Annotated in this window: 54 protein-coding genes and 1 pseudogene (2 of these 55 running past the window's edge); 26 read left to right on the forward strand and 29 right to left on the reverse strand. The window is 71.0% G+C overall.

Annotation, left to right across the window (positions count from 1 at the left end):
• The 4 genes from J5Y04_RS25970 to J5Y04_RS42985 all read right to left on the reverse strand — a co-directional run.
• Positions 1-344, reverse strand: the 5' portion of a protein-coding gene (locus J5Y04_RS25970; RefSeq protein WP_209414805.1) for a DUF899 family protein. Its footprint begins 286 nt before the window's first position; only the first 344 of its 630 coding nucleotides appear in the window; the start codon lies at positions 342-344; its stop codon lies off the left edge, out of view.
• A gap of 47 nt (positions 345-391) precedes the next feature.
• A complete protein-coding gene (locus J5Y04_RS25975; protein WP_209414806.1) occupies positions 392-880 on the reverse strand; it encodes an NUDIX domain-containing protein in 489 nt (162 codons plus the stop codon).
• A 184-nt stretch (positions 881-1064) separates the two neighbouring features.
• On the reverse strand, positions 1065-1313 hold the full coding sequence (locus J5Y04_RS25980; RefSeq protein WP_209414807.1) for a hypothetical protein: 249 nt from the start codon (positions 1311-1313) through the stop codon (positions 1065-1067).
• Positions 1313-1435 carry a hypothetical protein gene (locus J5Y04_RS42985; RefSeq protein WP_256463554.1) on the reverse strand — a complete coding sequence of 41 codons (123 nt, stop codon included), beginning with the start codon at positions 1433-1435 and terminating at the stop codon, positions 1313-1315. The genes J5Y04_RS25980 and J5Y04_RS42985 overlap by 1 nt, the downstream gene beginning before the upstream one ends.
• Positions 1436-1628: 193 nt before the next feature.
• On the opposite strand from J5Y04_RS42985, the gene J5Y04_RS25985 reads away from it, so the two are divergent.
• Both J5Y04_RS25985 and J5Y04_RS25990 read left to right on the forward strand, forming a co-directional pair.
• Entirely contained in the window at positions 1629-2465 is an 837-nt protein-coding gene (locus J5Y04_RS25985) for a helix-turn-helix transcriptional regulator (protein ID WP_209414808.1), read from the forward strand.
• On the forward strand, positions 2462-2674 hold the full coding sequence (locus J5Y04_RS25990; protein ID WP_209414809.1) for a DUF397 domain-containing protein: 213 nt from the start codon (positions 2462-2464) through the stop codon (positions 2672-2674). Before J5Y04_RS25985 ends, J5Y04_RS25990 begins: the two co-directional genes overlap by 4 nt.
• 235 nt (positions 2675-2909) lie before the next feature.
• On the opposite strand, the gene J5Y04_RS25995 is transcribed toward J5Y04_RS25990, so the two are convergent.
• A complete protein-coding gene (locus tag J5Y04_RS25995; protein ID WP_209414810.1) occupies positions 2910-3431 on the reverse strand; it encodes a hypothetical protein in 522 nt (173 codons plus the stop codon).
• Positions 3432-4487: 1056 nt separating this feature from the next.
• Between J5Y04_RS25995 and J5Y04_RS26000 the strand changes: the two genes are divergently transcribed.
• The 3 genes from J5Y04_RS26000 to J5Y04_RS43625 all read left to right on the forward strand — a co-directional run bounded on the left by J5Y04_RS26000 (position 4488) and on the right by J5Y04_RS43625 (position 6082).
• Positions 4488-5027, forward strand: a complete 540-nt coding sequence (locus J5Y04_RS26000; RefSeq protein ID WP_307853291.1) for a GNAT family protein — start codon at positions 4488-4490, stop codon at positions 5025-5027.
• A 268-nt stretch (positions 5028-5295) separates the two neighbouring features.
• The gene (locus J5Y04_RS43620) at positions 5296-5655 is read left to right on the forward strand and encodes a transposase family protein (protein WP_307853296.1); all 360 of its coding nucleotides are present in this window, start codon (positions 5296-5298) and stop codon (positions 5653-5655) included.
• A 208-nt stretch (positions 5656-5863) separates the two neighbouring features.
• Positions 5864-6082 (forward strand): hypothetical protein, encoded by a 219-nt coding sequence (locus tag J5Y04_RS43625; protein WP_307853293.1) that lies wholly within the window; start codon positions 5864-5866, stop codon positions 6080-6082.
• Positions 6083-6352: 270 nt separating this feature from the next.
• Here J5Y04_RS43625 and J5Y04_RS26010 read toward each other — a convergent pair whose 3' ends face one another.
• Complete coding sequence (locus tag J5Y04_RS26010) at positions 6353-6862, reverse strand: hypothetical protein (protein WP_209414811.1); 510 nt, start codon at positions 6860-6862, stop codon at positions 6353-6355.
• A gap of 402 nt (positions 6863-7264) precedes the next feature.
• On the opposite strand from J5Y04_RS26010, the gene J5Y04_RS26015 reads away from it, so the two are divergent.
• A complete protein-coding gene (locus tag J5Y04_RS26015; RefSeq protein WP_209414812.1) occupies positions 7265-8011 on the forward strand; it encodes a dienelactone hydrolase family protein in 747 nt (248 codons plus the stop codon).
• Between the two features lie 230 nt (positions 8012-8241).
• Entirely contained in the window at positions 8242-8712 is a 471-nt protein-coding gene (locus J5Y04_RS26020) for a hypothetical protein (protein WP_245205442.1), read from the forward strand.
• Positions 8713-8848: 136 nt separating this feature from the next.
• Here the strand turns inward: J5Y04_RS26020 and J5Y04_RS26025 are convergent, their stop codons facing one another.
• A complete protein-coding gene (locus J5Y04_RS26025) occupies positions 8849-9619 on the reverse strand; it encodes a GNAT family N-acetyltransferase (RefSeq protein WP_209414813.1) in 771 nt (256 codons plus the stop codon).
• 170 nt (positions 9620-9789) lie between these two features.
• Positions 9790-9933, reverse strand: a complete 144-nt coding sequence (locus J5Y04_RS26030; RefSeq protein ID WP_209414814.1) for a hypothetical protein — start codon at positions 9931-9933, stop codon at positions 9790-9792.
• Between the two features lie 226 nt (positions 9934-10159).
• On the opposite strand from J5Y04_RS26030, the gene J5Y04_RS26035 reads away from it, so the two are divergent.
• Positions 10160-11131, forward strand: a complete 972-nt coding sequence (locus J5Y04_RS26035; protein ID WP_209414860.1) for a transposase — start codon at positions 10160-10162, stop codon at positions 11129-11131.
• Positions 11132-11248: 117 nt separating this feature from the next.
• Here the strand turns inward: J5Y04_RS26035 and J5Y04_RS26040 are convergent, their stop codons facing one another.
• The 3 genes from J5Y04_RS26040 to J5Y04_RS26050 all read right to left on the reverse strand — a co-directional run bounded on the left by J5Y04_RS26040 (position 11249) and on the right by J5Y04_RS26050 (position 13261).
• Positions 11249-11788, reverse strand: a complete 540-nt coding sequence (locus J5Y04_RS26040) for a GNAT family N-acetyltransferase (RefSeq protein ID WP_209414815.1) — start codon at positions 11786-11788, stop codon at positions 11249-11251.
• Positions 11789-12701: 913 nt separating this feature from the next.
• Positions 12702-12926, reverse strand: a complete 225-nt coding sequence (locus J5Y04_RS26045; RefSeq protein WP_209414816.1) for a hypothetical protein — start codon at positions 12924-12926, stop codon at positions 12702-12704.
• Positions 12926-13261: a hypothetical protein gene (locus tag J5Y04_RS26050; protein WP_209414817.1), complete on the reverse strand. Its 336-nt coding sequence runs from the start codon at positions 13259-13261 to the stop codon at positions 12926-12928. The genes J5Y04_RS26045 and J5Y04_RS26050 overlap by 1 nt, the downstream gene beginning before the upstream one ends.
• A gap of 175 nt (positions 13262-13436) precedes the next feature.
• Between J5Y04_RS26050 and J5Y04_RS26055 the strand changes: the two genes are divergently transcribed.
• Positions 13437-13730: a winged helix-turn-helix domain-containing protein gene (locus J5Y04_RS26055; RefSeq protein ID WP_209414818.1), complete on the forward strand. Its 294-nt coding sequence runs from the start codon at positions 13437-13439 to the stop codon at positions 13728-13730.
• Positions 13731-13752: 22 nt separating this feature from the next.
• On the opposite strand, the gene J5Y04_RS26060 is transcribed toward J5Y04_RS26055, so the two are convergent.
• Positions 13753-15108: a tetratricopeptide repeat protein gene (locus tag J5Y04_RS26060; protein WP_209414819.1), complete on the reverse strand. Its 1356-nt coding sequence runs from the start codon at positions 15106-15108 to the stop codon at positions 13753-13755.
• A gap of 244 nt (positions 15109-15352) precedes the next feature.
• Here J5Y04_RS26060 and J5Y04_RS26065 point away from each other — a divergent pair, with 244 nt between their 5' ends.
• From J5Y04_RS26065 to J5Y04_RS26080, 4 genes are all read left to right on the forward strand, one after another.
• Positions 15353-15508: a hypothetical protein gene (locus tag J5Y04_RS26065; protein ID WP_209414820.1), complete on the forward strand. Its 156-nt coding sequence runs from the start codon at positions 15353-15355 to the stop codon at positions 15506-15508.
• A 116-nt stretch (positions 15509-15624) separates the two neighbouring features.
• Complete coding sequence (locus tag J5Y04_RS26070; protein WP_209414821.1) at positions 15625-16551, forward strand: hypothetical protein; 927 nt, start codon at positions 15625-15627, stop codon at positions 16549-16551.
• Between the two features lie 35 nt (positions 16552-16586).
• Positions 16587-17831: a tetratricopeptide repeat protein gene (locus J5Y04_RS26075; protein ID WP_209414822.1), complete on the forward strand. Its 1245-nt coding sequence runs from the start codon at positions 16587-16589 to the stop codon at positions 17829-17831.
• Between the two features lie 663 nt (positions 17832-18494).
• Complete coding sequence (locus J5Y04_RS26080) at positions 18495-19394, forward strand: HNH endonuclease (RefSeq protein ID WP_209414823.1); 900 nt, start codon at positions 18495-18497, stop codon at positions 19392-19394.
• 330 nt (positions 19395-19724) lie between these two features.
• Here the strand turns inward: J5Y04_RS26080 and J5Y04_RS26085 are convergent, their stop codons facing one another.
• From J5Y04_RS26085 to J5Y04_RS26100, 4 genes and pseudogenes are all read right to left on the reverse strand, one after another.
• The gene (locus J5Y04_RS26085; RefSeq protein ID WP_209414824.1) at positions 19725-20222 is read right to left on the reverse strand and encodes a hypothetical protein; all 498 of its coding nucleotides are present in this window, start codon (positions 20220-20222) and stop codon (positions 19725-19727) included.
• Positions 20223-20224: 2 nt separating this feature from the next.
• Positions 20225-20473, reverse strand: a complete 249-nt coding sequence (locus J5Y04_RS26090; RefSeq protein WP_209414825.1) for a hypothetical protein — start codon at positions 20471-20473, stop codon at positions 20225-20227.
• Between the two features lie 196 nt (positions 20474-20669).
• Complete coding sequence (locus J5Y04_RS26095; protein WP_209414826.1) at positions 20670-22388, reverse strand: recombinase family protein; 1719 nt, start codon at positions 22386-22388, stop codon at positions 20670-20672.
• Positions 22389-22483: 95 nt separating this feature from the next.
• Positions 22484-22888, reverse strand: a pseudogene (locus J5Y04_RS26100) (VOC family protein); the annotation flags it as partial.
• A 389-nt stretch (positions 22889-23277) separates the two neighbouring features.
• Here J5Y04_RS26100 and J5Y04_RS26105 point away from each other — a divergent pair.
• Positions 23278-23706 (forward strand): hypothetical protein, encoded by a 429-nt coding sequence (locus J5Y04_RS26105; RefSeq protein ID WP_209414828.1) that lies wholly within the window; start codon positions 23278-23280, stop codon positions 23704-23706.
• Positions 23707-24030: 324 nt separating this feature from the next.
• Here J5Y04_RS26105 and lanKC read toward each other — a convergent pair whose 3' ends face one another.
• Positions 24031-26643, reverse strand: a complete 2613-nt coding sequence (gene lanKC, locus J5Y04_RS26110; RefSeq protein ID WP_209414829.1) for a class III lanthionine synthetase LanKC — start codon at positions 26641-26643, stop codon at positions 24031-24033.
• 751 nt (positions 26644-27394) lie between these two features.
• On the reverse strand, positions 27395-28066 hold the full coding sequence (locus J5Y04_RS26115) for a hypothetical protein (protein ID WP_209414830.1): 672 nt from the start codon (positions 28064-28066) through the stop codon (positions 27395-27397).
• A 636-nt stretch (positions 28067-28702) separates the two neighbouring features.
• Here J5Y04_RS26115 and J5Y04_RS26120 point away from each other — a divergent pair.
• From J5Y04_RS26120 to J5Y04_RS26130, 3 genes are all read left to right on the forward strand, one after another.
• The gene (locus J5Y04_RS26120) at positions 28703-29260 is read left to right on the forward strand and encodes a DUF3291 domain-containing protein (RefSeq protein ID WP_209414831.1); all 558 of its coding nucleotides are present in this window, start codon (positions 28703-28705) and stop codon (positions 29258-29260) included.
• A 478-nt stretch (positions 29261-29738) separates the two neighbouring features.
• Positions 29739-30968: a hypothetical protein gene (locus tag J5Y04_RS26125; RefSeq protein ID WP_209414832.1), complete on the forward strand. Its 1230-nt coding sequence runs from the start codon at positions 29739-29741 to the stop codon at positions 30966-30968.
• Entirely contained in the window at positions 30952-31722 is a 771-nt protein-coding gene (locus J5Y04_RS26130) for a hypothetical protein (protein WP_209414833.1), read from the forward strand. Before J5Y04_RS26125 ends, J5Y04_RS26130 begins: the two co-directional genes overlap by 17 nt.
• Before the next feature lie 22 nt (positions 31723-31744).
• On the opposite strand, the gene J5Y04_RS26135 is transcribed toward J5Y04_RS26130, so the two are convergent.
• The gene (locus J5Y04_RS26135; RefSeq protein WP_209414834.1) at positions 31745-32209 is read right to left on the reverse strand and encodes a rhodanese-like domain-containing protein; all 465 of its coding nucleotides are present in this window, start codon (positions 32207-32209) and stop codon (positions 31745-31747) included.
• A gap of 228 nt (positions 32210-32437) precedes the next feature.
• The gene (locus J5Y04_RS26140; protein WP_209414835.1) at positions 32438-33895 is read right to left on the reverse strand and encodes a helix-turn-helix transcriptional regulator; all 1458 of its coding nucleotides are present in this window, start codon (positions 33893-33895) and stop codon (positions 32438-32440) included.
• A 366-nt stretch (positions 33896-34261) separates the two neighbouring features.
• Between J5Y04_RS26140 and J5Y04_RS26145 the strand changes: the two genes are divergently transcribed.
• The gene (locus tag J5Y04_RS26145; RefSeq protein WP_209414861.1) at positions 34262-37405 is read left to right on the forward strand and encodes a M28 family peptidase; all 3144 of its coding nucleotides are present in this window, start codon (positions 34262-34264) and stop codon (positions 37403-37405) included.
• A 143-nt stretch (positions 37406-37548) separates the two neighbouring features.
• Here the strand turns inward: J5Y04_RS26145 and J5Y04_RS26150 are convergent, their stop codons facing one another.
• Positions 37549-38079, reverse strand: a complete 531-nt coding sequence (locus J5Y04_RS26150; RefSeq protein ID WP_209414836.1) for a hypothetical protein — start codon at positions 38077-38079, stop codon at positions 37549-37551.
• A 476-nt stretch (positions 38080-38555) separates the two neighbouring features.
• A complete protein-coding gene (locus J5Y04_RS26155; RefSeq protein ID WP_209414837.1) occupies positions 38556-39257 on the reverse strand; it encodes a hypothetical protein in 702 nt (233 codons plus the stop codon).
• Positions 39258-39619: 362 nt separating this feature from the next.
• Here J5Y04_RS26155 and J5Y04_RS26160 point away from each other — a divergent pair, with 362 nt between their 5' ends.
• Entirely contained in the window at positions 39620-40873 is a 1254-nt protein-coding gene (locus tag J5Y04_RS26160) for a cytochrome P450 (RefSeq protein ID WP_307853297.1), read from the forward strand.
• A 54-nt stretch (positions 40874-40927) separates the two neighbouring features.
• On the opposite strand, the gene J5Y04_RS26165 is transcribed toward J5Y04_RS26160, so the two are convergent.
• Entirely contained in the window at positions 40928-43138 is a 2211-nt protein-coding gene (locus J5Y04_RS26165; protein WP_307853294.1) for a discoidin domain-containing protein, read from the reverse strand.
• A 294-nt stretch (positions 43139-43432) separates the two neighbouring features.
• A complete protein-coding gene (locus J5Y04_RS26170; protein WP_209414838.1) occupies positions 43433-44677 on the reverse strand; it encodes an ROK family transcriptional regulator in 1245 nt (414 codons plus the stop codon).
• Positions 44678-44822: 145 nt separating this feature from the next.
• Between J5Y04_RS26170 and J5Y04_RS26175 the strand changes: the two genes are divergently transcribed.
• From J5Y04_RS26175 to J5Y04_RS26190, 4 genes are all read left to right on the forward strand, one after another.
• A complete protein-coding gene (locus J5Y04_RS26175) occupies positions 44823-46136 on the forward strand; it encodes a sugar ABC transporter substrate-binding protein (protein ID WP_209414839.1) in 1314 nt (437 codons plus the stop codon).
• Position 46137: 1 nt separating this feature from the next.
• Positions 46138-47064 (forward strand): sugar ABC transporter permease, encoded by a 927-nt coding sequence (locus J5Y04_RS26180; RefSeq protein WP_307853295.1) that lies wholly within the window; start codon positions 46138-46140, stop codon positions 47062-47064.
• Positions 47061-47903: a carbohydrate ABC transporter permease gene (locus J5Y04_RS26185; RefSeq protein ID WP_209414840.1), complete on the forward strand. Its 843-nt coding sequence runs from the start codon at positions 47061-47063 to the stop codon at positions 47901-47903. The genes J5Y04_RS26180 and J5Y04_RS26185 overlap by 4 nt, the downstream gene beginning before the upstream one ends.
• A 76-nt stretch (positions 47904-47979) precedes the next feature.
• Positions 47980-49329 (forward strand): GH1 family beta-glucosidase, encoded by a 1350-nt coding sequence (locus tag J5Y04_RS26190; protein ID WP_209414841.1) that lies wholly within the window; start codon positions 47980-47982, stop codon positions 49327-49329.
• 48 nt (positions 49330-49377) lie between these two features.
• Here the strand turns inward: J5Y04_RS26190 and J5Y04_RS26195 are convergent, their stop codons facing one another.
• On the reverse strand, positions 49378-49875 hold the full coding sequence (locus J5Y04_RS26195; protein ID WP_209414842.1) for a MarR family winged helix-turn-helix transcriptional regulator: 498 nt from the start codon (positions 49873-49875) through the stop codon (positions 49378-49380).
• A 99-nt stretch (positions 49876-49974) separates the two neighbouring features.
• On the opposite strand from J5Y04_RS26195, the gene J5Y04_RS26200 reads away from it, so the two are divergent.
• Both J5Y04_RS26200 and J5Y04_RS26205 read left to right on the forward strand, forming a co-directional pair.
• Complete coding sequence (locus J5Y04_RS26200; protein WP_209414843.1) at positions 49975-50823, forward strand: NAD(P)H-binding protein; 849 nt, start codon at positions 49975-49977, stop codon at positions 50821-50823.
• A gap of 26 nt (positions 50824-50849) precedes the next feature.
• Positions 50850-51263 (forward strand): MarR family transcriptional regulator, encoded by a 414-nt coding sequence (locus tag J5Y04_RS26205; RefSeq protein WP_209414844.1) that lies wholly within the window; start codon positions 50850-50852, stop codon positions 51261-51263.
• A 121-nt stretch (positions 51264-51384) separates the two neighbouring features.
• Here the strand turns inward: J5Y04_RS26205 and J5Y04_RS42140 are convergent, their stop codons facing one another.
• Positions 51385-52194, reverse strand: coding sequence for an excalibur calcium-binding domain-containing protein (locus tag J5Y04_RS42140; protein ID WP_245205444.1), 810 nt, complete (start codon positions 52192-52194; stop codon positions 51385-51387).
• A 365-nt stretch (positions 52195-52559) separates the two neighbouring features.
• Between J5Y04_RS42140 and J5Y04_RS26220 the strand changes: the two genes are divergently transcribed.
• A complete protein-coding gene (locus J5Y04_RS26220) occupies positions 52560-53069 on the forward strand; it encodes a hypothetical protein (protein ID WP_209414845.1) in 510 nt (169 codons plus the stop codon).
• A gap of 88 nt (positions 53070-53157) precedes the next feature.
• Here J5Y04_RS26220 and J5Y04_RS26225 read toward each other — a convergent pair whose 3' ends face one another.
• From J5Y04_RS26225 to J5Y04_RS26235, 3 genes are all read right to left on the reverse strand, one after another.
• Positions 53158-54726: an APC family permease gene (locus tag J5Y04_RS26225; protein ID WP_209414846.1), complete on the reverse strand. Its 1569-nt coding sequence runs from the start codon at positions 54724-54726 to the stop codon at positions 53158-53160.
• 149 nt (positions 54727-54875) lie between these two features.
• Positions 54876-55403, reverse strand: coding sequence for a hypothetical protein (locus J5Y04_RS26230; RefSeq protein WP_209414847.1), 528 nt, complete (start codon positions 55401-55403; stop codon positions 54876-54878).
• Between the two features lie 213 nt (positions 55404-55616).
• Positions 55617-56256 carry the 3' portion of a hypothetical protein gene (locus tag J5Y04_RS26235; RefSeq protein ID WP_209414848.1) on the reverse strand. 65 nt of this gene lie beyond the right edge of the window, so the window shows 640 of its 705 coding nt (coding positions 66-705); its start codon lies beyond the right edge, outside the window — the gene reads right to left on this strand; the stop codon is at positions 55617-55619.

The raw sequence follows: 56256 nt of genomic DNA on the forward strand, positions 1-56256 counted from the left end.
ATGTTCGACACGTGCACCCAGGTGACCCCGCGCTCGGCCAGCCCCTCCAGGGCGCCCACGGGGATGTTGTCGGTGAAGCCCTGGCAGCCCGGGCAGATCCGGCCCGGCCCCCGGTCCATGAAGTGGTAGACGACCAGCTGGTTCCGGCCCTCGAACAGGTCGAGCAGGGTCTTCGTCCCCGTCGGGGTGTCGAAGGCGTAGTCGTTGGCGAACCTCACCATCGGCAGACGGCGGCGGCGTGCCGCGAGCGCGTCCTGAGCGCGCGTCAGTTCCTTCTCGGCCTTGAGCAGTTCCTCGCGCGCGAGCTGCCACTCCTCGGCCGAAACGATCGCAGGTTTCTCCATGCGGGGATTGTGACGTGAGGGACTGACAATCGGCCGCCGACGAGCCGTCAGGCCGCGCGCTGGCCGTGGAGGAGCAGCGGAAGGGCGCGCCCGAGGTTGGCGAGGGCCTGCTGGACGCGGGCGTTCTGCGCGGGGCTCATGAGGGCGGAGAGGTGCGCAGGGTCGGCGAACCGGGCGCCGTGGAGGCCGGAGCCGCACCGGGGAGGGACGGTGACGCGCTGCGTGTCGCGGTCGGTGACGGCGCCGCCGTCGAAGACCAGGTTGAGGCGTTCGAGGTAGCGGTCGGCGGGGGTGAAGTCGACCGCGAGGAGCTGGGTCACGCGGCGGAGCAGACCGGTCTGGGCGTGCAGGTGGCGGGCGGCAGCGAGATGCGGCGGCTCGTTGGGGAGGACCGGGCCGCCGGGGAGGACGAGGCCGTCCAGATGGTCCGGGTCGACGAGGAGGACGTGGCCGGCCTGGCTGCGGAGGAGGACGAGAGCGCCGATACGGCAGGCGGGGAGCTTCGCAAGGAGCCGGGGGTCACGCGTGGGGCACACGGTCGTACTCACTTTCCGGGGTGGTGCAGCGGCGGGAGCATGGGGGATGCGGAGGCAGGGCCGGAGGGGGAGGCGGAGGCGGGGTCGGGGGCGGAGGCGGAGGCGGGGTCGGAGGCGGAGACCGGCGAGAACGACGGCGGCGACGAACAGCAGCCACCAGAGGAAGCGGCCGACCAGCGCGATGTCACTCAGCTCCGGCCACCCGCTCGTGACGCAGACCCCGCCGGAGGAGATCGGTGATCCGGAGGATCTGGGCGGTGCGGGCGGAACCGAGGTTGATCAGGTAGGCGCCGGTCAACCGGCCGTACTCCCAGTCGACTTCGACGGAGGGGAGCTTGGCATCGGCGAGCGCGAGGACGGCGATCAGGTCCTCGACGGCAAGGGCCGCCTCCCGCCGCTGCTCGGCGGTCGCGCGGTCGAGGATCGGCCCCATCAGACGGCCCGCCGACGGGGCTCGAAGGCGCGGTAGGCGGCCTCGGCGGCGGAGAAGGAGGAGAAACCGGCAAGCCGGCCGGAGGCGTCGAGAAGCCACTCCCCCGTCCTCTCGTTCCGCACCCGATAAGCCCGGGCCGCCGGATCCCAACGCACGCCGTAGCCGTGGAGTTTGGTGGTGGGTTGAGACTGAACGCCACACATGGGCACGCTCCGCAGTTGGAGTTTTACGGTCTGTGCCCATCCTGACCTGATCTCAGTTAGCATCGGAAGCGAAGTTGGTCTTGACTTTCAGGCTGGCCAAGTTGGAGCAAGCATGGTGAACCGCAAGGAACTTGACCCTTCAGCAGGACGCTGGGCTCCCTTCGGCGTACAACTCCGCAGGTCACGTGAGGCGGCGGGCCTCACACAGGCTCAGCTGGCGGAGCTGACCGGGTTCCACTACTCGACGATCTCCTTCGCCGAACTTGCCACGAAGCAGCCCTCACTGCGCCTCGCCCGTGCGGCAGACGCGGCCCTCAACACACAGGGCACCCTGGCTCTCATGTGGCAGCAGGCTTCCAACTCAGCCGGCCTGGCCGAGGGGTTCACGGAGTTCACGCGGCACGAAGCGCAGGCCGCCGAGATAAGGCTGTTCGAAATCGGTCTCATCCCCGGCCTGTTCCAGACCCGGGCCTATGCCGAGGCCGAACTTGCCGGGGCGGTCGGACGGGGCGAGGTCACGGCCGACCAGGCGGACGAGCGCCTCAACTTCCGCTTGGCCAGGCAGAACCTGCTGACCCGTACCCCTCCACCCCTTATCTACGCCGCTCTCGACGAGAGCGCCCTGCGATGGCAGCTCGGCGGCCCGGCCGTCATGGCCGAGCAACTTGACCGCCTCGCCGAGCTGGCGAATGAGCCGAACATCCTGCTCCAGATCGTCCCGTTCAGCATGGGCGGCCTCCGCTCGTTCCGATCGGCAGTCACCCTGCTGACCCTCAGCGACCACGGCCAACTCGGCTACACGGAAACGCTGCACCGCGGATTTCTCGAGCGGGACAGAGCGACTGTCGCGATCTGGCGCAGGAGATACGATCGGCTTCAGGTGGACACGCCGTCCCAGGCGGATTCCCTGGCCCTGATCAGCAGAATTCGGAAGGAACTGGCACCATGAGCTCCAGCCTTGACCTGTACTCGTCCCGCTGGATCAAGTCCTCCCACAGCTCCGACGGCGGCCAGTGCATCGAGGTCTCCCCCGGACACCCGGGCGTCATGCCCGTCCGGGACTCCAAGGACCCCAGCGGGCCCGCCCTCGTCTTCCCCTCCGCCGCCTGGCAGTCCTTCGTCACCGCCGTCCGCGCCGGCGAGTTCGACGCCACCTGAGCAGCCGGCGCCCCACGGGCCCCGTCGCCCCTCCCCGGGAGCTGCGGGGCCTTCTCAACAGGAAGTCGGCCCCGCCGACTTCCTACTCCGCTCCTCTGCCTCCACCCCCACCCCGCGCAGAGAAGGGGTGACGCTTGGCCACCCGGGCATCGAGAAGATCTGGGCGGATCAAGAAGTGTGGGCAAGGGCAGGCTGCCAGCGGAAATCAGCGAACAGCCCGCCCCGAGTGCCCCCGTTACGAGACGGAGATCTTGCCCGGCTTCTGCTTCAGGCTCTGAAGGCAGAGGGTGTACTTGTCGCTGCCCCGCTTGTAGGTGAAGTAGCCGTCGGCGTCGGGGAAGGACTTCCGGCACACGCCCTCGCCGTCATTGGTGTCGTCCTCGCGGCCCACGACACGGGCCTCGGCCTTGGGGTCGGAGCAGGGGACCACTTCGACGTCGGGGTTGCTGTCGACGGCACCGGGCAGGATGATCGAGTTCTTGTTGTGGATGCAGTCGCCGGCCTTGGCGAACTCGGGGTCGCCCTTCTCCATGAGGACGATCAGCGAGACCAGGATCGCCGGGATGAGCACACCGAGGATCGTGGGTCGCAGGTACACCGGCTTGCCCGGGTTCGCCGGCGGGCGGGGCGCCCCGGGCAGCGGCTCCGACAGCTTGTTGACCTTCAGTCGCTGCGGGATGTTGATCAGCATGACGATGGGGTTGACGATCATCGAAGGTATGCCCCACCAGCCCTGCCAGAGGCTGTCGGAGGTCATGTCCCGATGCGCGGCGATGCCGCAGCTGCGGCAGTACGGTCCCCGGCGCTTCAGGTACCTCATGATCACGATAAAGCCCTGGTGCCCGCGGAAGGTCGCGTTCACGGCCGGGACGGAGCCGCAGTACTGGCAGCTGAGCTGCCCCTCGCCGTAGACGGGCAGGTCCGGGGCCGCGGCGTCGGAGGTGGGCCCGGTGGGCTTGGTGAGATCGGTGGGCGCGGTGGGCTCGGTGGGCGCGGCGCCGTGTGGCAGCTCGGCAGACTGAGTGGAAATGGTGGATCCCCCGTGATGATCAAGGTGTTTGCCTCCGCAACCTACCGCTGCTCGAACGTCGGGGTGGACTATTTAAACCTCGGCGGAAGGAAGGTCGCCGAACCGTGATCACAAATCAGTCGATCGATGCCGAAACTCCCCGGGCGTGAGATCTGGACGCACCGACGCGCTGTGGCCGAGCGCGTCGGCCGACGAATTGAGCGAGCCTCCGACCAACGGGGCGCCGGCAACCGTGCCGAGGCGAACCGGGCGCTCGGACGCCGTCGGCTCGCCGACCAGGCCAACGCCCGCGCCCGACCCACCAGGTATCGGCGAACCCCCGGGCTGAAGAGTTCCGTGCTCTCAGCGTTGATCATGTGGCGGCCGAAGCAATGCATCCGCCCGCACAGTTCGCGGCCGAGCTGGGACGGTTCACGACACGGCCCGTCCATCCACCTCCGGAGAACGCGCTCCACGAACCGCTGCGGGCCGCCGTCCGGGCCGCCCACCGCCGCCACCTGCTGTGCGATGTGGTGCACGACGTAGGCGTCGGTGAAGGGCCGGCCGCTCACCCGGGCGTGACAAGGGGGCAGAGGCCAGGTCGAGCAGGTGGTCGCGTTCGTGGCGGCGAGCGACGCGGCGGTACCTCGCCACCCTCGTCACCTGCCACAAGCGGCTGGTGAAGGTCACCACACAGGACAACGTCTTACGCGTTGCCGCACGACAATGATGCGATCTTGATCGTGTGGGAGCCTCGCGACTTGGTGCTGGTATTCGGCGATGCCGGCCTGACAGGATCGGCTCGTGATCAAAACCCCGGTGACCATGCGCGAGCTCGTTGTCGGTGACTGCCACGCTGTACATGCCTTCGCCAGCCTGCCGGAGGCCTGCCGCTACCAGGCGTGGGGGCCGAACACCGAGGAACAGACGCGGGACTTCGTCCAAGGCGCGATGGATGCCCGGCTGCGGTCCCCGCAGGCGAGATTCGTGTACGCGGCCTGCCTCGACGGTGAACTCGTCGGTATCGGCGAGCTGAAGGTTCGTAGCCTGGCCCACCGTCAGGGCGAGATCTCCTATCTCGTGCATCCTCAGGTGTGGGGTCGAGGCGTGGGCACAGCCATCGGCGGGGAACTTCTCGGCAGAGGGTTTGGGCTGATAGGACTGCACCGGATCTATGCGACCTGCGATCCTCGCAACGTTGCATCGGCCCGGGTGCTGGGCAAGCTCGGCATGACCCACGAGGGCCGACACCGGCACACCGCGCTGATCCGGGACGGCTGGCGTGACTCCGAAGTCTTCAGCATCCTCGACCAGGAATGGGCGTACCGGCCCGGGCCCGAATGATCGGGGGCATCGGTGGTCAGGCTCCGGCTGTCGTCCTGGCGCCGGAGGCGAAGAGCCGCGCGGGATCATCGGGAGTGCGAAGTCAAGTCGGGCCCGTGCGGCCTGCTCTGATTCTGCTCTGTGCGGGATCTCGAAGGAACACCTGGGTACGCTGATCGCCGAGTTGGCCGGGCCGTGGACCGCAGCCCGCGACTCGGATCTGGCCAAACGGCGTGGCCGTGGCCGAACGCGGGCAGCCGGGGCCGGGCCGGATCAGCAGTTGGTCTTCGTGGACCGGGTGTTGGTGCCCTTGGTGGTGTTGCGCTGGGCGCTGTCGCACAGGGTGCTCGCGGCGCTGTTCGGAGTCTCGCCCTCCACGATCGACCGGGCGGTCGGCGAGGTGCGCCCGTTGCCGGCCGCCCGCGGTTTCGCGGTGCCGGATCGGCCCGGGATCAGGCTCAGGACCCTTGCGGACGTGTTCGCCCATGACCAGGCCGAGGGGATCACGCTGCGGATCGACGGTACCGAGGTGCAGGCACGCCGCCCGAAGGCGGCGCGGCCGGGCCGTAAGGCGTTCGTGTCGGGCAAGAAGAAGCAGAACGCCGAGAAGGCCACAATGATCAGCGACGAGCAGGGGCGGGAGCCGTGACGCGGGGCGATCCGTCCGGGCCGGATGCACGATGTCACCGCAGTACGCACCGAGGGCATCGAGGAGCAGTTGCGGCTGCACCCGAACGTGAAAGCCGAAGTCGATTCCGGCTGTGCCGGCCCGGCCCGCGACTTCCCCGGCCAGGTCAGCGCCCCGCCGAAGAAGCCAGCGGCGGACGCCGGGCCGTCCGAGCGCAACTTCCACGACCATGCGCGCCGCCGCCAGTCCCAACGGCGGATCATGGTCGAACATTGCCAACGCAGAGGTCGAGCAGTGGCGGTCCCTGCAACGCTGGACCGGCGAGCGCGACGACCTGCCCGAGGTCATCGCCGCAATCGGCGCCCTGGTCTCCGACCGCAGCGCCAAGCGCCCAACCCGCAGCAGGCCGAGTGTGGAGCTCGACCGCGTCCGCGCGATGGCCTGCTGATCCACCCCTGAGCCGACCGCCAGGCCAGCACGTCCCAAGCCCTGTCCTGCGGCTACTCGTTGGCTTGTTCTGAGCGTGCGTCATACCGTGCTTCGACGCTGCTCCCGCAGTCGATCGCCGCCCCCGACCCCGCCTCGACCCTGGCCTCGACCCCGGCCCTGGCATCGCCCTCGGCCTCGGCCGGGTGGGGCACAGGAAGTCGGCGGGCCCGACTTCCTGTGCCGGGCGCGCTCCGGGAACCGCGTACGGCTCCCGTCCTCGCTCCCTCGCTCAGCGGTGGCGGCGGTAGTACGACACGGTCACGGCGGCGAGCAGCGGGCCCCAGAGGACGAGCGGCTGGTAGAGGATGCCGACGATGGTGTGCCACGGCCCTTGCATCGCCGGGGTCTCCTCGACGCTCCACCAGAACACGAAGCCGCTCCAGATGCAGACCAAGGCCACCGTGCCGAGGGCGGCGGGGACCACCGCGGCCAGCGGATGGACGCGCCGGCCTCCGATGACCGGAATCCAGCGCGGCACCACCTCGCCCCAGGGCCGGACCAGACCGAGCGTCAACAGGGCGAAGGCCTCGGAGACCACGCTGAGCCCGATCACGTAGACCACGCCCCAGCCGGGGATGCCGAAGCTCTCGCGAAGCACCTCGTCGCTGTAGCCCACCGGAAGGCCGAGGCCCAACGCGATCCGCCAGAGTCCGGAGGGAACGGTGGTGAGGGCGGCGGCATGTGCGGCGCGGACGGCCCAACGCGGCGCCGGAGCAACAGAGTTCGCGGGAGAGGACATGCCCCCAGGCTCGCCCGTGCACGGCCCGGCCACGTCCTCCCGCCGGCTCGGACCACTCCCTCCGCCGGGGGAGGTCCCGGCTCGCGTCTCATCCCCGGTGGGTGCGGACCGTTGCCGGTGGGTGCGCCCCGTTGCTGGTGGGTGCGCCCCGTCCCCGGTGGGCGCAACCTCGCTCCCGGTCGGCCACCGCTCATCGCCGGTTGCTCGCGTCGTGCCGGCGGAAGCTCGCACCGGCGGAAATGCCCGCGCCGGCGCGAAGCCGCCCGTGATACGTTCTGCGTCGCACGATGCTGCCGCGAACCAAGGAGGTGAGACCGATCAACGCTGTGACAGGTCGGGGCTCCCTCCCTCGCGTGGTCTAGGGAGCGCCCGCACAGGCATCCCGAAAGGCTCGAAACGCACATGCGCTTCACCTCCCAGACGTCGTCCGACGGCGTCACCGAACGACACTTCGCCCTCCCCTTCACCTTCGGTGCGATCCCCGGCGTGCTGTGGACGCCGGACGGCGCCGTCGGCGCACGCCCGCTGATCCTGATGGGGCACGGCGGCGGTCAGCACAAGACGGCCCCCGGCATCGTGGCGCGCGCCCGCCGGTTCGCGGCCGAATGCGGTTTCGCAGTGGCGGCCGTCGATGCGCCCGGCCACGGCGACCGTCCGAGGAGCGAGGAACTCGACCTGCTCATCGCCGAGATGAGGACTCGCATGCAGACCGGCGGTGACGTGACTCCGGTGCTCGCCGACGTCCACGCCCTCATCGCCGGCCAGAGCGTCCCGGAGTGGCGAGCGGTCCTGGACGCGCTCCAGGATCTCGATCACGTCGGCGCCGGCCCGGTCGGATACTGGGGGCTGTCGCTGGGCTGCGGGCTCGGCGTTCCGTTCGTCGCCGCCGAGCCCCGGGTCCGCGCTGCGGTCCTGGGTCTGAACGGGGATCGGCAGACCTCCCCCGAGGCGGCCGCGCGGATCACCGTCCCGGTGGAGTTCCTGGTGCAGTGGGACGACGAACGGGTCCCGCGGGCGGAGGCCCTCGCGCTGTTCGACCTCTTCGCCTCGGCCGAGAAGACGCTCCACGCCAACCCCGGCCGGCACGGCGACGTCCCGCTGTTCGAGCTGGACAGCTCGGTGCGGTTCTTCACCCGACACCTGGGCTGACACCCCGTCATCCACGATGCGCCGGCCGGGTCCCACCCCGGCCGGCGCACACTTGGCCAGGCGCGGCCGACGCACACCCGGCCGACGCAGCCGACGCACAACCGGCCGCGTGACCGGTCCGACCGGTGTGCGGGCAGGGGCGGAACAGGTGCGTACCAGACGGAAATCCAGGTGCGGAAGGACAGCCGTTCCTGGCAGCATGGCGCCCGTGATCACGTACCGAAAGGCCGATGCCGCGTAGACGGCCGCGCGCCCTGCGCGCTGAACACCAGGTCTCCCGCATCTGGGGGCCGGCCCCGCCGTTCCGGATCCACGGACTCTCCGCCGGGGCGAGCCTGGCCGTGTGCCGGGTCGAGTTCCTGAGCGGCAGCTTCTACATCCGCCCGGGCGCCACCGAGCAGGCATTGCGGCGGTACCGCGACTTCCTGCAGCCGCTCGGCAGGCGTCCGCTGTACCCGCAGGAGGCGGCGTGCCCGTGCCCCGGGTGCGCCTTCGACGACGTCAGGTACGCACGCGACGTGCTGGAGGAAGTCCTGGAGCGACTGCCGGCACGGGCCCGCGCCGAGCTCGGCCGCCTCGTGAAGCCTCTGGACGCGGTGTTCCTGCGCCGCACCCTGCCGGATCCGTTCACACACCGACGCCAGTGGCGCACGCAGTTCTGGTGGTACCGCCGCCTGGCCGACAGGTCGGAGTGGGGGTGAGGGAACTGGTGGAGGAAACAGCGGATGGACCCAAGTCGGCCGTACCGACGCGGGATGACCCGCTTCCGCCGGCGGGGGCCCGCACCGCGACGACGGGTCACCCGCTCCCGTCCCGTGCTCCCGTCACCGGCTGCGGTCAGGTGCGCTCGAAGCCGTGGGTGCGGCCGATGACGGTGAAGCCGCGTCGCTCGTACCAGTGGCGAGGCCAGTCGTCGGCATCGGCAGTGAGGAAGCGGGTGCCGCAACCTGCGGCCGCCGCCCGGCGCAGGGCGGTGGCCAGGACCACGTCGGCGTGTCCGCGCCGCAGGTGGGCCTCGGCGGTCATCACGTCCTCGATCTGGGCGATGCCGAGCCCGGGTTCGAGATAGAGGTCGGCCCAGGCGGCCACCTCGCCGTTCTCCGCCCGCGACCCCAGGAACTGCACGACCTCGGCCCCGCGCCGGCGCGTCTCGCGGCGGTCGACCAGCATGGTGATCACCTCGTCGGCGGCCTCCGGCAGCCAGGAGCGCCAGCGCGCCGTGAGCGGTTCCCGGATCGCCTCCAGGTCGACGTCCTCGGCCCGGCGTCCGTCGGCGGTGGGCACCGGACCGGTGTGCAGCATCACCACGTAGGTGTGGTGCCGGTACCCGGCGCGCTGGAACGGCCCGATGCACACGTCCCCGAAGTCCCCGTCGAGGACCGAGACGAGACGGTACGACCTGTCCCCCATGGCCTCGTCCACCAGGGCGGGCAGTGCGGCCGGGTCGACACCACCGCGGTCGACGACGACCTGGTTGTGCGACCACGACTCGGCGAACCGGTCGTCGTACACCGCGAACCCGCACGGGAGTTCGGTGGTGAGCCCGGCCTGCCGACGGGCGAACCCGGCGAGGAAGGCACCGATCCGTTGCAATTCGGGGTCCGGCATGAGCCCCACCCTAACGTGGGCTTCGAGCACCGCGATCGAGCCATCTGCCGGACCTGCCCGAGGCCGTGGGCGCCGGCGAACCCCTTGCGGAAGGGCGGCGGCCTTCCCGGTGGAGAGACACCCACCGGGAAGGCCGCCGTCGACAGGAGAGGCTGCGGATGATCCGAGGGCTACGACTCAGACTCCCCCGAGTCACCCGGCTCGTCCGACTCGTCCGCCTGGCCCGGTGTGCCCACCGGGTCGATGCCGTCCTCGGTCTCGTCGACCGGCGCGACACGACTCCCGACGCGGCCTGGATCCACCATGATGTCCATACCTTTCTTCGTGGGTTAGTTCGGATCATTCGTAAGATCGGGACACCCGGGGGTGCTGGGTGTGGCTGCCATGTTTCTGCCGCTGTCGTGGCTGAGGAGGATTGGCCGCCCGGCGCCTCGCGACGACTCGGCCGCTGATTGGGATGCGCGAACTTGATCGCTCGTATGGACGCGTCCGCGAGGTCGTCTGCTGGGACCGACTACAGGTACGTCGACGGAGGAGGACCTGGTGGCCGAACTGTGGGCCGGGACGGACGCGGGCAAGGCCGAGCACCACTGCACGGTGATCGACACGAACGGGAACAAGGTCCTCTCCCGCCGGGTGCCCAACAACGAGCCGGAACTGCTCGAACTTCTCGGCAACGTGCTGGAGTTGGCTGACGGAGGCGTCGTCACCTGGGCGGTCGATCTCAACTCCGGCGGCGCCGCCCTGTTGATCGCCCTCCTGGTCGGTCACGGGCAGAAGCTGCTCTACATCCCCGGCCGGACCCTTCACCACGCCGCTGCCGCTTACCGGGGCAGCGGGAAGACGGACGCGAAGGACGCCTTCGTCATCGCCGACCGATCCGCCGCAGCGCGGCGGGGGTCTGGGCCACGGTGTCCGAGCCACCAACAACGCCACCAGCGCCGCAGAGGCCGCAGTCACCCGGCCGAGGCCCAGCACACCACCGTTCCAGGGGAGAAGACCGCCGCCAGGATGGTCCACACCCTGGCCAGGGAGGTGATCCGCCTCGGCGAGGAGATCGACCAGCTCAACACCCTCATCGAGGGACGGTTTCGCGAGCACGCCGACGCCGAAGTGATCACCAGCATGCCCGGCATCGGGGACATGCTCGGCGCCGAGTTCATCGCCGCCACCGGCGGGGACATGGCTGCCTTCGGCAGCCCCGACCGGCTCGCCGGCGTGGCCGGCCTCGCTCCGGTCCCCCGCGACTCCGGCAAGGTCAGCGGCAATCTGAAACGCCCGCGCCGCTACAGCCGGCGCCTGCTGCGGATGTTCTACCTCTCCGCCCAGGTCGCAGCCGTCCACTGCCCCGAGTCCAGGCGCTTCTACCAGCGCAAGCGAGCCGAGGGGAAGTCCCACAAGCAGGCCGTGCTGGCCCTGGCCCGCCGTCGCCTCAACGTTCTCTGGGCCCTCATACGCGACCACCGCACCTTCAAGGCAGCCACTGACCGGCAGGCTACTGCCGCAGCCTGAAGCAGTCACCCGGAGTCACTACTCCGGCTTGACAACATCATTGGGAATCCTCCTGTTGTGGTTGCGCATGAAAGCGCTTGGTGATCGCCGACGGAACCGGGTCGGTTCGCGGCAGGTTCATGAGGGGCGGCGCAGCTGCTCGCCCGACATCCTGAACAGCAGGAAGTCGGCGTGGATGCCACGCTGCTCCACGTACTGGTTCTCCCGGCCGTGCTGTTCGAAGCCCACGCGTCGGAGGAGCTTCGCGGACGCCGTGTTGCGGGCGTCGCAGCCGGCCGTGATCCGTTGCACGCCCGCGGCGAAGAGGCGGTCGGCCACAGCGGTCATCGCCTCGGTCCCGTAGCCGCGATGATGCACGTCCGGCGCCAGCGTGATGCCCACCGTTGCCCGCCCCCCGCCGGTCTCGATCGCGACAGCGAGGTCACCGATCAGCCCGGGTCGCTGCGACCGCTCGATCGCGTACTGGAAGAAGCCGGGCCCGTCGGGATTCTCCGTGAGGTAGCCTGCGACGATCGCCTCTGCCTCTGCCCGATCGATCGGCGAGCGCCAACTCTGGTAACGGGCGACGCAGGGGTCAGAGCGGTATCGAGCCAGAACCGGCGCGTCCTCACGGCTGAACCTCCGTAGCCGAAGACGACGTGTCACGAGGACGGTCATCCGCCCCTCCCCCTCGCGTGCCGGATCCCGGACCTGGTCCTGCGGCCCGTCACGTACAGCCCAAGGGGCTGGCGCTGCAGCCTTCGGGGACCGCCAGGTCTGCGGCCTCCACCACGACGCGCGGGGGCGAACCCGCGTGGGCCGGCGCACCGGCGACGGCGAGCACCAGAGCCGTCACCACACCACCGACCACTGCCCGAACTACCCGTGTGAGCACGATGATCCTCCTGGACCGCGAACGGAGCACTGACTCTCAGTAGGCCCGCCGCCTGTAGACAACCGATCGACAACCGGTACACGGAACGCCGTCGGAGTCGACTCGTGAGGTGGCACCCGCCGGGCGATCGCCGAGCGGGACCGCCGTGGTGATCGCCGGCGCATCAGGCAGCGTTCGCCCTGTGCCGGGCCGGGCCCGCGCTGGGGGCTGGACTGGCTGGCGGGCTGGACTTACTGGGGTCTGGACTTGCTGGTGATGCGGCCGCGCTCCGCGTGTGGGCTCAGGCGGGTGAGCCGTGGCTCCCCGCGCTCTCCAGATGGTGCTGCTGCCCGCCCAGGGCTGGGCGCGGCGCGAATCGCCGAGGTGACGTCCACCAGCGCGGACCGGGCCCGCGAAGTGATCGCAGCTCCGCAAACCCGACGCGGACGGCCGGCCGAGGACGCTCACCCTGTCCGAGCGCCGCGAGATCGAGACGACCGCCACGTCCGGGCCTGCCGAACACGGCCTGCCCTGCACGGCTGGAGCCTGGCCGAGGTGGCCGGGCTCCTGGCCGCCCTCCGTCTCACCGTCTCGGGGGAATGCTCAGTCGAGACAGAACTCGTTGCCCTCGATGTCTCCGGAGACACGGAACTAGCGGTTCTACGGCAGGGCCGAGAGTGCCCCGCCCGGGTCGGTCCCGGACGGGGCGAGGGGGTTCTACTTCGCGGTGCGGTGGTGCGGGACGGCCCAGCAGTCACGCGACCAGAACCGGGAAAGCCCGTCGGTCCACGGTCGGCAGTCGTTCGGCTTACGGGGGTCGTAGCGGACCGTGTAGCAGGCTCCGGCGAGGATCTGCCACCCGTCGCGCTCGCACTGCCGCAGGCCCTTCGTGTCACCCCGGCGGGTGCCGTCGGCGAGTTCCTTTATGAAGGGCCGCCCCATCACGCCACCGCCCCGGCGAGGCACTGCGCACCCGGGTAGGTGTAGCCGGGATCGGGCTGTCCCTCGGCGACCGCTCGCAGGGCCTCGCGCCGCTCGTACTGGCGCTGCATCTCGTCAAGCTCGGCCCGCCACGCGGCGGGGTCGACGTAGGGGCGGACCAGCGGTCCCCACACCAGCTCTTCGTCAGCGGGCTCCGGCACGCTCTGGGCGGCGGGGTCGGAGGTGACCGCCAGGGCGGCGGGCTCCGGCTCGGCTGGGACGGCGCGGTGCTGGCCCCGAGCCGGCAGGACCAGGCGCAGGGCGGCCCGTAGGGCACGGGCGATAAGGTGACGCATGTCGGCAGCTCCTCGAAAGCTGTTCGGCGGCCCCGGTGACTGGTCGCACAGTCCCGGGGCTCTTTGGTTGGTGGTGCGGATTTCGACCGTACCCAACTCCTATAGGTACGTCTAGGTACGTTCATGCTCGTAGCGAAACGCGCGAGGTCGTTTGGGGCGTCCTACGCTTTTGGCTATGGACGTGACCCCCATTGACCCGGACGCCGAGGCGCACCCGTATCAGCAGATTGCGGCGGACATCATCCGGGCCATTCAGTCCGGGGAACTGCGGATCGGCGCCCGGGTGCCGTCCGAGGCTACGTTGATCCAGGCATACGGCGTTGCCCGGAATACAGCCCGCCACGCTGTCGAGTACCTGCGCACCCAAGGGTGGGTCCGGACTCTTCCGCAGCGCGGCACGTTCGTGGCGGACCGCACCAACCAGACCCCCGGAGACCAGCAGACCCCGCCCACCGGAGTTCACCAGTAGGACGGGGCCAGATAGGTGCCGGTCAGGCTCGGACGAGTTCCGCGGCGCGTTGCCCCAGGTCTGCGGCGCCGGGGATGCCGCGTCGGGCCCAACTAGTCATTGTGGTACGGACTTTGTGAAGGTCCTTCTTGTGCCGGTCCGAGACGACTCCGTCCATGAAATCCAGGGATTGACCCCAAATCCCCACAGCCTCGTCGTGGCGGCGCTGGGCAGCGACCGACCGGGCCAGGTTCCCGAGTGTCAGGGCGTGAATGCGCCGGAACGCCTCGGGGTCACGACCGGCGAGGGCGGCACGGTGGTGGCGTTCGGCCGCCTGGTGGTCTTTCAGCTCGGCCAGGGTCTTGGCGGTGTGAGAGGCGACGGTTGCCGCTACCGGCCCGGTGGCGGCCGTAAAGGACGCTGGCGGAGCCGTGGTGTCAAGCATGGCGTCCTCGGCCGCCAGTAGCGCCGCTGCGGCCTTCTGTCCCCTCCCCACAGCTCCGTACGCCCTGGCGCTCGTGATCAACAACAGGGCCTCGGTCTGCGGGTCCACCTTCCCACGCGCCCGCCGTAGGGACTCCTCCGCCAGTTCGACGCAGAACTCCGGTTGCTTGAGGTTGAGAGCCTGATGGGCGAGGGCACGCATCATCCAGGCTCCGTGTCCTGTCGGATCGCTCTCGCAGGCGAGTTGGTAGCCGAGAAGGTAGTACCGCTGCGCGGCGCCCTCCCGGCCTAGGTCGTGGTACTTCCACGCGGCGAGGTACGACAGTTCGGCCGCCACGCCGTAGGCGTCCCGGCGAATCGCCTCGGAGGGATACACGGCCTGGAGCATCGGCACCACCGTGTCAGTCAGGTAGGTGGTCACCGCACTCAGCCCGTGCCCTCCACCAAGACGCTCGTCAGCGGCAGTGAACACGCTGGTGATGTGCCGGACGGTGGCCACCTCGCCGACGCCCACCCGGCCGCCAGTCCTTCCCGCTCGCAGGGTGGCGGCGACCGCCTGGTGATCGTAGGTCAGCGGCAGTGCCACAGCGGCAGTGGCGAACGCACTGGCGAGGAAGTCACGGCGGGACTGCATCACGGCTCTCCCGAGGTCGGCGGCGGTGGCCAGCGGGTCGGCGCCCATAGCCTCCCCGATCGCTTCCGACCCTAGCCCGATCTCTGCCACGGTCACCTTGCGGCGCGTCTTCCGGGTAAGGGCCTCGGCGAGGTACAGCGGGGTGCGCCCCGTCGGGGTGCCGCCGGCTACCCAATGGGCGATGGCGGATGGAGCCGTGGCCAAGTGCTCCCCCGCTTCGGAAGCGACTGCGCGCACTGTCGTCGCCAGTGCCTGGTACGTGCATCCGGACTCCGCGATGGCACGGGCCAGTGCCTCGTTTGGTGCCTTAGTGTCCGTCAACTGTCGCCCCTAATTGCGATCTTGAACGGGTTGAACGGGATCGGTGTGCTCACACCGTACCGCCGGAGCGTGACTGGCTGTTCACTGATTGCACCGACAGGCCGGGGGTTCCCGCCCGACTGGCACGGCAATGGCGATACCTGCCGCAAGCCACGCGGTGAGCCCGCCAGCGGTTCGCAGATTCCTCCCCGAACCTCGGGGAGGTGCACCAATCCGCAGCAGTACCTATGGAGGGAGCACAACCATGTCCGACAGCACCCAGGTCAGCAACCTGACGCGGCGCCTGGACCACTCGGTGCCGGACGGCGACTTCGCGCCGGTGGGCGTCGAGTCCCTGACGCGGCGGCTGGACCACTCGGTGCCGGACGGCGACTTCGCGCCGGTGGCCACCGAGGTCTGACAGCAACTCCAAACTGATGCCGACTAGTTGACGGCATGGCGGGTCGGCTCGGATGACCACCCGGGTCGGCCCGCCGCGCGGCATCGCCACACAGTCCCAAGCAAGGAGAGTCCGCAGTGAACACCACCATCGCCACCAGCGTCCCGGCTGGCTCCTTCTTCGACCTCGGCCGGAAGGACCCGGAACTGCTCCGCCTGCGCGAGGAGGGCGCGGAGAGCGCTCTGCCCTTCGCCTTGATGGAACGCCTCATCAAGTCCGGTACCCCCTACGCGCAGCACGCCCGTTCGCTGCGCAGCGAGAACGTGACCGTGGCCGGAGTGGCCTTCGACTGGTTCGACGCCCAGCTTCCCGGCGAGATCGCCAACGAGATCAACCTGACGAACTACGAGATCGCCGAGCACACCGATGACCGCCGTGCAGCACTGTCCGAGGCGCTGGACCGCCTGTCGCTGGTCCACCCCGAGGGATTCGCCCGCGTGCGCGAGTTCGTTCGTGGGCTGCTGTGGGTCGGGCTCAAGCCCGGAGTCCGCGCTTCTTCGCTGACCAGTTCCAGTGACCCGGCGCTCCCGTACATCGTCGTGTTCTCCGACAAGGCCCGACACCACATCCCGCCGAACACGGTCAGCCCGGAGCCGTCTCCCCGCTTCCTGGCGGAGAACCTGCTCCACGAGGGAACGCACCAGTCGATCAGCTTCCACGTCCTTCAGCACCAGGTCTTCGCCGACGGGTACTCGTCCAAGGAGTCCCCGAAGATCGAGATCAAGTGGCGAGCGGGTCAGGGCGTCGCGCGCAACCAGTTCTGGGAGGTGGACCGGGCCTTCCACGCGACCGGTGTCTACAACCAGTTGCTGAGGTTCCGCCGCACCGAGCTGGACCGCGACGACCTGACCGCCAACGAGCGCGCGTGCTTCGAGGCCGCCTACGACGAGGGCCTTCCCGCCGTCCGCTACCTCATGCGCGAACTCGAACTCCTGAGTGAGAACTTCACCCCGCACGGAGTGGAGCTGCTGGCCGACCTGCGCCAGCAGACCGACCAGCTGTAGTGCCACCCTGAGCAGAACCGAACGAGGAGGGTCCGGTGCTCCAGCACCTCATCACACAAGACGCCGGCCTGCGGATGATCCCGACCGACCGGGGCAAGTTGACGACTGCGATTGGCCAACTCCGCGAAGATCTAAGGGCCTTGCCCGAAGGGGCCGACCCAGCTCGTGCCCGGGTCCTGACCAGATGGATCGGCGTCGGTCAGATGTGCTTGGGCCACCACGAGGAGGCCCTTTCGTTCCTGCGGCAGTCGCTCGACTTGGCCGCAGCGAGCGGCAACACCCGAGCGGTCGTCGCCACGGGGCTCAACCTCGGCGACGCCCACCGCTACGCCGGTGACATGCGGACTGCGGATGCGCTCTACCGCAGTGCCCTGGGCACCGCGCGGAGCCAACACCCGGAACTGGTGGACTTCGCGCTCCAGCACACCGGCAAGTATCTGATGGAGCGCGGTGACCTCGCGGGCGCCGAGGCCCACCTCCGGGAAGCGCTGCGACTGCGGATCGTCAAGGGGGACACCGAGCTGATCGGGTCCACACAGGCAGCACTCTCGCGGGTGGAACTGCTGATCGAGCAAGCCGCAGCGCCGGGGGCGGACAACGCCGGGCCCCGCCTGTGGAGCGGGCAGTGGACTTCGTGGCTCCAGTCCAACACCACGGCCCGGACTCCGGACCGGTGGGCAGAAGACTTCCCGGCCATCCGGAGCGCCGTGCGCGGGCTGACCGCGCATCAGCGGGTGCACCCGCGCCACCTGCGCGACCAGCCGTTCCCGGTCGAGTTGATCAACGCTATGGCGCAGGAGGCCGAGGAGGCCCTGACCGCCAACGGATACCTCCACAACGGCAAGTGGAACGCGGCCGTGGGCGACGCCGCGAACCGCTTCGCCGGGCAAGTAGATCTCGCCGCCGTCGTCACGGAGTCCACCGGCCTGGAGATGGAGCAGCCGCACAACGGCGTCTATATCGCCTATCTGGAGGAGGGGCAGTTCCTCGACTTCCACGTGGACGAGTTCGGGTTCGGTGAGGCCAATCTGATCCTGTGTCTCAAGCACAAGCGTCCCACCGCAGCTCCCAATGTGAGCACTACCGTCTTCATCGGCGCTGACGGCTACCGTGCGTGCGATCTCGCAGCCGGCGAGTGCGTTGTATTCGATGGGGCGATCACCCCGCACGGAAGGACTCCCCTCGGCGCCGGAGAACGCGTGATCCTCATCAGCTTCGGATTCCGCGCGCGTGATGCGGCCAAGCGTTCGACTGCTGACCTCCCGGCGGCCCCGCGCTGAGTACGGTGAGCGCCTGCGCTTTGCGTTGACGCCGGATCGATCTCCCCAAAATACAGAAAGGCCCCGCCCTGCCCCGCTGAGGGAGAACAGGGCGGGGCCTTTGCGATTCGGGATGATTCCGGCATCTGGGACTGACTGTCCCGATAGGTGACGACAGTTACCGCCTCGGGTCCGCCATGGTCCCCCCTCTCCTGATCTGTCACGCTCCGCGCAAACGGCTCTACCTGCGGCGAGAGTCTTTTCCCTCCCTGCCGCGCCTTATGGCACCGGGAGGGAGTCACCTCCCTGGGGTGTCACCACAGGCCAGGGCCTCCCACAGGCTTAACGCGCTCACTCGCCCAACCTCCGGGCTGATGAACGGCTGTCTCGCGACTGTGACACTGCGTACACAGCGGACGAAGACGCGCACACAGCACGCACCACGGATGGGCGTAGAGGTAGGCCCGACGGATGCGGGGCCAGCGAGGACCGTACGCGCTGGTGCCCGGTGACTCGCGCTGTGCGTTCGCCTCGCGCTCGTGAGCGGGGCAGCGTCCGCCCGTGGTCAGCTCGGGACGGTCCGGCACCGAGCATGGGGGGCGGGGCTTGCGCGGCATTGGATCATCTCTCTGAATCATGGGATATTGGTTGACTGAAATAACCGCCAACGGGATAGTGGGCAACATGAACAAGCGCGAGCGTTGGTTCAATGAGGGAGCGCCCCATTTGCGGAGGACGCTCGAAGCCGTGGGTCTCGGCAAATTGCTGCCCGATGGCGATTTCTATATGTGCCCTTGTTGTCTAATTGCATATCCGCGCGGTGCGCTACTCGATGAAACCCTTACCGAGGAGCACGTTCCGCCGCGCGGCCTTGGCGGGCGTGGAATGCTTCTCACTTGCAAGGGTTGCAATAACAAAGCTGGTCACTATTTTGACTCCCATGCAATCAAGCGCCTTAAGGTGCTGGAATTCATCATGGGGCGGGGCGCTTCGAGAACCCTTCGTGCGACATTTCACGCCGATGGCGTGCCGCTGAGAGGTGAGGTTACTCGCGCGGGAAGCGGAATACTCATGCAAGGGGTTCCCAAGCAGAACGACAGTAGAGTAGTTGAGGATCACGAGCGAGCTCTGATGCGGTCTCGCGGGTTTCAATTCACGATTACAGAGCAATTCACGGCCAGACTTGCAGATATCTCATGGGTCCGATCGGCGTATCTGGCGGCGTTTTCGGCCTTCGGGTACCGTTACATATTTCAACCGGCCCTCGATCCGATCCGGGCTCAACTTAAGGATCCTGACGCAGAAATCCTGCCCTCGCTGGTGGGATTTAACCCCGACGCACCCGCAAGTGGAAGAAGCGTGAACCTGGTCAGGTCGCCGGATGATCTTCAAGGTGTACTCGTGATAATGGGTCATTACTCGGTCATGCTCCCCGATCCGTGGGGGACTCTTTCGTGTCAGGAATTGGCTGCTGCGATTGGGCGAAGGACGGACTCGGAGGGGCGGCTTGAAATTATGTGCGACGGGCAAATAGCGCCCTGGCCTCAAAGTCCGGCCTACCGACTGGATCTGGAGGCTGAGTGAGGGATAGAAAAGAGGATCAGCCGACCCTGGAGAGGGTTGTGCGGGGCCGGCCAGGGATCCTGGATTTCTTTGTTCTATATTTGGTCAGGCGGAATGTCCGGTGGATTAATTGGAGTCCCGCCTGGTCGTCTGGGGGTCACATCTATCGCCATGAGCTGACTAGGGTCTTGAGGGTCGCGGATGTACTGGATTCCGCGCGGCATCGGCGCGCCGCCGTTGAGCACTGGCAGGCCAGTTGGGGAGTCCGACCATACCGGCCGACCCTTTGCGTCGCGGGGGAAGTGCGGATAGGTTCCGTCCGGTCCGGGGTCGAGCGCGTCCAGCGTCATGTCAGTCCGTCGCTTCGATGTAGGCGTTCCGCTTGGTCTCAAGTTCCTCCGCATAGGCGGCACCAATCGCGGCAGCGGCGTGGTCAACAGCGCTGGTGATGTCCTCGATGATGCGCAGGTCGTACCAGCGCTGTTCGGGAACGGTCCGCGGGACGCCGAGGTGCACCTGCGCGTTCTGCGCAGCGATGATGACCTTCTCGCGCTTGTATCGCTCGGCGCGGTGCGCGACATAGGCGCGGAACCATGGCTCGGCGGAGAGGAGTTCAAGGAACTCGGCGTGCAACTCGTTGCCGCGGGCAGACCGGTCAGCAGCCTGTGTCGACCACGTCGTGAGGAACTCCTGGTCATACTCGGCCGCGCGCTCGGCGCAACGGGCCTGCTGGGTGTCCTGCGCAACAGCCAAGGCCGCCTCGGCTTCGGCGAGCGGAGCCGCGAGCTTGTCGGCCTGAGCGCGCAGCTTGGCAACTGTGTCAGCGGCCTTGGAAACGTCGGTGCTCATTTTCAGACCTCACGATCGGCCGGGGCGGAAACGTTGCGGCCGAGCTGCTTCGCAGCAGCCTTGGCCGCCTCGTAGTGGCCGAGCGACAGATGTGCGATCGCGCCCATCTGGTCGTACTGGTCGGGGCGGTTGCGCTTCATATCGGCGAGCCGCTCCATGGTGGCGCTGAACTGGAACTCGTCGGCGCGGAGACGGAGCCGCTTGGTTTCCCGGTCCTCGTGGGTGTACTGGTATCGGCTGACGGTGCTCACCGGTGCTCCTCTGTCTGTCGATGGCAGAGACCCTTGTCTTTCGGGGTCGCCAGTAGAAGAGGGGGACGAATTCCCGGGTGGTGATGGGGTGACGTTGGAGAGGTTGAATCAGGTTTTCTCTAGACTCGCAGTGTCATAGAGAAACCAGATTTTTCGTCTCCAACGTCACCCGTCACCACCTCCTCACGCTGGTGCCCTACGCCGCCGCCGCGACGGGCTCGGCGAGGCGGACCCGAGCGCCCTCGGTGGGGACGGTCCCGGGGATGGTGCTCAGCTCGGTACGGAGTCCGGCCACTGCCTCTATCGCCGGGTCCAGCTCACCCGTGATGGTGAAGGTGACCCGTCGTACGTCGAGCTTCCGCCACCCGCCCCGGGTGCCCCGCTTCACGTCGAGCCGGGCCCCGGCGTCGACCAGCATGCGCCGCCGGCCAGCAAGGTCCGCCGTTGCCCAGTCGTCTGCGTAGGTCCGCCCGGTCTCCGTGACGACCCGCGTGGGCTCGGTCTTCTCCCGGGACTCCAACTCGGCTATGCGGTTGTCGAGCGCGTCGGCGCGCTTCTGCCACTCGGCCGCAGCGTGCCGGGACTTCTGGCGCCCCTGCTGCTTCTGGTGCTCTGCGAACTCGGCCACGGTGGCGTTCAGCTCGGGCGCGGGGTCGTACCCGGGCACCTCTACGACCGTCTTCGTCCGGATGGGGCCGACCAACCGCAGGAACTCGGCTTCCACGTGGTCGTCTGCCCAGTCTCCCCGGACGTTCGACGGCGCCTCGCAGGCGTCGCCGCGGGCGTGGTGGTTGCACTTGTACGTCGGCGTCTTGCCGTCCTGCTTGTTCAGGTACATGCGCCCACCGCACGAATCACAGTGGATGACCCGCAGCAACAGGGCTTCCGTGTCGGACCGCTCGCCGTTCTCGATGCTGCGTTCGTCAAGGATCGCGCCGATTCGGTCGAACTCCTCGCGGGTGAGGATCGGGTCCGTGGTGCACATGATCGGGTTGCCCTGGTCATCGCGCACCGGTACGCCGTTGTGCAGCTTCCACCCGATCAGGACCTCACTGCGGAGCATCCGGGTAATGACCGCCGGAGTCCACTTGAACACGTCCACCACGACGTGAGAACCCTTCGCCCCACCGGTCTTGCCGCCACGCGGACGCCCGTTCTTGACGGACCAGTAGTCGCGCGGGCTGAGCACGTCATCGGCGTTGAGCCCTGCCGCAATGGCGGAGACGGTAGCCCCCTCCAACAGCTCGCGGACGATGCGCTCAATGACAAGCACGGCGTCCGGGTCGGGCACCAGGGTCCAGCCCTTGCCGCCGAACTCCTCGGGCATCGGGGCGGGCATGTAGCCGTACGGCGGACGACCACCGCCACGCCACCGAAGCGGCATCTTGCGCATGGCAGCCATGGCGCCTGTTACGCGGTCGCTGATGCTCTGCGACTCGACCTGTGCGGCAAACGCCAGCATGAGCATCTGGAGTTCTGCCATGGGGTCCATGGGGTTGCGGAAGTCGAAGACCAGCCGCCCACCGCCGATGCCCTCGGCGAACACCAGCACCTTCCGGTGCTCCCTCGCCCACTTGGCGAGTTCGTGCATGTGCCCCATGGATCGGATGGCACGGTCGAAGCGCCACCACACAAGGGCGTCGAAGCTGTCGGGGTCCGCGATCCAGCGGCCAAGCTCCGGACGTTCCCACGGAGCTGTCTTGCTCGCCGACACGTCAAGGTCGACGGCTTCGCGGCGCTGGTCACCCTCGCCGAAGTCGATGTTCAAAGCCGCGGCGGCGGTCTCGTTGGACTCGCGCTGCCGCTCGGGGCTGGTGGTCTCGTCCGTCAGCACGGACAGGCGGATAGCCGAGACGCCCCGCAGGCCCCCGGAGAACACGGTGCCCTCGGTACCGGGCAGGGTCGTCCTAGTCATACCCTCCGGGGAGGGGGACGAATTCCGCAGGTCACGGGTAAGGGTGGCGGTCGACACCGGGGGTCACTCCAGAACTGGTAGTCCGGAGTGTTGGGGTCCTGCATCACCATGCAGGACTCGTTCTGGTCATCGGCAAGCATCAGTCGCACGCGTACCGCGCCGAGCGCGACCAGTCGTGCGCATTCGGCCTCAAGCGTGGCCAGGCGCTCTTCACCCACGAGTCCGGTGCCGACCCGTACGTCAAGATGCAGCCGGTTCTTGACGACCTTGCCTTCGGGAACGCGCTGGAAGAGCAGCCGCGGGCCCACGCCCGAGGGATCACTGCATGCGAAGTATTGAATCCGACCCTCAGGTGGCAGCGAGCGGTCGTAGTCGTCCCACGTGGCAAACCCCTCTGGTGGCGGCGGTACGACGTACCCCAACACCTCGCACCAGAAGCGAGCGACCCGCTGAGGATCTGCGCAGTCGAAGGTGACCTGGAACTTCTTGATCGCTGACATCCGGCCACCCTAACAGGGACCTCTTGTGCTCAATTCTCGCTAGGGATTCGCATGTTGACGGGCAGAAGGCCATTTGCGGACCGCTGCTGTGCCGTGCGGTCGCAGGGGGTGCAACCGATGTCGGTGACTCCAAGGGATTGCCCACCGTTCCGGACCCGCCGTTCCGGACCCGCCGTTCCGGACCCGCCGTACGGGACCGGACCGCGGACCCGGTCGGCTTCGCCTCGGGAACCTGGCCATCGGCCCCCTCCCGCTCTCCGGCCTCACGACCATCGAACCCGGCCTCCGCCACTCGGTGCCCTCCGCCCCCACCGCCGGCGCCGAGGACGGATGCGCTCAGGTCCCGGGCGGGAAGCGGAGCACGCCGTGCGCCCTGGCAAGCTGGGGGCATGGCCTCCTCCAGCGAGCAAGAACTGAGCGCACCGATCCGGAACGCCGCCTCTGCGGCCTGGTCGGTCCGCGCGGCGGCCGGGCGACAGCTCGCGGCCTCGGACAGGATCGACGAAGTCGCGGATGTCATCCACCGTCTGCTCCTGGACGCCGAGGACACGGCGGTCACCCAGCAGACGGCCGAGGCCCTGCTGGCACGCAGGGACACCGCCGGCCTGCGCTGCGTGCTAATGGCCAGGAGCCAGGCCGCCGAGACCTGGACCGCAGACGAGATCCAAGCCGCCCTGGACTGCGACCCCGACTGGATGACGACCGAGGGCGCGGACCGGCTGATCAGGCAGGTGCACGAGCTGGCGGCAGACGAGGACGCCGACGTCCGCGACGAAGCCCAACGGATCCTCGCGAGGCTGCGGCCGCGCTCGCGGTGAGGATGCCCCGGTCACCCCGGACGGCGCCGGCACCCCGGTCACCCCGAACACGCCTGTCGCCCCAACGCCCCGAACGCCCCCAACACCCCGGGCACCCTGCGACGACGAACGCGGTGCCCCACCCCTCATGGGGGCGGGGCACCGCGTCAGTTCGTCACTGCACGCGTCACATGCAGGCGCGCGAGGACCAGTGGCTGCACCAGAGCGACTCGACGATGGACTCGGACTCCTCGTGCAGGCCCTGCAGGTCGAGGATGAAAGCCATGACACACCTCATTTCTCTGTTGGGACCGTTCCCTGCTGGGAACGGCGGTGGTGCTGTGTTCACCGCGACGACGGAGTGCCGCGGTGGTCCAGGAGGGGAAGGGCGCTGACGCCCTTCCGGGTCGACGCCGCGTGGAGCGCCAGGAGGACACCGGCCGCGCCGGTGGCCAGGTCGGTGGAGAGCCGGTAGAGCTGCTGCCCGGGCACGGCGACGCGGTCCTGATGGCGGACCAGGTGCCAGGAGAGCCGGCCGACCTGGTGCTCCAGGTGCGGGGAGTCGCCGGTGGCGAGGGCGCAGATCAGGCCGGCTCGGCCCTCGAAGAGGCCGGGCATCAGGAAGAACTCGGCCGCGCAGGCCCGGTCCAGCTGCTCGGCCGCCTCCGCGAACCGGGGGTCGGGGCGGTGCCGGAGCAGGGCGCGCACGGCGATCACCGCGCCCGCCGACCCGGAGCCGAGGTAGGCCGTGGACTGGTTGTCCTGGGTGAGGAGCAGCCCCTTCTCGTCCAGCCGGGTGGCGGCCAGATCGCGGGCCAGGGCTCCTTCGGCGAGGTCCAGCCAGCGCTCCTGCCCGGTGTGCTCGTAGAGGCGGACCAGGAAGAGCGCCACCCCCGAGCCGCCGTGCAGCAGCCCGACCCGGCCCTTGCCCAGGGGCGGGCCGCCGGGCGCGGCGAACTCCTCGCCGATGGCGAGCGCTTCCTCCGCCAGGCCCGGATCGGCGTGGCGGTCGGCGAAGTGCAGCAGGTTGAGGCCGATGCCGGCCAGGCCGCCGGCCAGGTCCGCACCGAAGACGCCGAGCTGCCGCCGGTGCCCGGTGAGCTTGCGGGCCCGGGCGAGGACGTCCATGGCCTCCGCCTCGCAGCCGACCTGGTCGAGGGCGAGGGCCGCGCCGTGCAGACCGTCGTAGAGGCCGGGGCGGACCACCTTCGGATCGCGGGCGGCCCGCAGCAGCCAGTCGACGTGCGCCTTGGGGACGGGGTAACCGGCGGTCGCGAGGGCGTGGATCACCCCCGAGGCGCCGTGGGCGAGGTCGATGCCGGCCCGGTTGAACTGTTCCGGGTCGCCCGGGTACAGGCGGTCGGTGCGCGCCGGGGTCGCGGCGGCCAGGATGCCCTCCGCCAGCTCGTCCATGACGCGGCGCCGGTCCGCCGGGGTGGACGGGACGGGTAGCGGGCGGCCGGGGCTGGTGCCCGCGCTGCTAGCGGCACCACCTCCGACGCCGGTCCGTTCGGCCGTCCCCGGCGGCAGGGTGCCACCGGTGGCGGCGGACAGGTCGCGGACCAGCTCGGCGGCCCAACCGGCGGGCAGGCCGAAGCGGTCCGCGGCGGCCTCGGCGAGCTGGGTGGCCTTGCCGGAGTCCAGCTCGATCAGGAAGGTGAGCGGGAGGAAGAGGAAGAGCCGCATGCAGGCGAGCGCGTAGTCGTCGATCGACTTGCCGGTGCGGGCGGCCGGGGAGATGAAGCCCGGTGCGCCGAATCCGGGCGGGGTTCCGCCGTCGAGGTCGAAGGCGAGCTCGAAGTCGACCAGGGCCAGCCGCCCGTCCGGCCGGACCATCACGTTGCCCGGATGGAGGTCGCCGAATGCGACGCCGTGCCCGTGCAGGGTGCGCAGCATCGCGGTCAGCTGCCCGGCGAAGTCGAGTGCGGTCGCGGCGTACTCGGCGAGCGCGGCCTCGGTGGGCTCGGCCCGCAGCAGCGGGTGACGGCCGGTGAAGAGGTAGCGTTCGAGCTTCTCCCCGTCGATGAACTCCTCGACCAGGTACTCGTGTTCCCACACCTTCAGGTGGTCGAAGAGCTGCGGGACGAAGTCCAGCCCGGCGAGCCGGCGCAGCATGTCGGCCTCGCGGTGGAGCCGTTGGACGGCGTCCGCTCCGTGCTGGTCGAGTCCGGCCAGCGGCCGGGCCTCGCGCAGGACGACCGTCCGGCCGTCGCGGCGGTCCCGGGCCTTGTAGACGCCGCCGCCGTTGGAGAAGTGGAGCGCCCGCTCGATGTCGTACGGGAAGTCCTCGGGGGCGGCCTGGCGACCGCGGGCGGCGATCTGTTCGGCCAGGAAGTCCGGGATCTCCACCCACTCAGGGACGGAGAACACCGGCCGGCGCAGGTCCGGGACCAGGGTGCCGGTGGCGTCGCGCAGGGCGGAGACCGTGCGGCCCTGCTCGTCCAGGCAGTACAGCTGACGGAAGGCGCCGTAGCGGAGGTAGAGCAGGCTGTCGCACCAGCGCAGGTCGCTGAGGATGTACGGGCCCTGTCGGCCGGCCAACAGCGGGGTCAGCCCGTCGAGAAGGCGGCGCAGCTCGTCCGGGTCGCGCGGATAGAGGGTCAGCAGTTTTCCGCTGGAGCCGCGCGGCGCGTACTTGGAGTTGGCTTTGAGGACGGTTTCTCGGCCGGCCAGGAATTTCGCGCTGATTCGCTCGGTGCGGCAGAATTCAAGGACGGTCTCGATGATTTCGGGGGCCTCGTCCAGGCTGCCGGAGACGTGGACCTTCCAGCCCTGGTCCGGCAGCGTGGTGCCCTCCGGGTGCAGGTAGACCCAGACGGTGTCCCGGCTGCGTTCCCACCCTTCCGGCACCGGCCGTGTGGCGGGCGGGTACAGGTCGGCCGCGTCGTCGCCGGAGCCGGGCTGGTCGTAGAAGACCGGGTCCGTCTCGCAGAACTGCCCATAGTCCGCTGGCCGCATTCCGGGGATCCCCCTCACACATTTCTCGGCGGCCCGTGCGGGTTTTGCCAGGCCGTTTGTCATCGCGTCGGGCGGTCCAGCCCGGCGATGGCACAGGTATATCCGGTATCCGGAGAGCGGCTCAAGGCTTGCGGGAGTAATAACGGCGTGTTAAGCGGAGGTGCTGGTCGCGAATTCTGCCCGAATTGGCAGTGTTTCACGTTGGCCGAAAGCCGGTGAACCGCCCGCCTCCGTCCGTACGTGGCCGCCGGCCACCGGCGTTCGGACCCGCCCTGGTCAGCGGCTGCACCAGCCTCGTTCTGGGTGCGGCGACAAGGATTCCGGCTCCAGCCCCACCGGCGGACGACGGCTGTTTCCAGCCAACCGGCCGACAATCCACTGGCAGGACCCGGCCACGGATCACGCGGGCAGCGGCGGGTGCCCGATCAGGCAGACGGCGACCCGACACCCCCCGCCGTGATCACCTTCGCCCCCCCGAAGTGGAAATCCGGCCCGGATACCACCCCACCCCTGCTGGCCGCAGCGGCCGGCATCTCGGCAGGCTCGGTTCTCTGCAGGCCCGGTTCTCGACGGCCCGGTTCCGGTCCGACGTGGAGTAGTGCCGTGGGGCGGCGCGGCGGGGTGGTGCCGTGGCGCGGTACTGCGGAGCGGTGCCGGCGGGCTGCGGCAGGGTCGGAGGCGCTGGTCCGGGCGAGGGTTCACTCCCGTTCGGACGGGGTCGCCGAGTTCGCGCTCACCGGAGGCCAAGGCCTCACTGGCCACCTGCCGGCATCGGAGCCAGCTCGCCGGGACGAACGGTCAGGTCGCCGGATATGACCGGGGCGAACGGTGCCGGGGCCATGCAGGTGCCGACCTTGCCCTCCACCGGCCGGCCGGGGTCGGTGTCGTCGACGTTCACCACGCCCCACGAGAAGCCGACCCGGTCGGGGTGACGGGGCGAGCCGCCGTCGAGGACGCTGAAGCCGCGACGCTGGCCGACGGTGTCGGCGACCTCGGGGTCGGCCCTGGTGATGACGGCGGTGAACGACGCCGTCCGGTCCCCCGTCACCAGGCAGTCCACGGCCGCCTCCGAGGTGACGGCGTGGTCCGAGCCGGCGACGTGGTGGGAGATCCGTACGGTGCCGCGCGCGTCGGTCGGCAGACCCTTCGGCAGCCCGGGCAACGGCCGGGTGAACGGTGCGGCCTCCGCGTCGAAGGTGAAGCGTATGTCGTCGTCGGGCGAGTAGACGAAGGAGATCCGCGCCGACCCGCTGACCTTCGCCTGCGCTGACGCCGTCCCGCGGCCCGCTTCCAAGCTGTCGGGCGCCGCCCCGGCAGCGGCGGGGGACGATCCCGCGCCGATGCCGGCGGCAACGAGCAGGACGGCGGCGGCAGCGAGCGCCCCGGAGACCTTCGAGCGGGTGACGGTGAAGAAGGCGGACATGGTGAACTCCTCTGTCTGCTGGGCCCGTCGGCCGGGGGCCGGGGGCTTCGTCCTGGTGACGCGTCCAGCTTCCCGCCCGCCCGCAGGCCCGCCCAAGTGCCGATCGGCAGGTTCTGGAGGCTCGCCGACGGCCCGTCACCCCTGCCGTTCGGCAGGGGTGACGGGCCGCTGAGGAGCCGTCCGCGCCGGCCGTCCACCGTCAACCCTCCGGTCTCTCTGACCAGTTCCGGGCACAACCAGCGCGTTCGGCGGCACTCGGGGCGGTCGGACAGGGGGTGCGGACGAGCACGGCGGGCGAACCGACCGACCGAAGCCGATCACTGACACCCCGCAGCCTGCCCGCCCGTCACTGCCAACACCTCTGCCTCTGCCCCCGCCTCTGCCCCTGCCCCTGCCCCTGCCCCGCAACGACCGGTGCAAGAGGCCATTTGGACAGGGAAAACGCAACTTCGACATGGCCCGCAGAAGCAGCTACCTTCACCTGGTCTTCGGCGATCGCCCACGGTCGCACGGGAGTTCCTTCAGGCTGAGCCACCCGCGACGGGACGGGTCGGTCACGCCCCACGAAGCCTCGCCCCCGTACGCAAGCCACCGAACCGGGTCCGCACCGGGCACCCCCAACCAGGGAGAGACGCATTGCCTCATCTTGCTCTGTACACCTTCGGCGTCCTGAAGTCGCCTCTCGCCGATCCCGCACCTCTCACGCGCGAGCTCCACGACAGCAGCGAGGCCGTCTACCGGACGATCAGCCGGCACCCCGGCTACCTCGCTCATGCCGAAGCGGAAGACGGCGAGCGGGGCACACACTTCGACCTGGGCTGGGGTGCCTGGGGAGAGTTCGCCGTACCGACCTGGTACGGCAAGGGCCGTACGGTGGAAACCACCGCCCTGGCCACGACCCTCTCACTCTGGACCGACCTGCGCCCCGCCTTCGACGCCATCTACACCGGTCTGCACCGTGAGGCGCTGAACAGGCGCTACGACTGGTTCGAGCGGACAGGACACCCGAGTCACGTGTTCTGGTGGGTCTCCGACGGCGTGATACCCACCTGGCAGGACGGGGTTTCCAGGCTGGAACACCTCCACGACCACGGCTCCGCGCCGCACGCCTTCACCTTCCACCACTCGTTCGCCCCGGACGGAAGTCCGACCAGGATCAAAGGCATCGAGCCGAAGAGCGACCAGGTTCGCTGACGAGGAAGCCTGACAAGGCAGCCGGAACGAAATCGTCATGGCCGTCGCTGTAGCCGATCTCCCGAACCGAACGCACCCGCTGCCCGATATATGCCTTGCGCCACTGAAGTTGCGACCACTACCGCGCCGCCTCAGGGCCGCTGAGCCGTGCGGACTCTGCCGCAAGTCCGACCGCACTCGCGCCCTCCTGTCCGGGGTTCTCGCGCGTCAGACGGACCACCGGCAGCACCGACGGGTACAGCCCGATCGCCACGGGACGTCCACCCGGCCTCACGACCCCGCCGAGCAGCTCCGCACACCGCCCACCCGTACAGCAGAACCCCGTTGCCCACTGTCCAGCGCCCGTGAGAGCATCAAAGGCCCAACGGTCCGTTTCCTTTCATTTACGCCTCACCACGCAAATGAAAGAGTGCGGGCCGTTGCCATGTCCAAGGTTTTGAGAAATCCATCAGGATCTGCGAATGGCAGGTGCCGTTTGATGTCCACAACAGAGCCAGCAGAGGCCCGCATCGAGGATGCGAGCAACATCTTGGTTGCGCCTTCGATGTTGCAGGACAATGAGCTGGTCAGGGACTTCTTCGGGTCCACGATCACGCCGGAGGACCTCGCCTCCGGTTCGCTCGACCTCGCACGGAAGACCGTCTACCTGTGTGGCGATGTGTCCGGCATCAGCGGCCGCCAACTGCAGGCGGCCGACCGGGTGTTCGTCATCCGGGAGCTGTCGCACGGCTACCACGAGGACGTCGACCGACCTTGGACCCCCGTCGACCTCGGCCGAGTTCCCGTCCGCGTACACGGCGTCGGCGTCTACTACCGGCGCTTCTTCGGACTCGACGCCGATCACTTCGGACGGATCCGCTCGGAGCACGCGTTCCAGTCCCTGACGGAGTCCACCAAGCCTGGAACCGCCCATCGCAGCGGAATCTATCTGACGCCCGTCACGCGAAACGGTGACGAACTGCACTTCCGCCTGCTGCGGTGCTCCACGAATCTCTCGGGGCCGACCGAGAGCTTTCGCCCGACCGACACGCACATCGTCGAGGCTCTGAACCGCGAGGCCGCCGCCGTCTTCCGGAACCAGGCACCGCTGAATCACGTCCTCGCCCAGATCTACCACAACACCCTTGCCACCGCCGAGCGCAAGCAGTCCAAGGCCAAGATCTCGGCCCATGCCGACAAGACCAAGGACATGCCCGCCAACGGCGTCATGGCCTTCTGCACCTTCTACGACCGGCTCGACAAGCTGCAACCCCTGGCCGAGGACGCCTTCGACTACGGCGTGAAGGGTGCCAGCGGGCTGACCAAACTCCACTTTCGCCTCAAGGACCGGACCGACGAACCCACCGGGGTCGTGCTCCCCCCGCAGTTCACCGTGACGCTCTACCCCGGCTCCGTGTTCTTCATGCCGCTGTCCACCAACCGCCTGTACACGCACGAGATCCGGCCCTCCACATTGGACGCCGAGCTGCTCCCGACCCGCCTGGGATACGTGGTGCGCTGTTCGAGCACCGAAGCCGTTCACAAGAACGGCCACACGTTCCTCAAGATGGCCGCAGACCTGGTGAAGCTGGAGCCACCCACACCGGCCGGCATGGACGAGCTGCGCAGGCTGTACGCCGAGGAGAACAGGACCTCGGCCTTCGTCGACTACGGCGGCAAATTCCTCTTCAGCATGAACACGGGAGACTACGTTGCACCCCGAGCCTAGGATCTCGGACGAGATCCTCTCGTGCACTCTGCCCATCGAGGGGAATCTCTTCGCGGAGCTGTCTGCGTCGGCTCGCCTGGAAGACGTGGGAAAAGGCCGGCGGGGCGCCGTTCTTTCCAGGACCGACGAGGCGGGCGGCGTGCCTCTCGTACGCACCACCACTCGGTACGACAGCCCGACGCAGCGCTTCCGAGCGGTTCACGAACGGCTCGCGCAACAGGTCCAAGAACATGCGGCGCTCTCGGTCGGCTTCAACAACGCCCTCATCGAGAGCTACACGAACGCCTACACGACCATGGGCAGCCATTCCGACCAAGCCCTCGATCTGGCCGACGAGTCGTTCATCGCCGTGTTCTCCTGCTACCAGCGTCCCGAAGCGATCCCGCCAAGGAAGCTGATCTTCGAATCAAAGGGATCCGGTGGCGAGAAGTTCGAGATCCCCCTCACCCACCACGGTATCGTCGCGTTTTCCGTCGACTCGAATCGGCGGCTCAGGCACAGAATCGTCTTGGACACGCCCGCCCGGAGGGCGGACAACCAATGGTTGGGCGTCACCTTTCGGACGTCGAAAACGTTCGTCCGGTTTCGCGACGGACATGCGTACCTCCCGCAGGGTGCGCGCCTCGTGTCGGCCGACGACGAGCAGCGGCACGAGTTCTACCGACTGCGGCGCCGTGAGAACAAGGAAACGGACTTCGTCTACCCCCCGCTGACGTACACCGTCAGCGAGAGCGATCTGATGCCACCCGTCTGACCTCGATGGTCGGGGAGCGGGCTCAGCAGGCGCAGGAGATCCCGGAGCGCGGCGCGGTCAGGTCGTCCACCGGCCGCTGCTCGGTGCCGTGGTCGGTGTCGTAGGCAAAGCCCTCGCGCGCCCAGTACTCGAAGCCGCCCAGCATCTCCTTGACCGGGAAACCGAGCCGGGCGAAGGCGAGCGCGGCCCGGGTGGCGCCGTTGCAGCCGGGGCCCCAGCAGTAGGTGACCACGGTCGTCCCGGGGGCGATCAGCTGCGGCGCGAGCTCGGCGATCCGCGCGGTGGGGATGTGCACCGCGCCGGGGATCCGGCCCTGGGCCCACGCGACGTCGCTGCGGGAGTCGACGACGACCACGCCGGCCGCACCGGCCGTCAGGTCCGCGTGCACGTCGGAGACGTCGGCCTCGAAGGCCAGGCGGGCGAGGTAGTGGGCGGCGGCGACGGCGGGGTCGGCGGCGGGGACGCTGAGAACGGCGCTGGTGGTCATCGGGGTGCTCCTCGGGGCTCGTGCGTGGGCGGACTCGCACCGGGGCGACACCGCTCCGGCTTCCGCCCTGTCCGGCGGTGGTTCGATCTTCTCCGTTCCGGACCGGGGCCCGCGAGCGGCGGGAACGCCTACGGTCGTCAAGATTCCGCCAGCCCGAACGCCGCCCGCCGCCACCCCCGGAGTCCCCTCCCGGCAACGGCCCGGGCAACGCGACGGCGCCACCGCCCCTCAGCCCACCGCCAGCCCCGCGGCGGCCGGCCGGGTCCGCAGCCCGCGCAGCTCGTGGCGGGCGAGGGCGGGGAGCGCGGCGGCGTCCGCCAGCAGCGGGGCGAGCAGCGCGACGGCGGCCTGCGGGTCGTGCGCACAGAGGTAGCAGTCGGCGATCCGGATGGTGAACAGCGTCCGCGTGGTGGGGAGTTGGTCGGGGGCGAGGAGGCGCAGCGCGGTCTCGGCGGCGTCCACGGCGCGCAGCCCGAGCCGGGGGTCGTCGACGGACGCGGCGGCGTCGCGCAGGGCTGCGGCGGCGCCGGACTCCACCCGAAGGCGCATCGAGGCGATGCCGAGCCAGGCCGCGTCGGCCTCGTCGTGCTCGCCGATGTGGTCGAGGTGGAGCCGGGCGCGGGCGATGTGCCGGACGGTGGCCCGGACGTCGCCGGCCAGGCCGTGCGCGCGGGCCTGGCCGATCTGGGACATCGCCCCGGCCCAGTGCCGGCCGGGTGCGGCGCGGGCGATCTCGCGGGCGTAGCCGAGGGCGGCCGCCGGGTCGCCGTCGAGGCGGGCCAGGGAGCTCATGTCGCTGAGCGCGGCGACCTGGGTGGCCGGGTCGTCGGCCAGTTCGGACCAGCTGAGCGCGCGGTCGAAGCAGGCCATCGCGGTGGCGTAGCGGCCGTGCTGCATCCGCAGCCCGCCGGCGGCGTGGGCGTACTCGGCGGCGAGCCGGGCGAACGGGCGGCGCGCGTGGGCCGAGCGGGTGCGGGCGAGGCGGCCGAGGATGACGCGCAGGGTCTCCTCGACAACGTCCGTGCCGGGCCCGGCCGATGTCTCGCCGGCCCGGAGGCGGGCGGCGAGCAGGCCGGTGAGGGCGTGGGCGGTGTCGGCGTCGAGGGGCGGCGCGGTGTCGGGGCCGGCGGCGCAGAAGGCGGTGTGCAGGGCGGCCAGGTCGCCGGGCCCTGGCACGGTGCAGCCGGCGGCGCCGTGCAGCGGGCAGAGCAGCCCGTAGTCGGGCAGGTGGCGGGGCGGTTCGCCCCCGCCGAGCAGTGCGGTGAGCGGAGCCGGCGGCGGGGCGAGCAGTGCGGCGAGCGGTGAGGCCGGTGGTGGGGCGGCGGTCTCCGGGGCGCCGGTGTGCCCGGGCAGCGGCGGTCGCGCCCAGGCGGCCGGCCCGGCGGGTGGGGCCTGGGTGACTCGGGCCCGCGGCGGCCCGTCCTCGGCCCGTCGGCAGGCGGCGCGCAGTTCGCCGCCGGCCGCGAGCAGGTCGTCCAGCCGGTCGGCGACCCGCGGGGTGGTCCGGCGGGTGCCGTGTTCGAGTTTGCTCACGGCGGTGTGGTCGTAGCCGATCTCGGCGCCGAGCTGGGCCTGGGTGAGGCCGGCGCGGCGGCGCCAGTGCCGCAGGAGTGTGCCGAAGGCCCGCCACAGTGCGTCTGCCGACGGTCCGTCACCGACGGTTTCGCCGTTGTGGTTCCGGTGCACGGGGCTGCCCTCCCGAGTCCGATCCCGGTCCTTCCGATGAGAAGGACGGTACTGGAGCGCAGCCGCCCCGTACATCCGGTGGTCCCAACTGGTCTCGACCTCTTGGTCTCAACCTCTTCACCAAACCCGCAGCTTGACAGAACTTGCCAACCGCACGGACGGCCTGCCGGAGCCGTTGACCGGGGCATGACGGCGTGTGAGGGTTCCGGCACCCGAACGCGGACGACCGCACGGCCGTCCCCCGATGCGGCCCGAGGTGAGCGCCTGTCAGGCGCTCCTTCCGCGTACAGGCACCCCCACGTTCGAGGAGCCCCAGTGAAACGCAGACTACTGACGGCGGGAACCACCCTGACCGTCCTGGCCGGCATGCTCACCGCCACCGCGGTCGGGCAGGCCGCAGCCGAACCGGGCCCGGCCGTCCCGGCACCGCCGAGCGCGCTGGCCGCCGCCGTCAACGCCGCCGACCAGGCGGCCGCGGCAGGCCTGGACGCCCTGGCCAAGGGCCCGGGCGAGACCTACGAGCGCCAGTCCGTCACCCCCTGGCTCGGCGGCCTCTACTCGGTCGCGTACGAGCGCAGCTACCGGGGCCTGCCGGTGGTCGGCGGCGACGCCGTCGTGATAGCCGACGGCCAGGGCAAGGTCCGCGGCCTCACCGCGGCCGCCACCGGCCCGGTCGGCGGTTCGACCACGCCGCTGGTCAGCGCGGCCAACGCCGAGAAGACCGCCCGCACCAGGCTGGCCGCGGTGGACGGCGTCGACGCCCGCCGCCTGGTGGTCAAGGTCCAGGACGGCGCCGGTCGCCTCGCCTGGGAGACCGTGCTCACCGGCCGCACCTCCGCCGCCCCGAGCAGGCTGCACGTCTTCGTGGACGCCCGCACCGGCGAGGTGATCGACAGCTACGACGACGTCAAGGCCGGTACCGCCAACAGCAAGTGGAACGGCCCCGCCCCGGTCACCATCAGCACCACCAACTCCGGCGGCTCGTACTCGCTGCGCGACCCGAACCGCCCCGGACTGAGCTGTGCCGACTACAGCAGCGGCCAGGTGTTCTCCAAGTCCGGCGACTCCTGGGGCACCGGAAACCCGACCAGCAAGGAGACCGGCTGCGCCGACGTGATGTTCGCGGCGCAGAAGGAGTGGGACATGCTCCGCGACTGGCTGGGCCGCAACGGCCACAACGGCAACGGCGGCAGCTGGCCGGTCAAGGTCGGCCTGAACGACGTCAACGCCTACTGGGACGGCACCTCCGTCTCCATCGGCCACAACAACGCCAACGAGTGGATCGCCTCGATCGACGTGGTCGGCCACGAGTTCGGGCACGGCATCGACCAGTACACCCCCGGCGGCGCCAACAACGAGAACGGCCTCGGCGAGGGCACCGGCGACATCTTCGGCGCGCTGACCGAGGCGTACGCCAACGAGCCGGCCCCGTACGACAACCCGGACTACACCGTCGGCGAGATGATCAACCTGGTCGGCAGCGGGCCGATCCGGAACATGTACAACCCCTCGCTGGTGAGCAACAACCCGAACTGCTACTCGTCCTCGATCCCGAGCACCGAGGTGCACGCCGCGGCCGGCCCGCTGAACCACTGGTTCTACCTGCTCGCCGAGGGCTCCAACCCGGGCGGCGGCAAGCCCACCAGCCCGACCTGCAACAACTCCTCGGTCACCGGCGTCGGGATCAAGGACGCCGGGCGGATCTTCTACGGCGGCATGCTGCTCAAGACCAGCGGCATGACCTACAAGAAGTACCGCGTCTCCACCCTGACCGCCGCCAAGAGCCTCGACGCCACGTGCGCCCTGTACACCCGGACCAAGGCGGCCTGGGACGCGATCAGCGTGACCACCCAGAGCGGCGAGCCGACCTGCACGCCGTCCGGCAACAACGACTACTCGCTGGCCGTGAACCCGGCCGCGGGCTCCGTCCAGCCCGGCGCGTCCACCACCGCCACGGTCAACACCTCGGTCACCTCGGGCAGCGCCCAGACCGTCGGCCTGAGCGCCACCGGCGCGCCGAGCGGCACCACGGTCATCTTCAACCCGTCGTCGGTGCAGGCCGGTTCGTCCTCGACACTGACCGTCGCGACCTCCGCCTCCACGGCGCCGGGCACCTACGTCATCACCGTGACCGGCACCGGCTCCGCCACCCACACCGCGCAGTACACGCTGACGGTCGGCGGCGGCAACCCCGGCGGCAACGCGCCCGACATCAGCGTCGCCAACGTGCAGGCGCACCTGGTCCAGCTCAACACCATCGCCTCGCAGAACGGCGGCAACCGCCGGGCGGGCACCGCCGGGCACAGCCAGTCGCTCGCCTACGTCAAGGGCAGGCTCCAGGCCGCCGGCTACACCGTCACCGAGCAGACCTGCACCTCCTGCAGCTACCAGTCCAACAACCTGATCGCCGACTGGCCGGGCGGCCCCGCCGACCAGGTCACCATGTTCGGCGCCCATCTGGACAGCGTCAGCGCCGGTCCGGGCATCAACGACAACGGCTCGGGCTCCGCCGTCCTGCTGGAGAACGCGCTCGCCCTCGCCCAGCAGAACCCCACCCTGACCCGGCACGTCCGGTTCGCCTGGTGGACCGGCGAGGAGCAGGGCCTCCAGGGCTCGCAGTACTACGTGAGCCAGCTGGGCTCCACCCAGCGCAGCGCCATCAAGGGCTACTACAACTTCGACATGGTCGGCTCCCCCAACGCCGGCTACTTCGTCAACAACCTCAACTCCGCCGCGTCCGCGCCGATGAAGGCCTACTGGGACTCCCTGGGCCTCCAGCCGGAGGAGAACGTCGAGGGCCAGGGCCGCTCCGACGACTACTCGTTCCAGCAGGCCGGCATCCCCACCTCCGGCTACGCGGCCGGCGCCAGCGACACCAAGACCGCGGCGCAGGCCGCCAAGTGGGGCGGCACCGCGGGCCGCGCGTACGACTCCTGCTACCACTCGGCGTGCGACACCAGCAGCAACATCAACGCGACCGCGCTGGACCGCAGCGCCGACGGCGTCGCGTACACCCTGTGGAAGACCTCGGTCGGCGGCGGCCCCGTGCCGACCAACGACTTCTCGCTCGCGGTGAACCCGGCGACCGGCACCACCACGCCGGGCGGCAGCACCACGGCGACCGTCTCCACCGCCACCACCTCCGGCTCGGCCCAGACGGTGAACCTCTCCGTCTCGGGTGCGCCCGCCGGCGTCACCGCCACGGTCAGCCCCTCCTCCGTGCAGTCCGGCGGGTCCGCGACGCTGACCCTCGCGGTCGGCTCCGGAACGGCGTCGGGCACCTACTCCATCACCGTGACCGGCACCGGCTCCGCCACCCACACCACCACGTACTCCCTGGTGGTCGGCACCGACCCGGGCAACCCGGGCGGCACCTGGACGCCGGGCACCACCTACCGGGCCGGTGACGTGGTGACCTACAACGGGGTCAGCTACCGCTGCATCCAGGGCCACACGGCCCAGGTCGGCTGGGAGCCCAACATCGTCCCGGCCCTCTGGCAGCAGATCTGAGCGGACGGATCGGCACCAGCCGACGGGACAGGCCGTGCCGCGGTTCGTCGAGGGGGACGAACCGCGGCACGGCCGCGTCGGCAGCCGGTCCCGGGACCGGACGGCGCCGGGACCGGGCGGCGCCGGGACCGGGCGGCGCCGGATCAGCCCGGGTGGAAGACGATCCGGACGTTGGCGTCGACCGGGAGGATCAGCACGTTGCCCGCGTCCCAGGTCCAGTCGTGCGGGATCAGGAACATCCGGCCGTCGGCCTGCGCAAGCAGGCGCAGGCCGCGGTAGCGGTAACGGAACCGCTGCCCCGCCCCCGCGTCCGGCAGCGCCCGCTCGTCCACCCCGGACCACTGGAGGTAGAGCCGCTCGGGGGTGTCGAGGACGACGGCCGGGCGCAGCGCCAGGTTGCCGGCCAGCCGCTCGGCGTCCGCCTCCCCCTTCTGGTGGGCGAAGCCGCCGGCGGCCCAGAACGAACAGAGCACGATGAGCGCCGTGCTGATGCCGAGCGCCGCCCGCTCCCCGGTCAGCGGGTAGGGGGCGCCGGTGGTGCGGACGGCGAGCAGCCGGGCCAGCACGACCAGCAGCAGGGCGCCGCCGAGCAGCAGCGGGGTGCCCATCGGCCCCGCGTCGATCACCTCGAACCCGGTCAGGAAGCCGAGCACCACCAGCGGGACGACCAGCACCGCGACGGCCCCGCAGGCCCGGCGGACGACGCGCCGGCCGTCCGTGCCGGTACGGACGGTGCGGGTCGCCAGGTGGTACGCGAGCGCGGCCAGCAGGGCGCCGCAGAGGACGACGCCGGCCGGGAGGTAGAGCGCGGGCGAGCTGCGGAGCAGGAGGTCCTGGGTGCCGAAGCCGATCGTCGCGGCGTCCAGGCCGAAGTAGTGGTAGAGCGAGTCGGTGTAGGCGAAGCCGAAGAAGAACAGCAGCGCGGTGATGAGGGTGGTCGGCGCGACCCAGGACGCGATCAGGCCGAGCCAGCTGCTCCACGAGCGGCCGGTGGGCGGCTCGGGGGCAGGCGACTCGGGCGGCTCGGGCGGCCCGGGGGCGGGCGGCTCGGCCGGCCCGGACTGCCCGGCCGTGGCGGCGGGCCCGGCGTCCGGGTCGGCGTCCGGGTCGGCGGCGGGCCCGGCGGTGGGCGGCTCCTCCTCCGCAGGGTTCAGGGCGTGCTCCCACTGCCCGCCGACGCGTTGCCGGCGCTGGTGCCTGCCGAGCCGCCCCCGTTCTCGTTGCCGCCGTTCTCACCGCCCCCGCCGTTCTGCCCGCCGTCCTGGCCCCCGTTCTCGTTGCCTCCGCCGTTCTGGCCGCCCCCGTTCTCGGTGTCGTGCTGCACTGCCAGCCCGCCCGAGGCTTGAACGGACTGGCTCTTTCCGCCCGCGGTCAGGGTGAAGCAGACCTTGGACCCCTCGGAGGTGGGCTTCGGGCCGGGAAGTTCGACCGTGGCGCTCGCCGTACCTCCCGTGAACTCCACGCTCGTGGAGCCCGAGGACTTTGCGCCGCCGGCACAGTTGTTGACCTGGGTCACCTTGGCGGTGAAGGTGCTGGTCACCGAACTCGTGAGCGTCAGATGGGCCGTCGGCCAGATTCCGGTGGCGCTCGCCGACACGTTGCCCGCTCCGCTGAAGCCGCCCTGGTTGCCGCCCGCCTGCGTCCGCTTGTCCTGGGGCTGCTGCCCCGAGCCCTCCGCCGGGGGCGTGTCCACCGGCTCTGCCGCGACGGCCGCCGAGCTCGCCGCGCCGGATCCGGAACCGCCGCCGCCTCCCCCGCAGGCGGCCAGCGCCGGCAGCAGCAGGGCAGCGGCCAGCCACCGGGCCGGTCTGCCGACGCGAGGGCGGGGCGTGGTGAGCGGAGTCCCGGGCATGCGTGTCTCCCATCGGTGGGCGAGCAGCGGTGAGGGGCCGGGGCGGCCTCGCCGAACGGTACCCGTTCGCACACGTCGTGACTGTCCGCCGCCCGGGTGGCATTGCCCCGCCCGGTCCCCCGGCCGGCCCCCGCGCGATCCCCCGCCCGGAGCAGCCGCCGGAGCAGCGGGCCGGCCTCGGGGCGCGGCCTGACCGGTGACCACCTGTTGACGTACAGTCAGGTGCGCCCGGCACCCGTCCGAGTGGCCGGTCCAGTCGTCAGAGGAGCACTCCCGTGGCCACGGAAGCCCACCCCGCCCCCGTACCGCCGCCCGCCGGTGGGGCCGCCGACGGGGCCGCAGACAGGGCGGCCGGCCGGCCCGTGCCCGAACTGCCGGCCGAGGCCGTCGCGCGGTGGCAGGCCGAGAAGGCCGACCTGGTCGAGCTGTTCGCGCGGGCGCAGCGCGAGCTCGGCGGCGTCGCCGCGGTCCGCCTCGGGCCGCGGCCGACCGTCCTGGTCACCGACCCGGAGGCCGTGCAGCACGTGCTCGGCCGCCACCCGGACCGCTACGTCAAGCGCTCGCACCGGGCCCGGATGCTGGCGGGGGAGGGTGTCCTCTCCGCGACCGGCGACGCCTGGAAGCGCCAACGGCGCATGCTCCAGTCCCAGTTCACCGGTACCGGGATGCGCCGCTACGAGCAGCGGATCGTCGAGGCCGCCCGGCACGCCGCCGACCGCTGGGCCGGGTACGCCCGTACCGGGGAGCGGTTCGACGTCGGCGAGGAGATGCGGCACTTCGCCCTGGACACCATCTGGCGGGCGCTCACCGGTCGTCCGCTGGACGACCGGACGGACCGCGAACTCGCCGCCGTCGCCCGGGTGGTGGCCGCGATGCCGACCCTGCCGGCCGATGCCGCCGGGATCCCCGAGGCGGTCGCCGCCGACCTGGCGCGGATCGACGCGGTCGCGCACGCCGCGATCGACGCCGCCCGGCGCGGCCCGGCCGGGGACGGGCTGCTTCGGGTGCTGGTGGAGGCGGGCGAGGAGGACCCCGCGTACACCGACCGGCTGATCCGCGACGAGCTGGTCACCCTGCTGGTGGCCGGGCACGAGACCACCGCCACCACGCTGACCTGGCTCTTCCTCCTCCTCGACCGCCACCCCGAGGCCCGTGTCCGGGCGCTGGCGGCCGGCCCGGAGGGCTCGGCGGAGCGGCGGGAGGCGATCCAGGCGCTGGTCAGCGAGACGCTGCGGCTCTACCCGTCCGCGTGGATCCTGCCCCGGCACGCGGCCGAGGACGACACCCTGCTGGGCCACCGGGTCGAGGCCGGCACCGACGTCATCGTCAGCCCCTACCTGACCCACCGCGACCCGGCGCTCTGGCCGGATCCGGAACGCTTCGACCCGGACCGGTTCACCACGGCCGGCGCCCGTCCGGCGCACCTCGGCGCCTACTACCCCTTCGGCCTGGGCGCCCGCGCCTGCCTGGGCACGCAGTTCGCCGTGCGGGAGAGCACCGCCCTGCTCGAAGTCCTCCTCCCCGCGTACACGCCGCGCTTCCTCTCCACCCCCGCCGGCACCGCCTACAGCATCACCGTCCGCCCGGACGGGCCGGCCCCGGCGGTGCTGGGCTGAGCAGGGCCCCGGTCGTGCCCGCACGGGCACGACCGGGGCGGGGTCGCACCGGGGTCAGGGGTAGGCGACCACGGTGGAGGGGGTGGTGGAGGTGCCCGATGTCGCGGCGCCGGTGCCGTTGACCACGTGCTCGTACTGGCCGTTGCCGCCCAGCGAGACGACCAGCAGGTCGTGGAACCTCACGCCCGGCCGGACCGGGGCCTCGAAGCCGTGGTCCATCCGGATGGTCGGGTCCACGTTGAAGTAGCAGTAGCTGCCGAGGCCCCACCCCTCGTGGCTGGTCACGGTGTCGTCGACCTTGTAGGCGGCGAAGCCCTTGGTCGCGCCGTTCTGGACGGCGGCCTGGTTCGGCGCGTCGTACGCCTTCTCGTTCTGGAAGAAGATCGTCCGCCCGCGCTCGCCGGACCACTCGACGTCGTACTTCTTGAAGTGCTCGACGAAGAGCCCGGTGCCGAGCACGTCGTCGCCGCGGACGAGCAGGCCGTAGTCGGCGGGGTTGGTGTTCCAGCCGACGCCGGCGCCGTGGTCGGCGCGCCAGATCCAGGTGTGGTCGATGATCACGTCGTCGCTGTTGACCACGACCCCGGCGGTGGCCGAGCCGGGGCCGGCGCCGCCGACGCGGATGAAGACGTCCTGGAGGGTGGTCGGGTCGGCCGCGTGGTCGGCGGCCGCGTTGTCCGGGCCGATCTGCACCAGCACCGGCGAGTTGACCGGGCCGGCGTCGACCAGCAGGCCGGCCAGCCGGACGCCGTCCACGTCCGCGACCTTGATCGCCGTCACCCCGTTGTCGGGGACGACGGTCGCCAGTCCGAGGCCGAGCACCACGGTGCCGGGCCGGTTGACCTCGATCGGGCGGTCGACGTGGTAGACGCCGGGGGTGAACAGCAGGTCGAGCCCCTGCGCGAGCGCGGCGTTGATGGTGGCGGCGGTGGCCCCGGGCTTGACCAGGTAGAACTGGCTGAGGGGCCGCGAGGTGCCCTGCGGAGTGCCGTCCCAGGAGACGCCGCGGGCGTTGGTGCGCTTGGCCGGGACGAACACCTTGTAGTCGTTGCCGTCCAGGTACAGGAACGGCTTCTCGCGCGAGACGGGGGTGGTGTCCAGCGTGGTGTAGGGCGGGTTGGGGAAGCTCTGCGCGGGTGCGCCCTGGACACCGGAGAACACCTGGTTCCAGACGCCGTTGGAGAAGCCGCCGACCGCGCTGTCCCGGGTGTACCACTGCTGCTGCGAGTAGTTGCCGACGGCGCCGTCGATCCGGCTGTCGGCGATGTAGCCGCCGCTGGCCCAGCCGTAGCCGTTGGGCGCCAGGTTGAGACCGCCCTTGACGTGCATCCGGCGGAACGGCGCGGCCTGGGCGACGGCCCAGCGGTCGGTGCCGCTGACCGGGTTGAGCGCGAGGTTCTCGGCGGAGCGCCAGAAGTTCTGGGTGGCGTTGCCGTTGAACCACCCGGCGTCCACGGTGACGTCGCCGTTGATCGTGGTGTCGTCGGGCTTGAGGCCGAGCCCGGCGATCGAGGTGTAGAAGCCGAGTTGGGCGTTGAGGTTGTTGTAGCTGCCCGGCTTGAAGAGCAGCGCGTAGCGCTGGTCGCCGAACTGGTTGGACTCCTGCTTGGCGAAGACCTCGTCCACCTTGGCCTGGATGCCGGGCGTGGCCGGGTCGAAGACCAGCACGTTGGGCCCGAGGTCGCCGCCGCCCTGGACCGGCGGGACGGTGGGGCCGTCGGCGGTGTTGACCTGGAACTCCCAGAGCGAGTAGCCGTAACCGGTGCCCCGGGTCAGGCCGTTCATCCGGACGTAGCGGCCGCTGCCGGTGACGGCGAGGGTCTCGGTGCCGCCGGTGCCGTTGCCCTTGGTGTACACCGTGTGCCAGGCGGCGCCGTCGTCCGAGGTCTGGATCTCGTACGAACGCCCGTACGCGGCCTCCCAGTCGAGCACGACGCGGCAGATCTGCCGGACGCTTCCCAGGTCGACCTGGAGCCACTGCGGGTCGCTGAAGGCGGAGGACCAGCGGGTCCCGGTGTTCCCGTCCACGGCGTTGGCGGCGGCGGTGCCGCCGTTCTCGGCGGAGGAGGCGGTGGCCGGCCGGCCCTGGGCCGCGTTCGCGGTGCCGCAGTCCCCGGCGGTGCCGTCCGCGGCGGCGGCGCGGGCGGGGGTGGGGACGGCGGCGAGCGCGGTCTGGGCGGGCAGCGCCAGCGCGGGGCCGGCGAGCAGGGACAGGCCGAGCAGTGCGGCCGGTCCCCGGCGGGGGCGTGCTGAAGTGAGCCTCACGGGCTTCTCCTGCGGTGGGGGTGGGTGGGATGCGGGGGCGCATGCCGAGGCCCGCGCCCGGCGCAGCGCAGGCGCCGGGTGGTGGGGAACGACGGGGCCGGGTGGCACGGGCCGCCGGGGCGGCCGGTCACCGGGTGCGTGACGAAGCGCTGCCGGCCACCGTCGTCCGGGTGTCGGGGAGCGCCCCCGACCGGGAGTCTCGGGGCTGCCGATCGGGGGTGTCAACCCTTCGAGCCGACTTTCCTCACACCGTGAACTAGCTTGTACAGCAACGAAAAGGCGGATCCTGCCAGGTCAGACCCGGGTGGCCGGCCGGGTGTCGGCGCCGTGCGGCAGCTCCCCGCCGGAGTCCAGGAAGTCGGTCAGCGGCAGGGTCGCGGCGCCGACGGTGACCGCCTCCGGGCCGAGCGTGCCGAGCACGATCGAGGTCTGCTCGCGCGGGAAGCGCAGCGCGTACGCGGTGGCCGCGGCGCGGATCGCCGGCAGCAGCCGGGGGCCGAGCAGCAGGCCCGCCCATCCACCGATCACGATCCGCTCGGGGTTGAACAGGTTGACCAGGTCGGCGATGGCCGCACCGAGGTACTCGGCGGCCTCGACGAGCAGCCCCGCGGCGGCCGGCTCCCCCGCCTCCGCGGCGGCCAGCAGCGCGGCCAGCCCGGCCTTCTCCCCGCCGCCGGCCGGCGCCCCGCCCCACCGCTCGACCAGCGCCTCGGCCCCGACGTACGCCTCCAGGCAGCCGAGCGCGCCGCAGCGGCAACGCCGGCCGCCGACGTGGACCTTGGTGTGGCCCCACTCCCCCGCGCTGCTGGTGGCCCCGCGGAACCGGACGCCGTCGGCGATCACACAGGCCCCGACGCCGGAGCCGAAGAGGGCGATCACCGCGTGCCGCACGCCGCGCCCTGCGCCGAACCACATCTCGGCCTGGCCGAGCGTCTTGGCGCCGTTGTCGACGAAGAGCGGCAGCCCGGTGCCGGCCCGCAGCAGCCGGCCGAGCGGGACGGCGTCCCAGCCGACCGTCTGGCTGTGCACCACGATCCCGGCACCGTCACCACCCGGGTCGCCCTGCTCGACGATGCCCGGCACGCCGATGCCGACGCCGAGCACGGTGGCCGGGTCGGTCCCGGTGCGCTCCAGCACCTCGGCCAGCCCGGCGAGGATCAGCTCCACCACGTGGTCGACGTCGTGGCCGCAGTCGGAGAGCGGCCGGTCGCTGGCGGCCAGCTCGGTCCGGGCCAGGTCGAACAGGGCGACCCTGACCTGCGTCTCCCCGACGTCCACCCCGACCAGGTGGGCCCGCCCGGCGGCCACCTGGAGCAGGATCCGGGGCCGCCCGCCGTCCGAGTCCACCGAGCCGCACTCCTCGATGAGCCCGTCGGCGAGCAGCTCGCCGGTCACGTTGCTGATCGAGCCGGCACTGAGCCCGGTGACGGCCCCGAGCTCCTGGCGGCTCAGCGGCCCGTCGAAGTACAGCCGTCGCAGCAGCGCCGACCGGCTGCCTCTGCGCAGGTCACGCACCGTCTTCTTGCCCCGCACGGTCATGGGATCTCCCTCCTGCCCCGAATCTATCGCTGCCCGAACCCTTGACGGAAGCTTTTCTCACACGTTAAATCACGCCCTGAAGTAAGCGCCGGAGCAAGGCACTTCACCCCACCAGAAGACCACCCACCCGAGAGGGGCCCCCGTCGTGCCCATCAGACGCACCGCCGCGGCCACCGTCCTGGCCGCCACCCTGACCCTCACCGCCACCGCCTGCGGCGGCGGGTCCGCGGCCGGCGGCGGTGACAACAGCAGCCCCGGCACGCTCACCTACTGGGCCTCCAACCAAGGCACCAGCCTGGAGAACGACCGCCAGGTGCTGGAGCCGGAGCTGAGGAAGTTCGAGCAGCAGACCGGCATCAAGGTGAAGCTGGAGGTCATCCCCTGGTCCGACCTGCTCAACCGGATCCTCGCCGCCGCCAGCTCCGGCCAGGGCCCCGACGTGCTGAACATCGGCAACACCTGGTCCGCCTCCCTCCAGGCCACCGGCGCCCTGCTGCCCTTCGACGCCGCCGCCTTCGAGAAGATCGGCGGCAGGGAGCGCTTCCTGCCCGCCGCCCTCGGCTCGGCCGGCGCAGCCGGCAAGGACCCGGCCGCCGTCCCGCTCTACTCGATGGCCTACGGCCTGTACTGGAACAAGAAGCTCTTCGCCGAGGCCGGCATCGACCGGCCCCCGGCCACCTGGGACGAGCTGGTCGCCGACGGGCACCGGCTCACCACCGGCGGCCACTACGGCCTCGCCCTCGAAGGCGGCAACGTCTCCGAGAACGTCCACCACGCCTTCGTCCTCGCCAAGCAGCACGGCAGCGACTTCTTCGACGCCACCGGCCGGCCCGCCTTCGACGGCCCCGGCACCGTCGCCGCCGTGAAGCAGTACGTCGACCTGCTCGGCACCGAGAGGATCGCCGCCCCCGGCAACGCCGAGTACGCCAACAACCAGTCCGTCACCGACTTCGCCACCGGCAAGGCCGCCATGCTGATGTGGCAGGCCGCCGGCGCCAACCTCAAGTCCCACGGCATGAACCCCGAGGACTACGGCGTCGCACCCGTTCCCGTCCCGGCCGGCGCCACCGGCGACCGTGCCACCACCTCGATGGTCGCCGGCATCAACCTCGCCGTCTTCAAGAACACCCGGAACACCGACGGCGCCCTCAGGTTCGTGAAGTTCATGACCGGCACGGAGGAGCAGACCCAGCTCAACAAGACCTACGGGTCGATCCCCCCGGTCACCGACGCCCAGGCCGACCCGGCCTTCGCCACCCCCGAGCTCAAAGCCCTGGCCGGCGTCCTCGGCGGCAGCGCCAAGCCCCTCCCGCAGGTGGCGAACGAGAGCCAGTTCGAGACCCTGGTCGGGACCGCCGTCAAGAACCTGCTCGCCGCGGCCGCCGCCGGGAAGCCCGCAACCGACGACAGCGTGAAGGCCGAACTCACCAAGGCCCAGCAGCAGATGCCGGCCGGCTGACGTGATCCGCAAGCGACTCCTCCCCCGCCCCCGCAGCCGCAACCTGCCCTACCTGCTGCTGCTCCCCGCCCTCGTCCTCGAACTCGTCGTCCACCTGGTCCCGATGGTGGTCGGCATCGTGATGAGCTTCAAACGGCTCACCCAGTTCTTCATCCGGGACTGGTCCGCCGCCCCCTGGGACGGCCTCGCCAACTACCGGATGGCGGTGGACTTCCACGCCCCCGTCGGCCGGGCCCTGCTGCACTCCTTCTGGGTCACCTGCGCGTTCACCGTACTCGCCGTCGGCCTCTCCTGGCTGATCGGCACCGCGGCCGCGATCACCACCCAGGACGCCTTCCGCGGCCGCGGCGTTCTGCGCGCCCTCTTCCTCCTGCCCTACGCCCTGCCGGTCTACGCGGCCGTGATCACCTGGTCGTTCATGTTCCAGCGGGACACCGGACTGATCAACCACGTCCTCCACGACCAGCTCCACCTCGTCGACGACAAGCCGTTCTGGCTGATCGGCGACAACAGCTTCACCGCCCTGGTCACCGTCTCGGTCTGGCGCAGCTGGCCGTTCGCCTTCCTCACCCTCACCGCGGGCCTCCAGAACATCCCGCGCGAACTGTACGAGGCGTCCGCGCTGGACGGCGCCGGGGTCTGGCAGCAGATCCGCCGGATCACCCTGCCCTCGCTGCGCCCGGTCAACCTGGTGCTGGTCCTGGTGCTCTTCCTCTGGACGTTCAACGACTTCAACACGCCGTACGTGCTGTTCGGCAAGTCGGCCCCGGAGGCGGCGGACCTCGTCTCCATCCACATCTACCAGTCCTCCTTCGTCACCTGGAACTTCGGCGCCGGCTCGGCCATGTCGGTGCTCCTGCTGCTCTTCCTGCTGCTCGTCACCGCCCTGTACCTGCTGCTCACCTCACGCCGGAGGGACACCGCATGATCGACCCGCCCGCGTCCTTCCGGTGGTTCCGCCGGATCTTCCTGTCCGCGCTCACCGTCTTCGCCACCGTCCCGGTGCTGGTGATGCTCAGCAGCTCGCTGAAGCCGCTCCAGGACGTCCAGGGGCCGTTCCGCTGGATCCCCAGCACGGTCACCTTCCGCCCCTACCTGGACATCTGGCGCACCGTCCCGCTCGGGCGGTACCTGGTCAACTCGCTGATCGTGGCCGGCGGGGCGACCGTCTGCTCGGTGCTGGTCGCGATCCTCGCGGCGTACGCGGTCAGCCGCTACCGCTTCCGCGGCCGCCGGCTGTTCACCGTCACCGTGCTCTCCACCCAGATGTTCCCCGGCATCCTCTTCCTGCTGCCGCTCTTCCTGATCTTCGTCAACGTCGGCAACGCCACGGGTGTCGCGCTGTACGGCAGCCGGGGCGGCCTGATCCTCACCTACCTGACCTTCTCGCTGCCGTTCTCGATCTGGATGCTGGCCGGCTACTTCGACTCGATCCCGCGCGACCTCGACGAGGCCGCCCTGGTCGACGGCTGCGGGCCGCTCCGGGCCCTGGTCCGGATCATCGTCCCGGCCGCCGTCCCCGGCATCGTCGCGGTGGCGGTGTACGCCTTCATGACCGCCTGGGGCGAGGTGCTCTTCGCCTCCGTCCTCACCAACGACGAGACCCGGACCCTCGCCGTCGGCCTCCAGGGCTACGCCACTCTCAACGACGTGTACTGGAACCAGGTGATGGCCGCCTCGCTCGTGGTCAGCGTGCCCGTCGTCGCCGGCTTCCTGCTGCTCCAGCGCTACCTCGTCGCCGGGCTCACGGCCGGCGCCGTCAAGTGACCGCCCGCTCCATCACGTGACCGCCCGGTCCACCACCTGACCGCCCGCTCCCGCCCCGCTCCCGAAAGGCCCCCTCGTGACCCCCCTCAGCGCGCTGAGCCCCCTGCCCGACGACTTCCTCTGGGGCGCGGCCACCGCCGCCTACCAGATCGAGGGGGCGGTGCACGCCGACGGCCGCGCCCCCTCCATCTGGGACACCTTCTCCCACACCCCCGGCAAGGTCGCCGGCGGCGACACCGGCGACACCGCCTGCGACCACTACCGGCGCTGGCCCGAGGACATCGCGCTGATGCGCCGGCTCGGCCTCGGCGCCTACCGGTTCTCGATCGCCTGGCCCCGTGTCGTCCCGCACGCCGACGGCCGGGTCAACCCGGCCGGGCTCGACTTCTACGACCGCCTGGTCGACGCCCTGCTCGCCGCCGGCATCCGGCCGTTCCCCACCCTCTACCACTGGGACCTCCCCCAGGCCCAGCAGGACCGCGGCGGCTGGCCCGTCCGCGAGACCGCCGAACGCTTCGCCGAGTACACCGCCGTGGTCGCCGCCCGCCTCGGCGACCGCGTCACCGACTGGGCGACGCTCAACGAGCCGCTCTGCTCCGCCTGGATCGGCCACCTCGACGGCGCGATGGCCCCCGGCCTGACCGACCTCGCCGCCGCCGTCCGCGCCTCCTGCCACCTGCACCTCGCCCACGGCCTCGCCGTCCAGGTGCTGCGGGAGACCGTTGCCGGCGCGCGGATCGGCATCGTCAACAACCTCAGCCCGGTGCAGCCCGCCACCGACTCCGAGGCCGACCGGGCCGCCGCCGTCCGCGCCGACGGCCACGTCAACCGGTGGTGGCTCGACCCCGTCCTCGGCCGCGGCTACCCGAAGGACATGCAGGAGGTCTACGGCGTCGACCTGCCGCTGCGCGACGGCGACCTCGACCTCATCGCGGCCCCGCTCGACTGGCTCGGCCTCAACTACTACTTCCGCCAGATCGTCGCCGACGACCCGGCCGGCCCCGCCCCGCACTTCCGCCAGCTGCCCGGCCCCAACCCCGGGCACACCGCGATGCCGTGGGAGGTGCACGCCCCCGGCCTCGAAGAACTGCTGCTGCGCCTCACCCACGAGTACGGCGTCCGGCGGATCTACGTCACCGAGAACGGCGCCGCCTACCACGACACCGTCGCCCCCGACGGCACCGTCCACGACCCCGAGCGCACCGCCTACCTCGAACAGCACCTCGCCGCCTGCGCCCGCGCCGCCGCCCAGGGCGCCCCACCGGCCGGATACTTCGCCTGGTCGCTGCTGGACAACTTCGAGTGGGCGTACGGCTACGACAAGCGGTTCGGCCTCGTCCACGTCGACTACGCCACCCAGCGCAGGACGGTCAAGACCAGCGGCCACCGCTACGCGGAGCTCATCGCCGCCCACCGGGCCCGCTGAGGCCGGGCCGCCCCGGCCCCCGCCCTGCGCCACCGGGTCACGGACGGCTCAACGGCCGGTCTCCCGGCCGCCCGCGGCCCGGTGGCGCAGCTCCTCCTGGGCTGCGACGTACTTGAGCATGAGACGGGCGAAGTCCAGGCGTTCGCGCTCGGTCCACCCCTCGGTGACCTGCTCGAAGGCGGAGCGCTGGTGCCGCCGGAAGCGCGCCATCAGGTCCCGCCCGGCGGGGCTGAGATGGAGGACGGTGCGGCGACCGTCCTGCTGGGAGGCGGCACGGATCAGGTAGCCGGCGGTGATGGAGTCGGTCACCATGCGGCTGGCCACCGACGGGTCGACGCCCAGGTGTTCCGCCACCGCGCCGACGGTGACCTCGCGGGCCTCGTCCTGCTCGGCCTCCAGGACGATGTTCAGGACCAGGGTGCGGCCGAGGTCCTTCTGGGCGATCGGGTTCTCGACCTCCAGGAGGGAGGAGCGCCGCAGCTTCCCGAAGGCCGGGCCCACCGCGTCCAGCAGCTCGTCCGCCGTTCCCGGCTCGTGCTTCGTCATGCCCCCATCGTAACTGGATGACCGTTCGAAGACATGTGTTGACGTGAAAACGCATGCATGTAAGCATGCATATGTCTTCAGCAACGAACGGAGCATTCCATGACCATCCTCGTCACCGGCGCCCGCGGCAAGGTCGGCCGCGCCGTCATCGACCGCCTGCACGCCGCCGGCCACACCGTCCGCGCCGCCAGCGCCGACCCCGCCCACCTGACCGTCCCGGCCGGCGTCGAGGTCGCCGAACTCGCCCTCGACCGGCCCGAAACGTTCACCGCCGCCCTGCGCGGCGTCCGCCAGGTCTTCCTCTACCCGCAGCCCGCCGGCATCCACGAGCTGGTCGAGGCCGCCGAGGCCGCCGGTGTCGAGCACGTCGTCCTGCTCTCCTCGTCCTCGGTCCTCGGCCCGGACGCGGCGAACGACCCGCTCGCGAGCCACAGCCTCCTCGTCGAGCAGGCGCTCGCCGGCTCCGCGCTCACCTGCACCCTCCTGCGCCCCGACGCCTTCGCCAGCAACTCCCTCGGCTGGGCCTGGTCCATCGGCAACTCGACGCCGGTCCGGCTCGCCTACCCCGACGCGCACATCGCGCCGATCCACCCCGAGGACATCGCCGACATCGCCGTCGCCGCCCTGACCGGCGACTCCCTCACCGGCCGCGCCGTCACCCTGACCGGGGCCGAGTCACTCACCTTCCGCGAGCAGCTCGCCGTCCTCGCCGACACCCTCGGCCGCGGGATCGAGGTCGAGCACATCACCCGCGCCGAGGCCGAGCAGGAGATGGGCCGGCACATGCCCGCGCCGATGGTCCGCTCGCTGCTCGACCTGTGGCAGGCCGCCGACCGGCACGGCCCCGCCGTCATCGCCGACACCACCGAAACCCTGCTCGGCCGCCCCGCCCGCTCGTACCGGCAGTGGGCCCGCGAGAACGCCGCCGCCTTCACCACCGCGCGCTGAGCCGACCCGCCCCTCGGGAGCACCGCATGAAGCCGATCGGCTACTGGCTCAACCGCACCGACCAGGCCCTCACCGGCCGCATGAACGCCGTGCTGGCCGAGTTCGGCCTCACCCGGCTCGCCTGGCAGGTCCTCAACGTCGTCCAGGACGACCCGCAGGCCACCGACACCACCGTCCTGACCGTGCTCGCCGCCAACGCCGACGCCGCCGACCTGACCGCCGCCATCACGGCCGTCCTCGCCGACGGCTGGGCGACCCGCCCGGCCCAGGCCCGCCTCGCCCTCACCGGGAACGGCCGCGCACGCCTCACCGGCGTCGCCGCCCGCGTCGACGCCTTCCGTGCCCTGGCGACGACCGGCATCTCCCCGGAGGAGTACCGCACCGCCGTCGCCGTCCTGGAACGGATGACCCACAACCTGGAGACCGGGGCGGGGCGGTAGGGCCCGTGCCGCGCCCGCCCGGCCACGGCGCGTCCGCCGGGTCGGCGGCGCCCACCGGGACGTCCGGGTGGCGGAACCGGTCCGGTGCAGCCCGCCGCGCCGGCGGGCCGCCCGGCACCGGTCACTCGCAGGCGACGCCGTCGTTGTCGCGGTCGAGCCCCGCACGGTACCCGGGGTCGCCCCGGTGCAGCGGGGCGACCCCGGCCGCCCGGGCCGCGGCGCAGTTGGCGTAGTACGCGGCGCCGCCGCCTCCACCGGAGGTCGCGCCCCCGCCGCCGCTCGCCGGGTCACCACCGGTGGAGGTGCCGCCGGAGGTCGAACCGCCCGTACCGGAGCCGCCTGCCACCGAACCGCCGCTCGCCGAGCCGCCCGCCGGGCTGCCGCCGGAGGAACCGCTGCCGGAGGGCTGCTCGCACGCGACGCCGTCACCGTCCGCGTCCAGGCCCGCGCGGTATCCGGGGTCACCCCGGTGCAACGGGGCGACCCCGGCCGCCCGGGCGGCCGTGCAGTTCGCGTAGTACGCACCCGCGGCGGACGTCGGCGCGGGCGTGGGAGTGACCGCCGGAGTCGGCGTGGGTGTCGGGGTCTGGGTCGGCGTCGCCGTCGGAGTGGGCGTGGCCGACGGGCTCGCGCTCGCGGTCGGCGCCGGGGAGGCCGGGCCCGTGGCGGGGGACGACGTGGCGGCCGCGGCCGGCTGGACGAGATCGGTGCGGTCGGGCTTCGGGTCCGCGAGCACCGCGCCGAACCAGATCAGGCAGTAGATCCCGCCGATCACACTGGCGGCCACCTTCACCGGCCGCTGCCAGAGCGAGGTCCACACCAGCACCAGGCCGACCGGTGGCACGAAGAGCAGGGCGAGGACGATCGCTGCGGGCCGGCGCCACCACGGGCGGGTCGGAGCGGCAGCCGGTGGCGGGTACGCGTAGGTCATTGGCCCATCAGAGCACCATCCGGCCACCGCCCGTGCAGAAATGGATCACATTTCAACCACATTCCGGACAAGGAAATGTCAGCCCCCTGCGAGTGCGCCGGTCCCGGCCCGGAGGCCGACCGCCCGGCCCTCGGCCGCTGCCGGGGCGCACCTTTGACGCCGTGCCGGATTCCGACGCCGCCGACTCCCGGCAGCGGCAGGGCGCGCACGGAACCCGCACCGCACCGCTGATGCCCCGTCCCGGTTCCCGTCCGCCGCCGTTCGGGGGATACCCGCCCGCTCCCGGTGCCCCGAGCGCCCGGCGCGGGCATCCGTCACCCTCGTCGACCCTCCGCACACCAGGAGGGCGGTTCTGAGGAGAGGCCATGGATGACGAGCAGGTAGTGCCGGCCCAGGACGACGCGCTCATCTCACTGAGGGAGTACTCCGCACCCGACACCGCCCCGGGACTGCACCGCCTCATGGCCGAGATCGACGAATCCGGCCACCCCACCGCACTGCCGCTCTCCTTCTCCGGCGTGAAGGTGGTGGGCGATGTCGTCACCGGGGACGCCGCCTTCGACCTCCGCCTCGGGGACGAGACCAGCGGTTCGTTCCGGATCCTGTTCTTCGTCCCCGAGGACGACACCGGGACCCTCCTGCCGCCCCCGTACGGCGACCGGACCGACGGCACCGCCATCCTCTTCCCGGGGGCCGCCGGCTTCCTCTCCCCCGGCACGCCCGCCACGGACCGCCGCCGCGGCTACGGCATCCAGCCGCCGAAGGTCTTCACCTGTCCGGACGGCATCCTCGTCGCCGGCCGCTGCGACCTCTACGGCGACTACACGATGATGGGCAGCCTCGGTTTCCAGGTCACCCTCGGCCCCCGCCCCTAGATCCGGGGCCCGCACCCGTCCCTCGGGGATGCGGGACCTCGCACGTCGGCGCGCCCGGCCGAGGCGGGGCGGCGGCGCGCCCGCCCGACTACGGCGCGTCGGCCGGGTCGGCGGTGCTCACCGGGACGTCGGGGTGACGGAACCAGGAGCCCTGGACCGCCCACTGCACCAGCATCAGCACGCCGCCCAGCACCAGGGCCCCGATGCCGATGACGGTCACGCCGCCGGTCTCCCCGAAGATCGGCAGGTTCACCGAGGTCGCGCCGTAGTCCGGGTCCGCGTAGACGTCGAAGGCGCCGTAGCAGAAGAAGTAGAGCAGCATCACGCCGCCGACCAGCGGGAAGATCCCCTTGAAGACGAAGTCCTTGACGCTCCTGGTCAACACCCGCCGGTAGTACCAGACGCAGGCGAAGCCGGTCAGGCCGTAGTAGAAGGCGATGCCGAGCCCCACCGAGGCGATGGAGTCGGCCAGCACGTTGCCGCTGATCGCCGTCAGCAGGACGTAGAAGGCGATGGACGCCACGCCCATCCCGATCGTGGACCAGGTCGGGGTGAGGTGACGGGGGTGCACCCGGCCGAACGGGGCGGGGATCGCCTTGTGCGCGGCCATCGAGAAGGAGGTCCGGGCCGTCGGCAGGATGGTGGTCTGGGTGGAGGCCGCGGCGGAGGTCAGCACCATGAAGATCAGCAGCTTGCTGAGGAACCCGCCGAATCCCGCGGTACCGAACACGGCGTCACCGAGGCCGGACAGCACGTCGCCGGAGTTGTCCTCGTTGCCCAGGCCGATGCCGTCCGTCCCGACGCCCGCGAACGCCAGCGCCGAGGTGGACACCAGGGTGTAGATGAGCAGGAGCAGCACGGTCGAGATGACCGCCGCGCGCCCGGGGGTGCGCTTGGCGTCGGCGGTCTCCTCGTTGACCGAGACGGCCGTGTCCCAGCCCCAGTAGATGAAGACCGCGGCGAGCATGCCGGCGGTGAACGCCCCGGTGGAGGCGACGTTGAAGGGGTTGAACCAGGAGGCGCTGATGTGGATCGCCGTCGGGGGCGGGCTGCTGCCGTAGGCCTTGACCAGGGCGGTGACCGACAGCAGGACCAGCATCACCACCTCGACCGAGAGCAGCCACCGTTGCAGGGCGGCGGACAGCTCGATGCCGACGTAGCAGATCGCCGTCATCACGATGATCCAGACCACGCCGGCGATGGACGTCCAGACCGTGCTGTCGGCGAGGGAGTCCAGGCCGAACAGCCGGAATCCGTAGACTCCGGCGATCTGGGCCAGGTTCGCCATGACGATGATGTCGGCGATGATGATGCCCCAGCCGCCCATCCACCCCGTTCGCGGCCCGAAGGCCCGGGCGGCCCAGGTGAAGGTGGTGCCGCAGTCCGGGTCGGAGGCGTTGAGCTCCTTGTAGGCGTAGGCGATCAGCAGCATCGGGATGAACGCCAGGACGGTGATGATCGGGGCCTGGAGCCCCACGCCGATGACGATGATGCCGAGTGTCGCCGCGAGGCTGTAGGCGGGGGCGGTGGAGGCCAGGCCGATGGCGACGGAGGAGACGAGTCCGAGCGCGCCGGTCTTGAGCCCCTTCTCGCCCGCGCCCGAGCCGGTCGCTCGTGGTTCGACGGCCGGGGCCGGACCGTTGGGGGACTGCGGCACCGATTCCACCTCCTCCCCCTGACCCGCCCGAGGACCTCGGACGTGATCATGGGGCCGAGACAATTCCGCTTCAAACCGACGATACTGCCGCCGCCGCCCGCAGGCCCGCCGAGACCGGGGCCCCGGAGCCGGGCCTGCGCCCACCCGGTTCAGCCGGCGGCGTGCTCCTTCAGGAAGGCCCCGGCGTGGGCGGCGGCCTCCTCCTTCGTGGCCAGGGCGGGCGCGGCGTCGCCCGCGCGCAGCGTCCCGTCCGCGCCCCGGCCGGTCCACCGCCAGCCGGTCGACGACGCGTCCCGGAACAGCTCGGCGGTGCCGCCGAACAGTTCGAGGCCGCTCGCCCCCGGCCCGGAAGCCGCCGGCCTCTCGACGGCGTCGGGCCACTTCTTCCGGGCGCCCTGCCGGGTGATGCCCCACGCGGCGCCCAGCCGCTCGTAGCTCGCACCGTAGGACCCGGCGGTCTGGGCGGCGATCGCCGTCAGCCGCTTGACCTCCTCGTCCACCACCTTCCAGGTACGGAGGACGGAGAGGGCGACGTCGGCCGGGTCCCCCGCCCACATGAGGTCCGCGGGAAGCCCGGTCTCCCGGGCGCGCAGGGCGATGGCGAGCGGATTGAGGGCGTCGAGCAGGGCCCGGTCCAGCGCCGTCAGTTCCTCGGTGGTGATCTCAGGCTTCGGCATGACGACAACTCTAGTTACCGCTTCGCCGCTCGACAACCAGAGTTACCGATTGGCATATGCCATAACAGGCCGGTCCATCGACTCCGAGCCGCCGCGGTCCGGGTCACGTCGCGACACCACCCGCCGACCCGACCGCCGGGCGAACCGTGGCATCCGAAGCAGCTCGGCCCGCCGCGCTCGGGGGCGAGCGCGGCGGGCGTCGAACAGGGCTCGTCAGTGGCGGTGGTGGTTGTCGGGTTGGGCGGGGTCGCCGGGGTGTTCCAATCCCTGGACGAGGGTGAGGCGGTGGGCGCGTTCGCCGTCCAGCCAGCGGACGAAGGCGGATCGGCGGGCGGCCCCCGTGAGGGCGGGGACGGGGTCGGGGTCGAAGGTGGCGGTGCGGGAGGAGAGCAGGGCGGCCTTCCAGGGGCCGACGGTGACCCACTCCCCCGGCGGGGCCGCGCGGAGGGCCTCGCCGAGGGCGGTCGGAAGGGTGTCGGGGTCGGCCTCGAACCCGCCCCCGGGAACGGCGAGGCGCCAAACGACCGTGGGTGGACGGGTGGTGCAGGCGCGGTAGTGGGCGACATCGGCGGGTGACGGTCCGACGCCGGCGGTCACGGACTCGTACACCGCCCGCACCGCCGCGCTCCCCTCGTACGCGGCCGCGGTGACGGAGCCGAGTTCGACGGCGGCCTGCTGGTCGAGGTGGGCGGGACCGGATCCGGTGACGGCCAGGCCGCGTTCGGCGGCGACCGCCTCGCACAGCGCCTCCGTCAGCAGCACCTGGGCCACCCAGCGGGTGAGCTGGCGGTCCTCCGAACTTCCCGGCCGGGGAAGGGCGCAGGCACGCGGGCCGGACCGCAGCGCGGCGAGG

This window comes from Kitasatospora sp. RG8 (genome assembly GCF_017813315.1).
Lineage (GTDB): Bacteria > Actinomycetota > Actinomycetes > Streptomycetales > Streptomycetaceae > Kitasatospora.

Coding starts and splice junctions, on each gene's coding strand:
- J5Y04_RS25980 (WP_209414807.1), bottom strand. CDS start 1,313: ATGGGGCCGATCCTCGACCGCGCGACCGCCGAGCAGCGGCGGGAGGCG.
- J5Y04_RS25985 (WP_209414808.1), top strand. CDS start 1,629: ATGGTGAACCGCAAGGAACTTGACCCTTCAGCAGGACGCTGGGCTCCC.
- J5Y04_RS25990 (WP_209414809.1), top strand. CDS start 2,462: ATGAGCTCCAGCCTTGACCTGTACTCGTCCCGCTGGATCAAGTCCTCC.
- J5Y04_RS25995 (WP_209414810.1), bottom strand. CDS start 3,431: ATGACCTCCGACAGCCTCTGGCAGGGCTGGTGGGGCATACCTTCGATG.
- J5Y04_RS43625 (WP_307853293.1), top strand. CDS start 5,864: ATGCGCGCCGCCGCCAGTCCCAACGGCGGATCATGGTCGAACATTGCC.
- J5Y04_RS26010 (WP_209414811.1), bottom strand. CDS start 6,862: ATGTCCTCTCCCGCGAACTCTGTTGCTCCGGCGCCGCGTTGGGCCGTC.
- J5Y04_RS26015 (WP_209414812.1), top strand. CDS start 7,265: ATGCGCTTCACCTCCCAGACGTCGTCCGACGGCGTCACCGAACGACAC.
- J5Y04_RS26020 (WP_245205442.1), top strand. CDS start 8,242: ATGCCGCGTAGACGGCCGCGCGCCCTGCGCGCTGAACACCAGGTCTCC.
- J5Y04_RS26025 (WP_209414813.1), bottom strand. CDS start 9,619: ATGCCGGACCCCGAATTGCAACGGATCGGTGCCTTCCTCGCCGGGTTC.
- J5Y04_RS26030 (WP_209414814.1), bottom strand. CDS start 9,933: ATGGACATCATGGTGGATCCAGGCCGCGTCGGGAGTCGTGTCGCGCCG.
- J5Y04_RS26040 (WP_209414815.1), bottom strand. CDS start 11,788: ATGACCGTCCTCGTGACACGTCGTCTTCGGCTACGGAGGTTCAGCCGT.
- J5Y04_RS26045 (WP_209414816.1), bottom strand. CDS start 12,926: ATGGGGCGGCCCTTCATAAAGGAACTCGCCGACGGCACCCGCCGGGGT.
- J5Y04_RS26050 (WP_209414817.1), bottom strand. CDS start 13,261: ATGCGTCACCTTATCGCCCGTGCCCTACGGGCCGCCCTGCGCCTGGTC.
- J5Y04_RS26055 (WP_209414818.1), top strand. CDS start 13,437: ATGGACGTGACCCCCATTGACCCGGACGCCGAGGCGCACCCGTATCAG.
- J5Y04_RS26065 (WP_209414820.1), top strand. CDS start 15,353: ATGTCCGACAGCACCCAGGTCAGCAACCTGACGCGGCGCCTGGACCAC.
- J5Y04_RS26080 (WP_209414823.1), top strand. CDS start 18,495: ATGAACAAGCGCGAGCGTTGGTTCAATGAGGGAGCGCCCCATTTGCGG.
- J5Y04_RS26085 (WP_209414824.1), bottom strand. CDS start 20,222: ATGAGCACCGACGTTTCCAAGGCCGCTGACACAGTTGCCAAGCTGCGC.
- J5Y04_RS26095 (WP_209414826.1), bottom strand. CDS start 22,388: ATGACTAGGACGACCCTGCCCGGTACCGAGGGCACCGTGTTCTCCGGG.
- J5Y04_RS26105 (WP_209414828.1), top strand. CDS start 23,278: ATGGCCTCCTCCAGCGAGCAAGAACTGAGCGCACCGATCCGGAACGCC.
- lanKC (WP_209414829.1), bottom strand. CDS start 26,643: ATGCGGCCAGCGGACTATGGGCAGTTCTGCGAGACGGACCCGGTCTTC.
- J5Y04_RS26115 (WP_209414830.1), bottom strand. CDS start 28,066: ATGTCCGCCTTCTTCACCGTCACCCGCTCGAAGGTCTCCGGGGCGCTC.
- J5Y04_RS26125 (WP_209414832.1), top strand. CDS start 29,739: ATGTCCACAACAGAGCCAGCAGAGGCCCGCATCGAGGATGCGAGCAAC.
- J5Y04_RS26135 (WP_209414834.1), bottom strand. CDS start 32,209: ATGACCACCAGCGCCGTTCTCAGCGTCCCCGCCGCCGACCCCGCCGTC.
- J5Y04_RS26145 (WP_209414861.1), top strand. CDS start 34,262: ATGCTCACCGCCACCGCGGTCGGGCAGGCCGCAGCCGAACCGGGCCCG.
- J5Y04_RS26155 (WP_209414837.1), bottom strand. CDS start 39,257: ATGCCCGGGACTCCGCTCACCACGCCCCGCCCTCGCGTCGGCAGACCG.
- J5Y04_RS26170 (WP_209414838.1), bottom strand. CDS start 44,677: ATGACCGTGCGGGGCAAGAAGACGGTGCGTGACCTGCGCAGAGGCAGC.
- J5Y04_RS26185 (WP_209414840.1), top strand. CDS start 47,061: ATGATCGACCCGCCCGCGTCCTTCCGGTGGTTCCGCCGGATCTTCCTG.
- J5Y04_RS26195 (WP_209414842.1), bottom strand. CDS start 49,875: ATGACGAAGCACGAGCCGGGAACGGCGGACGAGCTGCTGGACGCGGTG.
- J5Y04_RS26200 (WP_209414843.1), top strand. CDS start 49,975: ATGACCATCCTCGTCACCGGCGCCCGCGGCAAGGTCGGCCGCGCCGTC.
- J5Y04_RS26205 (WP_209414844.1), top strand. CDS start 50,850: ATGAAGCCGATCGGCTACTGGCTCAACCGCACCGACCAGGCCCTCACC.
- J5Y04_RS42140 (WP_245205444.1), bottom strand. CDS start 52,194: ATGACCTACGCGTACCCGCCACCGGCTGCCGCTCCGACCCGCCCGTGG.
- J5Y04_RS26220 (WP_209414845.1), top strand. CDS start 52,560: ATGGATGACGAGCAGGTAGTGCCGGCCCAGGACGACGCGCTCATCTCA.
- J5Y04_RS26230 (WP_209414847.1), bottom strand. CDS start 55,403: ATGCCGAAGCCTGAGATCACCACCGAGGAACTGACGGCGCTGGACCGG.